The 57,671-nt window shown below is 37.7% G+C and carries 50 protein-coding genes (2 of these 50 cut by a window edge); 19 read left to right on the top strand and 31 right to left on the bottom strand.

What is annotated here, in order from left to right:
* The 4 genes in view from AC27GZ_RS06725 to glmS are tightly spaced (at most 18 nt apart) and all read right to left on the bottom strand, a layout consistent with a single transcriptional unit that may run on beyond the window.
* Nucleotides 1–1,081 carry the 5' portion of an AMP-binding protein gene (locus AC27GZ_RS06725; protein WP_487094133.1) on the bottom strand. The gene continues 488 nt to the left of window position 1, outside the view, so only the first 1,081 of its 1,569 coding nucleotides appear in the window; its start codon is at nt 1,079–1,081; the stop codon falls past the left edge of the window.
* 18 nt (nt 1,082–1,099) lie between these two features.
* Nucleotides 1,100–2,311, bottom strand: coding sequence for a glutamate mutase L (locus AC27GZ_RS06720; RefSeq protein WP_487094132.1), 1,212 nt, complete (start codon nt 2,309–2,311; stop codon nt 1,100–1,102).
* The gene (locus AC27GZ_RS06715) at nt 2,308–3,672 is read right to left on the bottom strand and encodes a hypothetical protein (protein ID WP_487094131.1); all 1,365 of its coding nucleotides are present in this window, start codon (nt 3,670–3,672) and stop codon (nt 2,308–2,310) included. Before AC27GZ_RS06715 ends, AC27GZ_RS06720 begins: the two co-directional genes overlap by 4 nt.
* Nucleotides 3,672–4,112: a methylaspartate mutase subunit S gene (gene glmS, locus AC27GZ_RS06710; protein WP_487094130.1), complete on the bottom strand. Its 441-nt coding sequence runs from the start codon at nt 4,110–4,112 to the stop codon at nt 3,672–3,674. The genes AC27GZ_RS06715 and glmS overlap by 1 nt, the downstream gene beginning before the upstream one ends.
* A 160-nt stretch (nt 4,113–4,272) precedes the next feature.
* Here glmS and rraA point away from each other — a divergent pair, with 160 nt between their 5' ends.
* Nucleotides 4,273–4,752, top strand: a complete 480-nt coding sequence (rraA, locus tag AC27GZ_RS06705; protein ID WP_487094129.1) for a ribonuclease E activity regulator RraA — start codon at nt 4,273–4,275, stop codon at nt 4,750–4,752.
* Between the two features lie 129 nt (nt 4,753–4,881).
* Here rraA and AC27GZ_RS06700 read toward each other — a convergent pair whose 3' ends face one another.
* The 13 genes from AC27GZ_RS06700 to AC27GZ_RS06640 all read right to left on the bottom strand — a co-directional run bounded on the left by AC27GZ_RS06700 (nt 4,882) and on the right by AC27GZ_RS06640 (nt 17,922).
* A complete protein-coding gene (locus tag AC27GZ_RS06700) occupies nt 4,882–6,069 on the bottom strand; it encodes an amino acid aminotransferase (protein WP_487094128.1) in 1,188 nt (395 codons plus the stop codon).
* 178 nt (nt 6,070–6,247) lie between these two features.
* Nucleotides 6,248–8,170 (bottom strand): CRTAC1 family protein, encoded by a 1,923-nt coding sequence (locus AC27GZ_RS06695; RefSeq protein WP_487094127.1) that lies wholly within the window; start codon nt 8,168–8,170, stop codon nt 6,248–6,250.
* Nucleotides 8,171–8,475: 305 nt separating this feature from the next.
* Nucleotides 8,476–8,802, bottom strand: a complete 327-nt coding sequence (locus AC27GZ_RS06690) for a YbaB/EbfC family nucleoid-associated protein (protein WP_487094126.1) — start codon at nt 8,800–8,802, stop codon at nt 8,476–8,478.
* 80 nt (nt 8,803–8,882) lie between these two features.
* Nucleotides 8,883–11,180 carry a DNA polymerase III subunit gamma/tau gene (gene dnaX / locus AC27GZ_RS06685; RefSeq protein ID WP_487094125.1) on the bottom strand — a complete coding sequence of 766 codons (2,298 nt, stop codon included), beginning with the start codon at nt 11,178–11,180 and terminating at the stop codon, nt 8,883–8,885.
* A gap of 63 nt (nt 11,181–11,243) precedes the next feature.
* Complete coding sequence (gene apt / locus AC27GZ_RS06680) at nt 11,244–11,795, bottom strand: adenine phosphoribosyltransferase (protein WP_487094535.1); 552 nt, start codon at nt 11,793–11,795, stop codon at nt 11,244–11,246.
* A gap of 79 nt (nt 11,796–11,874) precedes the next feature.
* On the bottom strand, nt 11,875–12,273 hold the full coding sequence (locus AC27GZ_RS06675) for a response regulator (protein ID WP_487094124.1): 399 nt from the start codon (nt 12,271–12,273) through the stop codon (nt 11,875–11,877).
* 127 nt (nt 12,274–12,400) lie between these two features.
* Entirely contained in the window at nt 12,401–14,047 is a 1,647-nt protein-coding gene (pgi, locus tag AC27GZ_RS06670) for a glucose-6-phosphate isomerase (RefSeq protein ID WP_487094123.1), read from the bottom strand.
* A gap of 8 nt (nt 14,048–14,055) precedes the next feature.
* Nucleotides 14,056–14,988, bottom strand: a complete 933-nt coding sequence (locus AC27GZ_RS06665) for a M14 family metallopeptidase (RefSeq protein WP_487094122.1) — start codon at nt 14,986–14,988, stop codon at nt 14,056–14,058.
* A 40-nt stretch (nt 14,989–15,028) separates the two neighbouring features.
* Complete coding sequence (efpL, locus tag AC27GZ_RS06660; RefSeq protein ID WP_487094121.1) at nt 15,029–15,604, bottom strand: elongation factor P-like protein EfpL; 576 nt, start codon at nt 15,602–15,604, stop codon at nt 15,029–15,031.
* A 263-nt stretch (nt 15,605–15,867) separates the two neighbouring features.
* Complete coding sequence (locus AC27GZ_RS06655; RefSeq protein WP_487094120.1) at nt 15,868–16,005, bottom strand: hypothetical protein; 138 nt, start codon at nt 16,003–16,005, stop codon at nt 15,868–15,870.
* Between the two features lie 185 nt (nt 16,006–16,190).
* A complete protein-coding gene (locus tag AC27GZ_RS06650; RefSeq protein ID WP_487094119.1) occupies nt 16,191–16,742 on the bottom strand; it encodes a DUF2058 domain-containing protein in 552 nt (183 codons plus the stop codon).
* Between the two features lie 99 nt (nt 16,743–16,841).
* Entirely contained in the window at nt 16,842–17,501 is a 660-nt protein-coding gene (locus AC27GZ_RS06645; RefSeq protein WP_487094118.1) for a nucleotidyltransferase family protein, read from the bottom strand.
* A 73-nt stretch (nt 17,502–17,574) separates the two neighbouring features.
* On the bottom strand, nt 17,575–17,922 hold the full coding sequence (locus tag AC27GZ_RS06640; RefSeq protein WP_487094117.1) for a hypothetical protein: 348 nt from the start codon (nt 17,920–17,922) through the stop codon (nt 17,575–17,577).
* A gap of 354 nt (nt 17,923–18,276) precedes the next feature.
* On the opposite strand from AC27GZ_RS06640, the gene AC27GZ_RS06635 reads away from it, so the two are divergent.
* The 3 genes from AC27GZ_RS06635 (at nt 18,277) to pheA (ending at nt 22,446) form a co-directional block, all read left to right on the top strand.
* The gene (locus AC27GZ_RS06635; protein ID WP_487094116.1) at nt 18,277–20,679 is read left to right on the top strand and encodes a penicillin acylase family protein; all 2,403 of its coding nucleotides are present in this window, start codon (nt 18,277–18,279) and stop codon (nt 20,677–20,679) included.
* Nucleotides 20,680–20,731: 52 nt separating this feature from the next.
* Nucleotides 20,732–21,118 carry an MAPEG family protein gene (locus AC27GZ_RS06630; RefSeq protein WP_487094115.1) on the top strand — a complete coding sequence of 129 codons (387 nt, stop codon included), beginning with the start codon at nt 20,732–20,734 and terminating at the stop codon, nt 21,116–21,118.
* A 152-nt stretch (nt 21,119–21,270) separates the two neighbouring features.
* Nucleotides 21,271–22,446, top strand: a complete 1,176-nt coding sequence (gene pheA, locus AC27GZ_RS06625; RefSeq protein WP_487094113.1) for a prephenate dehydratase — start codon at nt 21,271–21,273, stop codon at nt 22,444–22,446.
* 402 nt (nt 22,447–22,848) lie between these two features.
* On the opposite strand, the gene AC27GZ_RS06620 is transcribed toward pheA, so the two are convergent.
* Nucleotides 22,849–23,613 carry a hypothetical protein gene (locus AC27GZ_RS06620; RefSeq protein WP_487094112.1) on the bottom strand — a complete coding sequence of 255 codons (765 nt, stop codon included), beginning with the start codon at nt 23,611–23,613 and terminating at the stop codon, nt 22,849–22,851.
* A 101-nt stretch (nt 23,614–23,714) separates the two neighbouring features.
* Between AC27GZ_RS06620 and AC27GZ_RS06615 the strand changes: the two genes are divergently transcribed.
* The 3 genes from AC27GZ_RS06615 (at nt 23,715) to AC27GZ_RS06605 (ending at nt 26,570) form a co-directional block, all read left to right on the top strand.
* Nucleotides 23,715–25,010 (top strand): MipA/OmpV family protein, encoded by a 1,296-nt coding sequence (locus AC27GZ_RS06615; protein WP_487094111.1) that lies wholly within the window; start codon nt 23,715–23,717, stop codon nt 25,008–25,010.
* Between the two features lie 50 nt (nt 25,011–25,060).
* Nucleotides 25,061–25,846: a hypothetical protein gene (locus AC27GZ_RS06610; RefSeq protein ID WP_487094110.1), complete on the top strand. Its 786-nt coding sequence runs from the start codon at nt 25,061–25,063 to the stop codon at nt 25,844–25,846.
* A 103-nt stretch (nt 25,847–25,949) separates the two neighbouring features.
* Entirely contained in the window at nt 25,950–26,570 is a 621-nt protein-coding gene (locus tag AC27GZ_RS06605) for a hypothetical protein (protein ID WP_487094109.1), read from the top strand.
* 25 nt (nt 26,571–26,595) lie between these two features.
* On the opposite strand, the gene tyrA is transcribed toward AC27GZ_RS06605, so the two are convergent.
* Nucleotides 26,596–27,729 (bottom strand): bifunctional chorismate mutase/prephenate dehydrogenase, encoded by a 1,134-nt coding sequence (gene tyrA, locus AC27GZ_RS06600; RefSeq protein WP_487094108.1) that lies wholly within the window; start codon nt 27,727–27,729, stop codon nt 26,596–26,598.
* A gap of 29 nt (nt 27,730–27,758) precedes the next feature.
* Entirely contained in the window at nt 27,759–28,859 is a 1,101-nt protein-coding gene (locus AC27GZ_RS06595) for a 3-deoxy-7-phosphoheptulonate synthase (RefSeq protein ID WP_487094107.1), read from the bottom strand.
* Between the two features lie 359 nt (nt 28,860–29,218).
* On the opposite strand from AC27GZ_RS06595, the gene AC27GZ_RS06590 reads away from it, so the two are divergent.
* From AC27GZ_RS06590 to sigZ, 7 genes are all read left to right on the top strand, one after another.
* Entirely contained in the window at nt 29,219–30,289 is a 1,071-nt protein-coding gene (locus AC27GZ_RS06590; protein WP_487094106.1) for a PstS family phosphate ABC transporter substrate-binding protein, read from the top strand.
* 107 nt (nt 30,290–30,396) lie between these two features.
* Complete coding sequence (pstC, locus tag AC27GZ_RS06585; protein WP_487094105.1) at nt 30,397–31,815, top strand: phosphate ABC transporter permease subunit PstC; 1,419 nt, start codon at nt 30,397–30,399, stop codon at nt 31,813–31,815.
* The gene (pstA, locus tag AC27GZ_RS06580) at nt 31,808–33,142 is read left to right on the top strand and encodes a phosphate ABC transporter permease PstA (protein WP_487094104.1); all 1,335 of its coding nucleotides are present in this window, start codon (nt 31,808–31,810) and stop codon (nt 33,140–33,142) included. Before pstC ends, pstA begins: the two co-directional genes overlap by 8 nt.
* 14 nt (nt 33,143–33,156) lie before the next feature.
* Nucleotides 33,157–33,990 (top strand): phosphate ABC transporter ATP-binding protein PstB, encoded by an 834-nt coding sequence (gene pstB, locus AC27GZ_RS06575; protein ID WP_487094103.1) that lies wholly within the window; start codon nt 33,157–33,159, stop codon nt 33,988–33,990.
* 11 nt (nt 33,991–34,001) lie between these two features.
* The gene (phoU, locus tag AC27GZ_RS06570; protein WP_487094102.1) at nt 34,002–34,766 is read left to right on the top strand and encodes a phosphate signaling complex protein PhoU; all 765 of its coding nucleotides are present in this window, start codon (nt 34,002–34,004) and stop codon (nt 34,764–34,766) included.
* Nucleotides 34,767–35,051: 285 nt separating this feature from the next.
* Nucleotides 35,052–35,756, top strand: coding sequence for a glutathione S-transferase family protein (locus AC27GZ_RS06565; RefSeq protein ID WP_487094101.1), 705 nt, complete (start codon nt 35,052–35,054; stop codon nt 35,754–35,756).
* Nucleotides 35,757–35,850: 94 nt separating this feature from the next.
* A complete protein-coding gene (gene sigZ, locus AC27GZ_RS06560; RefSeq protein ID WP_487094100.1) occupies nt 35,851–36,396 on the top strand; it encodes an RNA polymerase sigma factor SigZ in 546 nt (181 codons plus the stop codon).
* Between the two features lie 108 nt (nt 36,397–36,504).
* On the opposite strand, the gene AC27GZ_RS06555 is transcribed toward sigZ, so the two are convergent.
* On the bottom strand, nt 36,505–37,956 hold the full coding sequence (locus AC27GZ_RS06555; RefSeq protein WP_487094099.1) for a methyl-accepting chemotaxis protein: 1,452 nt from the start codon (nt 37,954–37,956) through the stop codon (nt 36,505–36,507).
* A gap of 387 nt (nt 37,957–38,343) precedes the next feature.
* Between AC27GZ_RS06555 and AC27GZ_RS06550 the strand changes: the two genes are divergently transcribed.
* Both AC27GZ_RS06550 and AC27GZ_RS06545 read left to right on the top strand, forming a co-directional pair.
* Nucleotides 38,344–39,573 (top strand): DcaP family trimeric outer membrane transporter, encoded by a 1,230-nt coding sequence (locus AC27GZ_RS06550; RefSeq protein ID WP_487094098.1) that lies wholly within the window; start codon nt 38,344–38,346, stop codon nt 39,571–39,573.
* Nucleotides 39,574–39,640: 67 nt separating this feature from the next.
* Nucleotides 39,641–40,402 (top strand): substrate-binding periplasmic protein, encoded by a 762-nt coding sequence (locus AC27GZ_RS06545; RefSeq protein WP_487094097.1) that lies wholly within the window; start codon nt 39,641–39,643, stop codon nt 40,400–40,402.
* 164 nt (nt 40,403–40,566) lie between these two features.
* Here AC27GZ_RS06545 and AC27GZ_RS06540 read toward each other — a convergent pair whose 3' ends face one another.
* The 7 genes from AC27GZ_RS06540 to AC27GZ_RS06510 form a co-directional block, all read right to left on the bottom strand.
* Nucleotides 40,567–41,166, bottom strand: a complete 600-nt coding sequence (locus AC27GZ_RS06540; protein WP_487094096.1) for a DinB family protein — start codon at nt 41,164–41,166, stop codon at nt 40,567–40,569.
* A gap of 57 nt (nt 41,167–41,223) precedes the next feature.
* Complete coding sequence (locus tag AC27GZ_RS06535; RefSeq protein WP_487094095.1) at nt 41,224–42,552, bottom strand: tetratricopeptide repeat protein; 1,329 nt, start codon at nt 42,550–42,552, stop codon at nt 41,224–41,226.
* A gap of 42 nt (nt 42,553–42,594) precedes the next feature.
* Complete coding sequence (locus AC27GZ_RS06530; protein WP_487094534.1) at nt 42,595–43,164, bottom strand: energy transducer TonB; 570 nt, start codon at nt 43,162–43,164, stop codon at nt 42,595–42,597.
* Between the two features lie 83 nt (nt 43,165–43,247).
* Complete coding sequence (locus AC27GZ_RS06525; RefSeq protein WP_487094094.1) at nt 43,248–43,658, bottom strand: ExbD/TolR family protein; 411 nt, start codon at nt 43,656–43,658, stop codon at nt 43,248–43,250.
* Between the two features lie 78 nt (nt 43,659–43,736).
* On the bottom strand, nt 43,737–44,264 hold the full coding sequence (locus AC27GZ_RS06520) for a MotA/TolQ/ExbB proton channel family protein (RefSeq protein ID WP_487094093.1): 528 nt from the start codon (nt 44,262–44,264) through the stop codon (nt 43,737–43,739).
* A gap of 3 nt (nt 44,265–44,267) precedes the next feature.
* The gene (locus tag AC27GZ_RS06515) at nt 44,268–45,683 is read right to left on the bottom strand and encodes a MotA/TolQ/ExbB proton channel family protein (protein ID WP_487094533.1); all 1,416 of its coding nucleotides are present in this window, start codon (nt 45,681–45,683) and stop codon (nt 44,268–44,270) included.
* 16 nt (nt 45,684–45,699) lie between these two features.
* Nucleotides 45,700–46,500 carry a DUF3450 domain-containing protein gene (locus tag AC27GZ_RS06510; protein WP_487094092.1) on the bottom strand — a complete coding sequence of 267 codons (801 nt, stop codon included), beginning with the start codon at nt 46,498–46,500 and terminating at the stop codon, nt 45,700–45,702.
* Nucleotides 46,501–46,849: 349 nt separating this feature from the next.
* Here AC27GZ_RS06510 and AC27GZ_RS06505 point away from each other — a divergent pair, with 349 nt between their 5' ends.
* Entirely contained in the window at nt 46,850–47,965 is a 1,116-nt protein-coding gene (locus AC27GZ_RS06505) for a polysaccharide lyase family 7 protein (RefSeq protein WP_487094091.1), read from the top strand.
* A 105-nt stretch (nt 47,966–48,070) separates the two neighbouring features.
* Here the strand turns inward: AC27GZ_RS06505 and AC27GZ_RS06500 are convergent, their stop codons facing one another.
* Both AC27GZ_RS06500 and AC27GZ_RS06495 read right to left on the bottom strand, forming a co-directional pair.
* Entirely contained in the window at nt 48,071–50,725 is a 2,655-nt protein-coding gene (locus tag AC27GZ_RS06500) for a TonB-dependent receptor domain-containing protein (protein WP_487094090.1), read from the bottom strand.
* Between the two features lie 128 nt (nt 50,726–50,853).
* Nucleotides 50,854–53,697: a hypothetical protein gene (locus tag AC27GZ_RS06495; RefSeq protein WP_487094089.1), complete on the bottom strand. Its 2,844-nt coding sequence runs from the start codon at nt 53,695–53,697 to the stop codon at nt 50,854–50,856.
* 307 nt (nt 53,698–54,004) lie between these two features.
* Between AC27GZ_RS06495 and ppk1 the strand changes: the two genes are divergently transcribed.
* Nucleotides 54,005–56,098 carry a polyphosphate kinase 1 gene (gene ppk1, locus AC27GZ_RS06490; RefSeq protein WP_487094088.1) on the top strand — a complete coding sequence of 698 codons (2,094 nt, stop codon included), beginning with the start codon at nt 54,005–54,007 and terminating at the stop codon, nt 56,096–56,098.
* Complete coding sequence (locus tag AC27GZ_RS06485; protein WP_487094087.1) at nt 56,098–57,021, top strand: Ppx/GppA phosphatase family protein; 924 nt, start codon at nt 56,098–56,100, stop codon at nt 57,019–57,021. The genes ppk1 and AC27GZ_RS06485 overlap by 1 nt, the downstream gene beginning before the upstream one ends.
* 100 nt (nt 57,022–57,121) lie before the next feature.
* On the opposite strand, the gene acs is transcribed toward AC27GZ_RS06485, so the two are convergent.
* Nucleotides 57,122–57,671, bottom strand: the final stretch of a protein-coding gene (acs, locus tag AC27GZ_RS06480; RefSeq protein ID WP_487094086.1) for an acetate--CoA ligase. Its footprint extends 1,397 nt past the window's final position; the window shows 550 of its 1,947 coding nt (coding positions 1,398–1,947); the start codon falls outside the window, past its right edge; the stop codon is at nt 57,122–57,124.

The raw sequence follows: 57,671 nt of genomic DNA, 5'->3' as shown, positions 1-57,671 counted from the left end.
TGTAACCACCACGATGAATCAACTCACCTACTTCACGTACGCCACATTCTTTTCCATCTTCGTTAATCACATAAAGCTCAACATCTGGAATAGCTTTACCAATAGAATCAGGTCGAATTTGCGCTTGTGATGGTTCAAGATATGTTGAGCGGAATGCTTCAGTTAAGCCATGCATAGAGTAAAAATTAGCTTCAGTGAAAGTGTTTTTACAATCTTTAATCATTTTAGCCGTAACATTTCCACCTGATGAAGTAATAGTTTTAACACTAGCAAATAGCTCTGAGCTTGGAATACGCTCAACACCATCAAACAATTGTGAAATATTCACAGGCATCAACGGCAACACGGTTACCTTGTCATTGATAATATGATTAAAGTAGTCTTCCGGCAAAATAAAACGATGCAAGGCTAACGTTGCTTTTTTATAAAGCGTGCAAAAGATCTGATTTAAGCCGTAATCTAAATTAAAAATAAGCACACCAGAAATAATATCTTCATGCTCTAGTGCTAAATATTGAGATACCACACGAGCTGAATCAATCAAATTACGATGTGAAATAACAATGCCTTTTGGCGTACCTGAGACACCAAAAGAATAAGTAATCACAGCATTACTGTGACCACTAATATCGCAAGAATAAGGTTTATTGTAATATTTAAAAATTTCTTCAAACGAAGCGATATCTTTACCAGCCGTTTCATAAGAAATAACATGACCGCTAAAATTGATTTCTTCGATGCTTTCAAGCTTTACTTTATCTGTGATAATACACTTAATGTCACAGTCGTTAATAATGTATTCAACCTGCTCAGATTTTAACAAGGTGGTTAAAGGAACTAATACATAATCCGTTGATAAAATAGCTAAAATTGCAATGACTTGCTCAATACCTTTATTCGAATATAAGCCAACACGTGAGTCTTTAGGCAAGTCTAACTCGTTGAGATAAAAGGCAACTTGGTTAACTTTCGCAAAAAGCTCACCATAAGTAATACTTTGTTCATTATACACTACTGCTGTTTTGTCACTATGAGCTGAAACTGCTCCTTCAAGTAGTGTTCTAATACAATTTATTGACATAAAATTTTTCCTCTCCCTTTAAAGGCTAGCAGCTTCAAGCGTCCAAATATCATAATTAGTATCAAGTACTGTGGTCGGCTTGTGCGCTGAATTGAGAATTTTTTGATAGAAAAATGAGACGATGTCTTCAATCTCTTCTGTGGATAAAACTTTAGTAATACCACCCGTTAGTACAATAGAGTTTAAAGACAATAGTTTTAAATTTATATAAGCTTTTCTATAGTGCGAAATTTTACATAACACTAAGAAAATGGCTAACTGCATTAAAATTTTAGTCGCTTTTTCGCTTTGCTCTTCAAAAATATTTTCGGTCACTTTTAAATGCATCAGCAATTCATAAACAAATTCATTATTTTTTGCTGTAAAAATTAATGATTGCTTAGATTTATAAACACCAAGCTTTTTAAAGACTAACCTATCATATTCATTTTCAGTAACTAAGTTATCATCCACGAGATCTTTAGAGTAATGAATATCTGTCGTGGCGCCACCTATATCGAGTAAAATAAAAGGGTTCACTACTGAGAATTTCGCATCAATCAATGGTAAGGTTTTATTAACGATATAAGGCGTTGAAAAGATCTGATTAGAAGTAATGTTATATAAATTTTTAACATCTTCCTTACCTTCAATATCCTTTTGATAAAGGTTGGTTAAATACTCTCTTAAATCGTCTTCAACAATATGTAAGCGGTTATCAATAATATTAGGTAGTACAACGACATCATCAATATTTTCTTTCACTATCGGTGCATCTAACTCATTACCAACAAAGACGATATTTGAATAGCGTAATTGTGCTAAATAGTTATATAAACTTTCAGAAAAAATTCCGCCATTTGAATTTATACCGCCAACAATGATCACCACATCAATCAAGTCGCTCGGAATAGAATACTCTTCAATATTTTGATATAGCACAGTATCAATAATATTGATTCCAGAATTAAAGGCGATATTGGTGGCGTACTTTAATGAGAAAGTATTGGTGATACCAATGATCAGCGTAGTTAATCCACCATTAGCAGACGAACAAATATGCACGTCTTCTTTTTCAAAGTCACTAATAGTATTGCCACATTTGTGCATTAAATCATCAAGAATATCTTTATTAAAGTCTCTGAAGTGCTGCTCTAATTTATCCTTTGTACTTAATTTAAAGTAGGTACTACCCACATCAATCAGCAACTTATTTTCTTTTTTACTATTTTCTACTACCGAGGTGCTCATTGCATAATACCTATATCATGAATAATGTCGTTTACAATACTGGTTGTGTCTTTGGTTAAATCACATTGCGCTTTATCATAAGCATAACAACGATCAGGTATCGGTACATTTCCGCGTTTAATGATACGAATATTTTTCTTCGCATCTCTAATAGTGATCATATTATTATGATTTATAATATGCGGCGAGAATGGTACATCAATAATGCCATTTTTGATGGAGTTAAAGACTTTACGCCACAAGGTGTCAGCAGGATCATTAAATACTGCTTCCATAATGGCTTTGACTTGCAGGGTTAACATTTCCTCTTCTTCTTCATCAACCACATTAGGTAAACCATTTAAAATACCTAAAGTATATTGAGTATTAGCAACGGTTTTAGCGTTAGCTTCTTTGGTTGGAATGCCAGATGCTTCTTCACGGGTTTTGGTGATGATTTTGTCTGCGCCAACCATAGAGGCAATGACAGTAGACATATTAATAAGCTGTTCCGCGTAATCTTTGTTCATCGGAAAAGCCCCCATCCACTGGTGATAAACCAAGTGAATAGCGGCATCGCCACAATTAATTTGTTCCGCATAATACTTAGCAAGCTTTTTAATAACCGCACCTGTGACTATGTCTTGATTCATTGAGCCTTGCTGAGCAAAAGACACCGAGAAAGATTTCACTCCTTCTTCTAATGATAAAAGCATCTCAAGTAATTGAATAACTATGGTGATTGCTGGTGGTACTAGGGTTGCGGTAAGCGGCCCAAATGACTCGCGATTAATTGGCTCGTTTAACTTTGAGTAATTTGCACAAACGCGCTCAACATATTTCCAGTATAAAAAGGCTTTATCCAGCGGAAAGTTTTTTGAGTAAGGTAAAAGGTAAGTTATTGGTCCACCTTCAATTTCAAAAATACCTGACGCTATGGCTGTTTCTATCAATAACCTCGCATCTGGTGTGCCGTGTCGCAGGCTCACCGGCTTATTAAAATGCGTGATCATTTTGCGTGTGGTTCTGTAACCATGATTAACCAAAGGATAACCGTTAAGCATATCAACTTCATTTTCTTCACTTAAACGCAGCATTTTCTTTGAGGTAGCGTAATCGTTTAAACGAGTATTAGAATCAATAGTTAGCGGTAGAACATCAACATTCGCGTCTACAAAAAACTCATAAAGGGCGAATTGTTTTTTGTACGTTGGAAAACCACCACGTGGCTGAACTAGCATTTTTTGGCGTTGTTTAAAGTGGTGAGAGATAAACAAATCTTTACTGGCATTTTTAACAAATTCAGCCACTTCGGCAAAATCAAATGCCTCTACATACTCATTGCTAAGAATGATTTCTCTTTCTTCCTGCAGCAAACTCATTATTCAGTACCCGCTTTCATCTCGTCATTTACGATATTTCTTTCTTTTAATAGGTCTTCCAACATATCTAAACCTGTATTTAAATCCACTTGATGACAAACAATATCAAATCCATAATTTTTGTATCTCGGCACAATATCTTCAGCATTACCGGTACCTACCACCAAGTTACCGCCAATCATCATGATCACATCGTCTAAATTTTTATATTTGGCTTTTAAGAGTTTAACTTCTCGGCTCCAGCCTTCAGCTTCGCCATTTAGTGATGAAATCAATAACACTTCAGCGCCAGTTTCAACTACTGCATCAAAAAACTCTTCTAAATAGGTATTAACTCCAAGATTGAATACCTCATATCCTCGCGCCTCAAGGGAAAGCTCGATTAACCGATTAGCAACAACATGAATATCATTGCCAACTACGCCCGTTACTACCTTCATACTTTTTATGCCTAACTATGTTTCTTATCTAGTGTTATCTAGGTGGGAATTTATTTATTCACTAATATTGAATATATAATATCAAAATTTATATCAAAACACTCCTTTAATGCTAGAATACTGGCTTATACCGTATATAAAAAAAGAACAGGACATTTTTATGACATTTTTTACTGCCGATATCTGTGACGAACATAGCGAAAAGGTATCCGTTTTAGGTGCAGGCTATACCAATTTTGGTGGTGCAAGTAAGTGCCAAGGTGAGATTGTTACCATCAAGTTAGATAAAAATAACAGTGACTTAATCACACTACTTCGTGATGAAGATGGCACAGGTAAAGTTGTCGTCGTTGACGTAAACAAAGAATATTATGCAGTAGTGGGTGAAAATTTAATGAAGTTTGCTCACCAAAACAACTATAGTGGTATTGTGATTAATGGCTACATTAGAGATACCTTCCAAATTACTGATATTCCAGTAGCGTTATATGCCCTAGGCACCTGCTCAAGAAAATACATTCCGGTAACCAGTGGTGAAAGAAATATCAGCTTATCTTTTGATGGAGTTGAGTTTAACCAAGGTGACTACTTATACGCCGATACTGATGGTGTTATTGTCACTAGCGAGAAAATTGTTTAATGACTAAAGCTTAAACAAAATAATTAAACCATTTTAAGACAAAATGAAATGGCAAGATGATTGACTGAAAATAAAAAGCCCGTGATTAGTAATAATCACGGGCTTTTCTCATGCTATAAGCAGAATAAGTTATAGTACTTTTGCGATTGATTGCGTTAAGTAATTAACATTATCTGGAGAAATACCCGCTAAGCTGATACGGCTAGAGCCAACAATATAAATGCTAAACTCGTCTTGTAAGCGTTGCACTTGATCTTGATCGATACCTAAGAATGAGAACATACCATTTTGGCGAGTGATAAAACTAAAGTCACGAGTCACACCATTTTCAATCAGTTTATCCACAAGCAAATGACGCATACCATTTATACGGTCACGCATTTGTGCTAACTCACCATGCCATTGAGTCGTTAATTCATCAGACGATAATATAGTTTCAACAATCGCCGCACCATGTGCTGGCGGCATAGAGTACATTACACGGACAACATTCAATAATACTGAGCTGATAATATCCGTAGAAACTGCACTGCTGCCAATAATAGAACAAGCACCAATACGCTCACGATATAAACCAAAGTTTTTAGAACATGAGCTACAAATAATCATTTGCTCAACAGTATCAGCCATTAAACGTAAACCGTAAGCATCAGCATCTAAATCTTCACCAAAACCTTGGTAAGCCATATCAATCACAGGAATGAAACCAACATGTTTACTTACTTCAGCCACTTGTTGCCATTGCTCTTTAGATAAATCCATACCGCTAGGGTTATGACAACAAGCATGCAATAACACTGCATCTTCTTTTGGAATTTCTTTAAGGGCCGCAAGCATACCTTCAAAATCTAAACAGTTATTTTCGTAATCGTAATACGGATAAGTTTTAACTGTTAGGCCAGCGGCTTTAAATACGCCTTGGTGATTTGCCCAAGTAGGATTGCTCACCCAAATTGTTGCGCCAGGCGTACAAGTTTTAATAAACTCACCAGCTACACGTAAAGCACCAGTACCCCCTGGGGTAGATACAGTACGGATACGTTTTTCACTAATAACTTTATGATCACCTAAAATAAGTGACGTCATTTTTTCATTAAAAAGAGCTGAGCCTGCTGAGCCCAAATAAGCTTTACTTGCTTCATTATCGGCACGAAAATGCTCGGCTGTTTTTACGCAATCTAAAACAGGGGTATTTCCTGCTTCGTCTTTATAAATACCCGCACCTAAATCGATTTTATTCGGGTTATTATCCGCTTTAAACTTTATCGACAACCCCAAAATAGGGTCTGCTGGCAATTGCTTTAACTTTGTAAACATGCTTTTTACTACCTTTAAAATTTTGAAATATCCGTAGAAACGTTAAAACGGAATAACTATTCACAATAATTGTCGCGATTATACCCCAAGCGAAATGAAGAATCGCGTTTTGAGTGGATAAATATATAAATAAAGGCTATTGCTTAGATGAAATAGTTAGTAGTTAAGCTAGCCATTATTAAAATTCACCAATTAAATGTAATTTATCAGCTTCAAGATTACTTAAGTTAACTTCGCTACCATCCCGCCAGCGCAGGTTAACGGCTTGAATAATATCATCACTACCTAAACCAAAATGGGCAATATTTAAGACACTTTGCGAATGAGACGCACTAGATGAGCCAATAATCTTAAATTGTTTCCCCTTAGCTGTGGTAATTGATATTCTCGCGCCCAAAGGATCAACGCCATTAATAGAGTAACCTATGCGTGCAAGAAAATAGTGATTATCGGTTTGGCTAGTATTTTGATACAAATGCCATCGGCCATTGTCATCATCACCATTGAGTAGATCTATTTTTCCATCTAAGTTGTAATCAAACGCCGTTCCCATATCACCATGAGAATCTAAACCTATTTCACTTGTGGCTTCAACAAGCGTTTGTGAAGTGAAATGACCATCCCCTTGGTTAATAAGAGCCACATCAGCAATACGCTCTTTTAAACCACCGAAACGATGAATAAAAAAATCGGTATAGGTATCATTATTAAAGTCACCTACTGTAACTCCCCAATTGTTAGATAGGCTTTGTTTAGGTAGTTGGTTTGAAATATCCGTGAATTTATCACCATCATTTCTCAATAATACATCAGCGACATTAGGATTTTGTGGCTGCCAATCAGGTGTATAGGCCGTTAACCCTTTAATTGAAGCACGTACATCCCAAGCAAGGTTATCGGTTAGTAACCACTCTAAACGCCAATTTCCGTCCCCCAAATAACCTAAATACCAACCGGTTTGTTCAAGCTTTTCAGGAAATCCCTGCGCTTGCTCTGGTGTTATTGTGACTGCTTTACTTGGCGTTTCAATAAGGCTTTTATTACTGCCCAAGTAAACCGGCATCTTTTCGAGTCGCTTAGCTCTTGGAAAGTGATAAAAATCCAATAAATCAATATTCGCTTTAGCATGAAGCGTTATACCATCATGGCTTTTATTACCCTCATCACGCAGATCGAGCCGCCCTGTATGCTCATTAAAAGAGAGGCTATTATTGGCTAAGGTATAATGTAGCTTACCGCGAGCAAGATATAAGTCATTATCGCCATCATTATCAATATCAGCATGCGCTGCTGAAATCACTCCCTGATAACCAAGGCTATCTTTGGGCAACATAGCGTGAGTAACATTGTCAAAGGTAAAATCATTATTACCTTGTAACAGGGTTACTTTAGCGTAGGTATTAAATGCAACAATATCGGTAATATTGTCGTTATTAAAATCCGTCAACAATAAACGCTCTGCGTCTAGATCTTCAAACTCAGGATTCGCTCGATAAACAAAGCTGCCATCGCCTTTATTTTCAAAAAGAATATTACGCGGTGCACTTTCATTAACAACTTTTTCAGCATTAATTTGCAGAAAATCTAAATCGCCATCACCATCTAAATCAATCCAACGAACAGAGCGTCCACGGGCGCCCATTTCAGAAAGCCCGGCCTGTACGGTAACATCAACAAATTCGCCACCATCATTTCTAAGTAACCGTTGAGGTTGAGGTTTAGTGCCATTACCTCCCCCTAAAGAAATCAATATATCGTTATCGCCATCGAGATCATAATCTCCTGCTGCAATACCATGTAAATCAACACGACGAAAAATATCGGCTTGACGTGTAAATGTGAAATCCCCATTCGCCATAAAGAGTCGAATGGGCGTTGTATCATGGTTTGTTAACAAAAAATCATAATGACCATCGTTATTAATATCAGCAACTGCAGGGCCGCCATATTTCCAAGCAGGCTCAGAAATCAAGCCAACTTCGTCACTCACTTCCTTAAAGGATACCGCCTGAGCGAGTTTAGTTTGGCTGGTTTGTGACTGGCAGCCAGACAGTAAAAGCCAGACGGCTAGCGTAAAAATAAGGTTAATGCGATTTTTCATATAACATCCAATGATTACTGATTAATTTAAGTCAGGTGTTAATGAAAAATCTAGCAATCAAAACCTCACCAAGATAAATTGTATTTTGTTAACAATTATAGTTTTTAATATAACGTTTAATTATTATTTCTACAATAGGGCTTAATAATTAAAGAAAGTAAATGAAATAAAATTAATTAGAGGTAATTTGAGGTGAAATTAATGTTCGCTGTTGGATTTGTTAACTAATATGATTCATTTTGAAAGCTTATTAAACAAAAAACCGACATTGAAGTCGGCTCTTTAAAATACTTAGCAGGTAGCATCTAGAATGGCATTTTCATACCTGGTGGTAATTGCATACCGCCAGTCAACGCACCCATTTTTTCTTTGTTTTGTTCTTCAACACGACGTACTGCATCGTTAACTGCTGCAGCGAGTAAGTCTTCAATCATGTCTTTATCATCTTCCATTAAACTATCATCAAGCTCTACTCTACGAACACTGTGACTACCTGTCATGGTTACTTTAACCATACCAGCGCCTGATTCACCAACAACTTCCATATTGGCTAATTCTTCTTGCGCTTTTTGCATTTTTGCTTGCATTTGTTGGGCTTGTTTCATCAAGTTGCCCATACCACCTTTCATCATTACGTCTCCAAAAATATATAATCTATAAATGAGTTGCCAGCATTATAGCAAAATAGCTGGCTAACAAAACAGTAAGTCTTTTAAATTGCACTCACACTTTCATCATCTAGGTTTGCCTGAAAATCATTCTGTAGCGCTTGCACTATTTCATCATTAGCTAACACTTCTTTCGCGTAATCAAAACGCTTGTCATTAATATGTGACTGTATTTGATAGGGATCAGCAATTGTTTCTTCCACTAAATTAATGGTGACAGTAACTGGCTTTGCTAAATATTGACTAACGGTTTGCTGTAATTGGTTTTGAGCCGTGTCTGTGTACAAGTGTCTTGTGGCTTGATCTAACGATAAAATTAAATGCTCATCGGTAGAGTTTTCATCAATAGTAGCATGAATCGCCAGTTGTCTTAATCGGGCGGTTAACTCCATAGAATCAATCATATGCGCCCATTGATCTACTTGATTAGCTTTTTTAATCTTTGCCGGATCAATATTTTCAGCTTGATAAGGCTGCTCAGGTGAAGGTAACTCTACCTTCTGGTTAACTTCGGCTTGTTTGTTATTTAGCGCTTCGTTTTTCGAACTAGAGGCTTGACGCTCGATAGCGTCACTAGGCTTTTTTGTTTGCTGCTCCAATTGCTTTTTTCTACTACGTAACATGTTGCGGCCCGCCAGTGCCGCATTGATTGGGCTATCAATTAGCACTTCATTTTTCGGCGGAGCTACTATCGACTCAGCGTCAAGTGTTTCAACTGTTTGCTGCTCAGTTGTTAGCGGCGCTAACTTAGGTATAGCAGCTGATGAAGTCTCAGGGCTGACATCATCTGATACTGACCTCATCGGTTGATGCAATTGATTCGCTTGTTGCTCAATTTGTTGCATTTCTTGCGCGAGTTGCTGTTCTGGATTTGAAACTTCGTTAGTGTCTTCAACCTCAGCTAATGTTTCAACTTCAGCTAACGCTTCAGGCTCGTTTAATACGTCAGGCTTTGTGCTGATTGCCCCATGAGTTTCTAATTCAGTAATTTCAGGAACAACATTTTCGGACGGATTCACATCGAAATCTGTTTTACTTATTTTATTTTCAACCCTTTGCTCTGCTGTTACTTCTACTTCTTTAACAGGTGCTGACTCAGCTAAAAATGGTTCTGCTAAAACTGCCTCTACTGGTGGTTGAGGTGCTGTCTGTGTGATAACAGTTTCGGTTTCAGTTAATTGCACATCATCAAAAGTAAGAGGTTCTCTAGCGGATGCTGTAGAACTGCTAGCTTGCTGATTAACCGTATCAGTGGTTTGCATAGGTTTAAACGCAAATAAGCGTAATAGCGTCATATCAAAGGCGGCTTGCTCATCGGCGGCGTATGGCAAGTCTTTTCGGCCATTAACACAAATTTGATAATACAATTGCACATCTTCTGGTGACATGGCTTGGCTAAACTTTTTCAATAACTGTGCATGCTCAGGCGATAAATCAAAATGCTGCTCAACCATTTGCATAATAGCTATTTGATGAAATAGTTGAATCAACTCGGCAAATAATCGGCTATAACTCGGTGCACTACTGGCTATTTGAGCGGTTAACGCCATTAAGCCTTCACCATCTTGCTTTAATAAGGCGATAACAATTTTATATACCCAATTCTGATCGATACCACCTAACATTTGCACAATATTCGCGAGTGTTATATTTCCCTGACCTTGAGCAACCGCTTGATCGGTAAGACTTAATGAATCTCGCATACTTCCGCGGGCCGCTTTAGCGAGTAAAGTCAATGTGCCGGCTTCGTGAGCAACTTGCTCTTGAGCAAGAATTTCAGCTAATTTAGTTTCGATTTGCTTAACAGTAAGTGCTTTTAAGTGGAACTGTAAGCAACGGGATAACACAGTAACCGGTAGTTTTTGTGGATCGGTTGTTGCCAAGATAAATTTGACGTGCTCTGGTGGCTCTTCAAGTGTTTTAAGTAAGGCATTAAAACTATGACGAGAGAGCATGTGTACTTCATCGATAAGATACACTTTATATCGACCACGAGTCGGTGCGTACTGAACGTTATCAAGAATTTCTCTCGTGTCATCTACTTTCGTTTTTGACGCGGCATCAATTTCAAGTAGGTCAACAAAACGTCCCTGATCTATTTCTAAACAGGTATCACATTGACCACAAGGTGTAGCGGATATTCCTTGCTCACAATTTAAACTTTTAGCAAATATACGAGCTATAGTAGTTTTACCTACACCACGAGTACCCGTAAAAAGATAAGCATGATGCAAACGTTGCTGTGTAAGGGCGTTAGCAAGCACTGTAACAACGTGCTCTTGCCCCATCAGTTCCTCAAACTTTTTTGGACGCCACTTTCTCGCTAATACTTGATAGCTCATACTTTTTATCTTCTTATTGTCTCTATATTACCGCTAACTAATTACTAAGACTTGTTTAGCTATTTATTCACCGTCAAACTGAATAAGTGAATAGGGTGATAAATCGATAGCTTGTAAACGTTGTTCGCCACCTAAATCAGGTAGCGAAATGACAAAACCTGCATCTTGCACTTGTGCGCCAATACGACGGATTAATTTAGTGGTTGCTTCGATAGTGCCACCTGTCGCAAGTAAGTCATCAATGATCAATACTTTGTCATCTGCAGATAACGCATCACGATGAATTTCTAAGATATCTTCACCGTATTCAAGTTGGTAAGATTGCGCATAAGTTGCGCGGGGTAATTTCCCAGGTTTTCGCACAGGTACAAAGCCTATCCCTAGCGCTAACGCCAAAGGAGCACCAAATAAAAAGCCTCTAGCTTCAGTGCCAACTATTTTAGTAAAACCTTGATCTTTATACTTCTGCGTTAACAAATTAATCGTTAATGCAAAAGCCTCTGCATCTTCTAACAAACTTGTAATATCGCGGAAAAGAATCCCTTGGATTGGGTAATCAGGAACTGATTTAATAGCAGCTTGTAATTGTGCCAGTTGTTGTTCTGTCATTTTAATTTCTTTAATCAAAGTTAACAATATTGATGTATTAAAGAATAAAGCAATTCAATGACAATTTATAGTGGCTTAAGATTATTTATGAAGCAACTGATGGCGCATTCGTCGATAACAGTGTATCTGATAATAATGCAGCTACAGTTTCTGTAAATTCATTCTCAAGCAAAGGTTTGGTGAGTACTTGTGAAAATAACGAAAGCTCAGGCAAACCTTGTATTGTTTCTTTTGATTCTGTTGTGATAAATAAAATTGGGGTATCAGCGTATTGCTCAGATTGTTTAATATTTTTACTTAATACCACTCCGTTCATAAGAGGCATTAAGTGATCAATGACAAACAGCTGATAATCACCTTGCTGTGCTTTTTCAAAGCCATCTAAGCCATTTACCGCCGTATCAACACTATAGCCATGCGCTATTAACAACTGGCTGAGAGAAGCACGAACAGTACTATTATCATCAACAATCAATATATTCATAAAAACAAATTAACACTTTTAATACAACAAGTTAGGAATAACCCCATGTTAGACCAAACTTTTTAGAGGCGCATATTTTACCTTATTGAACTAATACTGAACAGTTTTTTGAAAGATTATTTGTTATTTAGTTAGCTGAACACTTAGCTAGATAGCGCTTGATAAGCTTTACGCTTGATGCTGACATTTGATGTTGCTGCGCTGAGTTGTCCATTAATGCTAGCACTTGATTACCAAGTTGCTTACCTAATTCAACTCCCCACTGATCAAAAGAGTTAAGCTGCCAAAGCAAACCTTGAACAAAAATTTTATGTTCATAAAGCGCTAAAACGGAGCCTAAAGTTTTTGGCGATAATGATGGCATTAACAAGGTATTACTCGGGGTATTGCCTTTCATGGTTTTATGATTAGCAAGCAAACTAATCTCTTCATGATTCATGCCTTGGCTGGCTAAATCAGCTTCTACTTGCTGCAATGATTTTCCTTGCATTAGAGCTTCACTTTGGGCAAAACAGTTAGCAATAAGTATTTTATGATGCTCATCCATATCGCTAGCACCTTGAAGTGCCACAATAAAGTCTGTGGGAATAATTTCATCACTTTGATGCATCAATTGCATAAAAGCATGTTGTCCGTTCGTTCCTTCTTGACCAAACACAATTGGCGCCGTAGCCCAAGGTAATTTGTCACCTGTTATCGATACTGATTTACCATTACTCTCCATATCGGTTTGTTGAATATAACCCGGTAACGCTCTTAAAGCATGATCGTAAGGCAACACAGCAATATTTTGATAACCTAAACCATTTCGGTTCCACATTCCTATCAACGCCATTATGACAGGCATGTTCTTGGCAAAATCAGCTTCTTTAAAATGACAATCCATGTCATAAGCACCTTGTTTAAATAAGGCAAAATTTTCATTACCTATGGCGAGCGCTAGTGGTAACCCTACCGCTGACCATACAGAAAACCGTCCTCCAACCCAATCCCACATAGGCAAAACATGCTTAGGAATTAAACCAAATGCTTGTGCTTTTTCAACATTACTACTAACAGCAAACCATTGCTTTTCAATAGCACTATCGCAGTTAAGAGCTGATAACATCCAAGCTTTTATTGCGCTAGCATTAAGTAAAGTTTCTTGGGTGGTGAAGGTTTTTGAAATAACAATAACGAGTGTTGTTGCAGGGTTAAGTTGCGCTAACTTTTCTGTAACAGCACCGCCATCTACATTAGCCAATACATGGACACGCAAACCAGTACAATGATAAGGCTGTAAAGCGCTTAGCGCTATTTTGATACCATAATATGAGCCACCGATGCCGACAGCAATTACATCAGTGAACTTATCTCCGCTAGCACTGAGAAGTTTTCCCTGACAAACGTCGTCCACAACACTTTTCATACGCTGCTCTGTAACACTGACTTGTTTAGCTTCTTGTTCGCTGAGTACTTGTTTTTGGCAAGCCTCAGGTGCTCGTAACAGTGTGTGTAATACAGCACGCTGCTCAGTACAATTTATTTTTTTACCAGCAAACATACTGCTAATTTTGTTTGTTAACTGCTTTTCTTTCGCCCAACCAATCAACTTCGCTAATTCAGCCTGAGTGATATTTTGCTTAGAGTAATCTAAATATAATTCAGCAGCGCTTAAACTAAATGTTTCAGCACGATTTTCGTCTTCGAATAAAGATAAAATAGTGCGATTTTGGGCATTTTTGATACTTGCCTGTATTGCATTGTTGTCAGTAAAAAAATCCATCTTAAACATACTTTTGGCTAATTTTCCTTGAGAATAAAATCAAGTGCACCTGTCACTGCTGCTACTTGAGCGAGAATACAATTTTCATCATCTACTTTTGGGCTATCTGGATATACTTCTGTTGTTGTTACATAAGGCGCATTGGTAAGACCCATACATAAGCCTAGTTTTCTTCCTTCATAATTAATAACACCAAATTGCTCAAGAGTAACGCCAATTAGTTTACCTTCTTCATCTGCTGGCGCGATATGTGTCACTTTTTCAACCGCTTTAATAACGGCTGATTGGAACTTAGGTTGCGGATTAGGAGTATTCCCCACTAAATAAAATCCATCCGGAATGTTCCAGTTTTTCTGCTCGACTGCATCCCTTGCGGCAAGGGCTGGCCTAAATACAGTGTTATCTGTGTCAGTGGTTTCATGTAAATCAATGTGCACAACAATCTCTGATGTTAACGAATCAATAAATGCCATTAATTGAGCAGATTCTTCTGCTGGGCTATTGGCATAAAAAGATCGATTTGGATCGATTGCATTTTGATTCCAACGATTAATTGTTTCATAAGCCCAAGGGCTTGCACAGGGAATGACCAGTAAATTAAAGTGTTCTCTGTAATTGAAGGCGACATCATTTATTTCATTAATAACAAAACGCAATGCGCCATGAACTCCACTGGTTTCATAACCATGAATACCACCGGTAACTAAGGCAATTTTTTTATTGTCTTGCCAGTTTTTACTTTTCAACGCAAAAAGCGGATATCTTTGCTCATCAATAGACAGAGCCCCATATTGAATAACCTCAAAATGAGGAGATAAACTATCAATTTTACTGACAACTTCATCTTGGTATGAACGCAAAATTGATTGCTGCTCAAACCACTGCTGCTTTTCAGTGCTTCCCCATTTTTTACCTTGGCTACCAATTGGGTATTTCTGTATTTTTGACATAGTAGGCTTATTTTTCCCTTACTCTTAATTATCGTCTAATTTATTTAACGTCAGCACGTCCCATAAATTTATGTTCACTGGTATTCACTTTCACTTTATCACCTGTTGAAATATGTTCAGGAACTTGAATGATTAATCCAGTTGAAAGCGTAGCGGGCTTAGTACGAGCACTTGCAGACGCTCCTTTTATTGAAGGATCAGTTTCAGTGATGACCAGTTCAACGCTTGCAGGCAAATCAATAGCTACAGGCGTATCATCAACAATAATAACGGATAAACCTTGGGTATCTTCATTGATAAAGAGTAATTCTTCACTGAGACTTTCTTTATTCAGGTTATACGGCGTGTAGTCTTCATTATCCATAAAAACATATTCATCACCATCTATATATGAAAACATTGAAGGTCTACGGCTTAAATCAGCTAAGTTAAGCATGTCTTCAGCTTTAAAAGTTTCATCTACTTTCCCACCAGTTACCACATCATATAAGCGCATACGATATAAACTGCCTCCAGCTCTACCTTGGGGAACAGAGCGTGTTATATCTCGCACAATAAGCACTTTGCCATTGTGCTCTATTGCTGCATTCTTTTTTATGTCGCTTGCTTTTGGCATGGGAATTCCTTAATTAGTATGGAAATTGAAAAATTGATATTGAATTTACATAAAAAGTTGTATGACTATAAACAGAGAAAATACCATGAATACAAGGTAATGCAAGTATCACATCAACAATCTGATCAGCAACATGTAATAGAACATAAAAACATTCATAAACACAACATTTTACTTTCTATAAACGGTAAATAAAAAAGAAGGCTAATGTAAATAATTACATTAGCCTTCTTAAGCTTTAATTTGTTATCAAAAAAACGTTTTTATTCGTAAGAACGTTCCAACCATGCGATGTGCAGCTTCAACTCTGCAATTTCACTATGTGCATCAGCTAATTCTTGCTGGGTAGTATTTTGCTCACTCACACTGTTTTCAACATTCATTTCAGTATTTTTTGACATATAGCTTCTATCCTCATGGGCCATGTTACCCTCACAAAGTTGGTTACCTCATATGTATTATTACACACTAGATTACAAAAGTAATATGAGAATGAAGTTATTATTACTATTCACATCAATAATAATGGCAAGTTATATTTACTAGTAATACGATAAACGACTTAAATTTCAGCAATTTTTCTGATTTACCACATTAAATCATCCGGAATTTGATATTCTGCATACGGATCATCTTCATCAATTTGTTCATCAACTACTTTATCATTTTTAACTAACACAACACTTGCATCTAAACTAGCTACTTTCTCGGCAGTTTCATAAGTAACTAGATAAGTTACGTCATCTAAACCACACAAAGATAATCGACCATTAATTAATGCTTTATGTGTATTAGAATCAAGTGATAACTTTTTAACTTTATTGTTGAAGGTGTAGTTGTATTCGTTATCACCTTCAACATTTATTATTTGATGGTGGCTTAAAATTTGTTTAATGCGTAAATGTTGTTCTTTTTCTGCGAGTTGTTTTTTCTTTTGTTCATTAAGCGCATTATCTTTTGACTGTTTTTCTGCTTTAGCTTTAGCCAATTCTTGTTTTACTTGCTCTTGCATTGTCGCTTCATGCTGAACACCGCTGCGCTTTTGCTTATTTTTCTTTCGTTTATCAGCATTGGCTTGACGTGTTTTTTGTTTGGTAGTTAAACCTGCTTTAAGGAGTTGATCTTGAAGTGATGCCATGATTATTTATCTATATTGGGTTAATAACTTATTCTAACAATAAAAAACAAACAGACAAATAGAATGCCTGCCCTCAGGTTCAATTTTTCAATCAAAATATCAATCGATTGGGGATGAATTCTTCTGTGAAAACTGCTTTAACTGCTCTAGTTGTTCGGGTGTGTCTACATCAATAAATGCTTCTATTAACTCAATTGATATCAATTGATGCCTATTATTCTTAATCACTTTTTTCGCCCCATCATCACCTGTTAATGATCTTAGTTGACTGAAAAATTGTTTAGGAAAAATAACAGGCGGGCTTAACAAGGCACCTTTGCTAGCCACCACAATTTTCTCTGGAGTAAGCTGCCATTGCTTTATAAGGGCTATTAAGTGCTCTGATGTTAACTGCCATTGATCTACCAAGAAAATCAACACGGCACTGATATTTTCAGGTAATGAGCCCACTCCCTGAGCAATTGAGCTAGATAAACCCTGTTGCCAATCATTATTCACAACCACAGTCACCTTATCCAATGTACTCGCTGTAGTTAAGCTGGCAAGCATCATGTCTTTTTCATAACCTAAAACACAATACGATTGACTGTTAAAATCACTGCTCATGCTATTCATCAAAGCAATTTGTCTTTGTAATAAATTTTGCGAAGACTTATCAATTTCCGTAATTTCAATTAACTGTTTAGCTTGCCCTAATCGAGATGAACAGCCCGCAGCCATTAACATTATGGCGATTTTTCCAGTAGTAAACTTACTCATGGCTAGCACCTAAGATGCTAAAATTAATCGGATTATATGATGGCAGGAAGTAGCCGTTAAAGATCATATTAACTTATTTAACTAGACGAATAGTTGCATTTTTAGTTGTATTTTCAAGTGGTGTAGAAATACTGACTTTAGGTTCAAGATCTACGTCTTTAGTAACCGATTGCCCATTTTGATATCTGTGATAAGAAAGTTTCTTAAGATCCAACAACTGACTAAATTGGGTAAAAGCATCAAAGTCATCTTTCGTAAAAGTTTGTTCTTCTTTAGTTAGCAGGCCATCAACATACATGGCATCACCGTTAATATTACAATTTGCAATAGCGGAATACGGCTGACCATACTCGGCAACTTTTAACGCCCTAACCATTTTTACTTCGAAAATCCATTCTCCAATCTTAACATGTTTTGACATTGACTCTGTCACTTGGAACCTCAATAACGCTAGCGATGACCTACCATAAAGGGCGGCTATGATAACATCTTGTTAACGTTAAAACCTAAACAAATATAGGTTTATTTTCTTTATTAAAGCAAAACAAATGCTTAAGATTTAAACAGTTTCCAGAGTGGCTGTTTTTCAGCCACCAAGGTTAATAAAGTCACAGTTAAATTATTTCATTTAAAGTTAAAGTCTGCGTTTGTATAGCTTCTTATACAAAGAAAACGACAATAAAATTACAATTGTTACAATAAACGCTATAAAGGCTTTTTCACTTTTCGTTAATCGGTTACTCTACTCACATCGTTATCTAACTTTCTAAACCCTATGATAAAAAAAGTAATTGTCGCCCTTTTATTAGTCAGTTCTTTAATACTAGCCTCAGGTGCTACTTGGCTATATAGCAAAGTTGATAGCGCGCTTCCTCTTCTTGATGGTAAAGAAACTGTTTTTGGCTTACAAGATACCGCCATCCTTGAGCGCGATAGTCAGGGTATAGTGACCATTAAAGCCAATAGCCGTTTAGATGTTGCTGTAACAACAGGCTTTGTTCACGCACAAGAGCGATTTTTTCAAATGGACTTATTACGCCGTAATTCAGCAGGTGAATTGTCTAGCCTCTTTGGCAGGATAGCACTTGATTATGATAAGTCCATCAGGCGTCACCGCTTTAGAGATAGAGCACGAGCCATCGTAAATACATTACCCAATGCACAGCGTGAATTACTTAAAGCTTATACACGCGGTGTTAATCAAGGCTTAATGTATTTAGGCTCTGAGCCTTTTGAGTATTTATTATTGCAGCAAGACCCTGTGCAATGGAGCGAAGAAGATTCTGTTTTAGCCATTTTTAGTATGTATATTGATTTACAATATCATGACGGTCAGCGTGAGCGCTCTTTAGGTTTAATGAAAGCAATTTTAAGCGCTGATGTCTTTGCCTTTTTAGACCCTAAAGGCAGTATTTGGGATGCAGCTATTGATGATACTCATTATGAGCCCGCTGCTATGCCAACAGGTGCGTGGCCCGCTGCCTCGGCATTATCAACATATTCAACACAAGCAAATAGCTTGTTTACTCATAACAACTACCAATCCGATGACTTTCCTGGCTCTAACAACTGGGCAATTTCAGGGGATATAAGTAGCACGGGCAGTGCTATGGTAGCCAATGATATGCATTTAAATATACGTGTGCCTAATACTTGGTTTCGCGCCCGCTTTGAATATCCGCATAATAACCAGCAAGTAGCACTTACGGGTGCTACATTACCCGGCACGCCAAATATGGTGATAGGCAGTAATGGTAAAATTGCTTGGGGTTTTACAAACAGTTATGGCGATTATAGCGATGTAGTGGTGTTAGAAACATCAAACAACGATGAAGCCTATTTAACACCTGAAGGAGAGCTCGCTTTTACCTTACACAAACAACTTATTGCTGTGAAAGGTGAACAACCCGTTGAAGTAACAATTCAAGAAACGATATGGGGTCCTGTAATTGGTAAGAATCATTTAGGGCAATTACTGGCTTATCGCTGGGTTGCACACGACAAAGAAGCAATAAACTTTACGGCAACAGAGCTAGAGTTAGCTGAAAATGTCGAGCAGGCTTTCAATATAGCAGCTCGAAGTGGTATTCCATCACAAAATATGATGGTAGGTGATAAAGCAGGCAATATTGGCTGGACGATTATGGGGCCAATTCCTAACAAAGTTGGAGATATTGGAGAAACGCCCCACCCTTGGCACACTAACAATATTGGCTGGCAAGGTTATTTATCACCCGATGAATATCCCAAAGTTTACAACCCTGAACATAACAGACTATGGACAGCAAATTCTCGTGTTGTCGGGGATGAAATGCTGAGCAAGTTAGGGAATGGTGGTTATGCCTTAGGTGCTAGAGCTAAACAAATTCGCGACGACTTATTTGCCTTAACCGAATTTGACGAGCAAGCAGTGTTAGCAATTGGCCTTGATGATCAAGCAATATTTTTAGAACGCTGGAAAACCTTCTTGCTTGAGCAAGTATTAACAGAGCAAGCACTTGAGGGATACACTGATTTTAATGAAGTGAAGTCAATACTCGTTGCCACAAAAGAGTTACGCGCCAGTGTTGATTCTGTCAGTTATCGCTTAGTACGAAATTTTCGCATTAATGTCCGTGATCTTGTCTTTAGTGAGCTTAATGCAACCTTAGCTAAACTGGATGAAAGCTATAAATTTCGCAGTCTTCGTCACCAAATTGAAACACCCTTATGGCAGTTAATTAATCAACAAAGTGATAACTTTATGATGCGCCCACTCTCTTCTTGGACGGCAGTATTTAATAAAGCCTTAGAAAAAACTATAGAAGATATGCAAACTTTTGATGGCGCTGCACAGCCATTGGCCAGTGCCACTTGGGGTCAGCAAAATACTACCGCAATAAACCACCCTTTAACTAAAGGCGTACCTTTTATTGGTAAATGGTTAAATATGCCAGCAAACCCTTTATCTGGTGATAGTTATATGCCGAAAGTACAAGGTAAGTCTTTTGGTGCCTCTGAGCGTATGGTTGTTTCGCCTGGTCATGAAGAAACAGGAATTTTCCACATGCCAACTAGCCAAGCTGGCCACCCTTGGAGTCCTTACTATGGCAGTGGTCATAGTGACTGGGAGCAAGGAAAACCTTCGCCATTTTTACCCGGCGAAACTAAATATACGTTAACGCTATTGAGTTATTAAAACCGATATCGATACAAAATAACGACTAATAATAACGACAAAAGGAAATATTATGACCGTATTAATTTGGTGCTTATTTATTGCTGCCTTATTACCCTTTTTAGCTAAGGGACCTGTTGCTTACGCAATGCAAAAACTAGGGGGATATAATAATAATCACCCTCGCGAGCAACAAAGTAAATTAACTGGCTTTGGTGCTAGAGCACTTGCTGCTCACCAAAACGCCTTCGAATCTTTAATTATTTTTGCTCCTGCAGTTATCTTAGCTATTGTCACACAACATACAGGTGAAAATATAGCATTACTTGCTGTCGTACATGTTTGTGCTCGAATAGCTTATAACATATTGTATTTATTAAATATTGATAAACTCAGAAGTTTAGTTTGGGCGGTTGGCACTATTTGCAGCTTCAGTATTATTTGGCAATGTATCCCTTAATGATATGAAAAGGCCTAAAATGGTCTAAATAAAGTGTTGACAGAATTTAGCTAAGCTCGATAGAGTTAGCGTTTTGGTGAAACCATTTTTATAAAAAACCTTCCTTTCGGAAGGTTTTTTCTTGAGTAGAAAAAATATAGTAGGAAAGTATAGTGAGCGAAAAATTAGATTTAAATGAAATACGTAAAGAAATTACTAGTTTAGATAAGGAATTACTCACCTTATTTGCTAAACGTCGCGCACTTACTCTTCAAGTTGCTAAAAGCAAGGTCCAGCAAGTTCGCCCCATCCGAGATCAACAGCGTGAACAAGAATTATTAATTCGTTTAATAAAGCAAGGTAAAGCCTTAGGTCTAGATGCTCACTATGTGACCCATGTTTTTCAAACCATTATTGAAGATTCGGTATTAAATCAGCAAGCTTACCTACAAAGTTTAGCCAACCCTAACATTCAAACACCAGCAGTCAGTGTCGCTTTCTTAGGTGATAAAGGATCTTATAGCTATTTAGCGAGTCACCGCTACTTCTCAAGACGTGCCGAAAGAATTATTGAATCAGGCTGTCAAAATTTCAGCGACATTTTACAACAAGTTGAATCAGGGCAAGTGGATTACGGCATGTTGCCTATTGAGAACACCAGCTCTGGCAGTATTAACCAGGTTTATGATTTATTGCAGCACACTAACTTGTCTATTGTCGGTGAAATTACGCAACCAATAGAGCACTGTTTATTAACAGCAGTAAACACCAATTTAGATAAGATAAAAACCATTTATGCGCACGGGCAACCTTTTGCTCAATGCAGTAACTTCTTAGACAAACAAAGCGATATTCGTATCGAATATTGTGATAGCACTGCAGATGCTATGGTTAAAGTTTCAGAATTACAAGATGAAACCATTGCAGTTATTGGTAGTGAAGAAGGTGGTCAACTATATAAACTACAAGCCTTAGAAAAATCCATTGCTAACCAAAATGAAAATCACTCACGCTTTATTCTTGTGGCTAGAAAAGCAGTTGATGTAGCTGAGCAAATTCCGGCAAAAACAACTTTCATTTTATCAACTGGTCATAAAGCTGGTGCATTAGTTGAGTGCTTATTGGTACTTAAAGAAAAAGGCATCAATATGTGTAAACTTGAATCACGTCCCATTCAAGGCCGTCCATGGGAAGAGATGTTTTACATCGATGTTGAAGCTAATTTAACGAGTTTTGCACTGCAAGAAGCGATAACAGAAATAACCGAACACACGAACTTTATTAAAGTGCTTGGTTGTTACCCTATTGAGCACATCACACCAACCAGCGTGCCAAGTAGTGAAATATAAATCATACCAATAAAGTAAAGTACTTGAACATTTAGCGAGCATTGCTGAAATACTTAATACAATTGGTATGACGTAAAAAGCCACAATTTAACATGCTAAATTGTGGCTTTTTAGATCTAATACCAATTTGATTAAATTTCTTCCCTACTCAGAGCTATGCTCGATGTTCAATAACAAGGCAAATTTGTTTAGGTTTAGTCATTCTAAATCAAATGAATTTAACGAAGTTAGTGGGCATCGAGCAAGCTCCCAAAGGGCGAGTTTAAAAGGCTTACATGCTGCGTTATTGATTTTGACAAGGGAATAACCATTCTCTTCAATCAATGCTTTGCCTCTAAGCCTTTTAATTCTCGCTGAGTGGGAAAGAATTTAATCAACTTGGTATAAGCAGAAAGTTTTTCCTTAATTCACAGAGAAAGGCGCTGCTAACTGAAACTCCAACAATGTTCCCGCAGGAATATTAAGGGAATTACCACTACTTAATACCGATAGGCCAACACCTACTTTAGCACCATCTTTAGCCCCTTTAGAGCCATTAATCAAACCACCAATTGCTGCGGCTCTTGCCGTAGTGCCTACTGTTCTTTTACCTGTACCTTCGGTGACAGCATTAACCTGAGACGTTGAAATAGGCTTTAACTGGTTATTCAGCATAATGTCAGTAAAGGTAATTTCCATGCTGGATTTCCCTACTAACCGACCAGAGCTCTTTGCTGAGCTGATAACACCATAAACAGCAGTTCCTCTAGGCGCAATAACAACATCGTTTACTACCACATCACTTTCAAGGCGAGCAGTAAATTTATGTCCCGCTTTATGTTGTCTACTATTAATTGAAGTATTAGTGCTTACAACCATTCTCGTCCCCACAGGAGCAACTGTAGGGGTTTTCTGTGTTGGTGCCTCTTCCTTAACCACCTCTTTAGTTTCAACAACCTCAGCCGGTGCTTTCTCAGCAACAAAGTCCCCTAAACTGATACCTGCAATATTGCTACTTTTGATCGTTAATTGTTGGCCACCTATTTCAAAAACCACACCATTGGCATCACGAGAAATTAATTTGCCCGTTAGCTCCTGACCATCTTTTAATTTCAACACATCAGCGTGAACATTATTGATAAAAACTAATGACACGAGCATGGTGGTAGCGATAAAGATTTTTTTCATTAATTTCAATTTCCTTTTAGCTTCTGTTACTTATAAGATAGCGAATAGTAGATTATAATGTCTATTTATAACGTCATTTAATAATAATTACTAGGAAAGTCATGCGCTGTTTTTTCGTTATATTCACACTATTTTTATACTCGATTAACGCCACCGCTCAAGAAAAACGCTATAAAGAACAAACATGGGGATTAGGCGCTTTAGCAAGGCATGCAACCATTCCTTTTGACACTGAAGCAGATAAAGTCACCAGTTTTGTTCCTATGATGTTTTACCAAGGAGAAACCTTCTTTTTGCGGGGTATTGAAGGGGGAGCTCATCTTTACAAACAAGATGATTGGCAACTTAATGCCATAGCAAGAATGCGTTTTTTTGATATTCCTGCTGAATATCAAAATCAAGTCCAAGGAGACACGATTGATTTAGGTGTACAATGGCGAAAAGAATCTGTACAAGACGCATATTTTGATTTTGAACTTTTTAGTGATTTAGAAGGCAACCCATACGGAAATATCAGTCATTCTTGGTACTTTCAACACAATAGTTGGGAGTTTATGCCCAGATTCACGGCGCAGTACAAAAGTGCTAGCTTCAATAGCCGTTACTATGCGCTAGAAGATATTAGCCAACAGCGAATTGGTGCTGGCGTTGAGTTAAATGCAACACTAGAAACACGTTTTCATGTGGCCAGTAATTTTTATTTATTAGGTTCTTTCGGTGCCACAGCCCTCGATGATAATGCCTATCATAGCGCAGCAGTAAATAAACGTTGGGAATCTGAAGTTTACTTAGGGTTCGCTTTCTTTAATGACATAAGTAAACCTAAAAAAGAAAGTTTAACTAACCATGGTTATTTACGTGTTGCTCACGGTTGGGCTACGCCATCAAATATTGGTGACATCCTTGCTGGCGATACCGTTAAAGATGAATACGGCAATAAACTCACTTCCCTTTACTATGGTTACCCCTTAACGGATGAGCTTTTCTCGCTACCGCTTGATATTTATTTAACCACAGGCTTTGTATGGCATTGGAGCTCAGAAGTACAAGACTCAGAGCAAGAATATGTGCTCGCTATAAAAGCATATTACACCATTAACTGGCCAGTTCGTTGGCGCTTAGGGGTTGCAGAAGGTTTATCTTATGTATCCGATGTTACCTACATAGAGCGCTCAGAGATGGAGAGAAAAGGTTATCGCCCAAGTGAATTAATGAATGCGTTAGATTTTAGTATTGATATTAATTTAGGCGATATATTTAATAGTAATGCGCTTAATGATATGTGGTTAGGTTACAGTATTCATCATAGATCGGCTATTTTTGAGTCAGCGTCACAATTTGGTCGCATTAAAGGTGGTAGTAATTACAACACGGTTTACTTACAATTTGATTTTTAACAATTCTACCGTTTTATTTATCACTCCCGCTAAATACAAGAGAAGAAATTTTGAATAAATTAGCTGTACTTGCTTTTGCCTTATTAGTTTTTTTTAGTACCATGCTTTGGTACTTAGCCAACAGCTCATTGAACGACTATTTAAAAAGCCAAATACAGTTACAAGGCAATTATTATACTAAACAAACAACGCTATTAACTGGGGCTGACTTTGCTCCTAACGAAGGGTTAGGTAGCTTTACCAATTTAACTGTAGCAAACCCTGAAGGTTTTAAAGCAAAATACGCCCTTATTATTGATCAAGCCGAATTTGCCTTATCTGCTAATAAAATAACAAAAAGCGCTTCACCTTTTCAACGTGATATTAGCGCAAGCCAAGAAACCATATCGATTACTACAGTAAAGCAAATCATTATTAATGAGCTAATCATTAATAATGAGCAAGGCATTATTTTGGCACTTGCAACTGAGGTGAAAAATCAATTAGCCCATGACTATCCTGAATTTTATCCAGAAATTAGCGCAAAGATTTACGCACAAAAAAACCCGCAATTAAATGCAGAAGCCTACGCCAAGGATAACCCTCAAGCAGGGCCTATTGTTGAACACAAGCAAACTAAAAAGCAACGTGGAAAAGCTCAGCCTAAAATAATAATTCAGGCAATTCACATTAACACTTTAACATTGAATAACCTAACTCAGAACACCTCTGACACTCTGCAACTTAACGATATAAAACTTGCTGCGATAGGAAACGAGCAAGGTATTGTAAGTAATCAGCTCGGTGGTGAAATAATATTATCTTTATTGAATTTAGCACAGCAAAATATTGAGTAAATCCTCGCTTACTTTGCTATAAATTCCGCTTGAAATTCCGCTAAAGCAAGGTAAGCTTAAATAGATAAAAATACTAAAAACACATTACCAAGGAATGTTCAATATGCCCCCATTGAAGCTTCTTCATCACTCAGTAAAAACTTGTTTTACCTTCATCACATTCGTTTCCATAGTCTCAATATCTAAGCTTCATGCTACTGAGTTTGAGATTATGCCTATCGTTGGTTACAACCTTAGCCCAAAGTTAGATAACGCAGACAATACAATATCCTTACCCACAACAGATGAGCCAAGTTTTGGGTTAGCTTTTTCTTGGCAAGACTCACCAACAGGCCAAGGTCAGGTATTAATCAATTATATTTCTCGAGACTTTACCGATAACAGCAGCCAAAACATCCATAGCTTTGACACCATTTATGCTCACTTTAATGGCGTTGCATTATTTAAAGAACGAAACTATGTAACTTCAGTAGGTATTGGAGTTGGAGGAACTTATTTTGACAGTGACTTTAACGATGCAATTTACCCTTCTTTAACGGCATCAGTAGGAACGCGCTATGAATTTTCGGACAGCTTAGCCTTAATTACTGAACTTCGTGTTTATGCAACGTTAACAGAAGATGATGATGATTTGTTCTGTCAAAGCGGCACATGCTTAGCACACTTTAACAGTGCAATATGGCTTGATAGTCAAGTATCTGTTGGTTTGGCCTACAGCTTTTAATGACGTTCAAAGGTAAGGAAAAAGGCTAATGCTTTTTCAATTCATTAGCCTTTAAGAGCATTGACTTACTTTCAGCTAAGAAATCATTAGCATAGTCACCAAACCAGTGAGAAACTTGTTCAAACATAGAAACAAACGCTGGTTTATCACCTAATTCAACATCTTCTAATAACTCTAAAAATCGATAAGCAAAGCGCTTCATCATGGTAATATTATCAGGGTTAGAAAATATGATGTCAGTGTATAAAATCGGATCTTGCGCGAATAAGCGTCCTACCATTATTAGCTCTAAACGATAAATAGGTGAGCTCATATTGACTAAGTTTTCAATATCAGCACCTTCTGTCATTAAATGATAGCCGTAAGCAATAGTGGAGAAGTGACGCATCACCTGTACCATAGACATGGCTTGATCATGCTCATGTGCTGATACCTGAAAGATTTTTGCGCCCCATACTTCAAATTGCTTAAGTAACCACTGATACTGTTCTTGTTCTCTACCTTCACAAACAATAATAGTTTGTTTAATTAAGCCTGTAACGTCAGGACCAAACATAGGATGTAAACCCACAACTGGCCCATGATGAGCTTTCATCATTTCGTACAAAGGCTGTTCTTTTATACTGGTAAAGTCCGCTAAAACACAGTCTTTCGGTAAGTTATTTAACTGCTGAATGACCATTGAGGTTAAGCGAATAGGCACAGCAACAATAACAAGACTTGCATCAGCTAAAATGGTTTCACTGTTAGGCCAATCTTCTTGTTCAAGCACTTCTACCTGATAGTTAGAGCGTTGAAATAAATCAACAAAAACTCCACCTAATTGCCCTTTACCACCAACCACAACAACCTTATTACAGTCGGGGTTAACACATTGATAACCACTTGCATCTTGGCTAACGTAAGAGTCACGCATTAAACGACGTAAAACATCTTCTATTAAGTCACCACTAAAGCCAGCTTTCTCGGCTTGTGCACGACGCTTTTTGATCAAGCAAGCTTCCCGCTCAGGTGCAAAAATAGGTCGACCTGCTGCGCTTTTTAACTCACCAACTTTACTGGTAACAGATAATCGCTTAGCTAACAGAGCCACTAATTGGCTATCAATTTCATCAATTTCGTCACGTAAAACTTTAAGGCTTTCGTCAAAATCACTCATGGTTTCTCTTACTTTAACTCGTCTGATTTTTAGCTGTTAATTCGTTGCTTTAATACATCAACCAACATACTACTAGCTTCATCTAATAATACCCTTGTTGTGTCTAGATCTATACACGCATCAGTGACAGAAACACCGTATTCCATATCTTCAATTGCAAGTTCACTACTTTGATTACCTGCTTTAATATGGCTTTCTAGCATTAAGCCAATGATAGACTTATTACCTTCAACAATTTGATTAAATACATTAGTCGCTACCAATGGTTGACGTCGGTAATCTTTATTAGAGTTACCATGACTACAGTCAACAACAATACCCGGCTCTAAATTGTGTTTAGCTAATACTTGCTCACATTCACTAATATTAACACTGTCATAATTAGGTTGCTTACCGCCACGTAAAATAACATGGCCATCAGGATTGCCCGAAGTTTTAATTAACGCAACCTGCCCTTTTCGGTTAATGCCCATAAAGCTATGTGAAGACGCAGCTGACTGTAAGGCGTTAATGGCAACATCTAAACTACCATTTGTACCATTTTTAAAGCCTATTGGCATAGATAAACCACTCGCCATTTCTCGGTGAGTTTGTGATTCAGTAGTACGTGCTCCAATAGCAGACCAGCTAAATAGTTCAGCTAAATACTGTGGGCTAATTGGATCTAATGCTTCTGTTGCTAGTGGTAAACCAAGCTCAGTTAGGTAAATTAACAACTCGCGGGCTTTTCTCAGTCCCGTTTCAACATCAAAAGATCCATCCATATGCGGATCATTAATTAAACCTTTCCAACCTACTGTCGTACGCGGTTTTTCGAAATATACACGCATAACAATATACAAAGAATCTTGGTGTTTATCATGCAGCTTTTTCAATGCTCTTGCATACTCTTTAGCCGCTTCAACATCATGTACGGAACAAGGGCCACTGATCACAAGTAAACGTGGATCACGCTTATGGATAATATCAGCAATTATTTTACGTGCTGATTTCACAAATGCTCTTCCTGGCTCTTTTAACGGCAGCTCTTCCTTAAGTTGCTCAGGGGTCATTAATACATGCTCTTCATTCACATGAATGTCATTTAATGTACTTGTGTGGTTTGCATGCTCAGCAGTTGACGTTGTCATGGCTTGTTCCTAATAGTTTCTTCTTTATAACAAAAATTTAAAATTCGCAGATTAAAAACAAGATTTGTAGAAAATATTCACTAGATTAACGTGTGATTTTAAAGGGCCACAGCTCAACCAAAAACAAAAACTATAAATCGTAAAGAATTCATTACGCGATTTGTAAGAATATTTTTACACATAATTTTACTTGAGTACAGTATAATTTTAAGAAAAAATCAAAACTCAAAACACGGTGTCACAAAACTGTCATATTTCGTTCATTTAACTGTCACATTAAATTTCTACACTGCTCACAACTTTAAAGAACATCTCAATTAATTTTATAGATCTCGACAACATTTAACGGGTGAGAAAATATGAATATCAGAACGAAAAGTAAATTATCAAATACTTTAATAGGCCTATCTTTAGGTACAGCTGCACTAATGAGTAGTGCGCTACATGCGCAAGGTAGCCGCGACACAATTACTGCAGTGGGTTCTTCAACTGTATACCCTTTTTCAACAGTAGTTGCAGAACGTTTTGGTAAAAACACCAAATTCAGAACACCAAAAATTGAATCAACTGGCACTGGCGGCGGTATGAAATTATTTTGTGCCAGCAATGCGATTAACACGCCTGACTTATCAAACGCATCTCGTCGTATGAAAAAAACTGAATTTGATATGTGTGTTAAAAATGGTGTAACTAGCATTACTGAAGTATTAGTAGGTTATGACGGAATCGTAGTTGCAAATTCAAATGCTGCTGAGCCAATGAAAGTAACTCGTAAAGAATTATTTTTAGCTTTAGCAAAAGAAGTACCGGCAAAAGATGGTAGTGAAACCTTAGTAGCTAACCCTTACAAAATGTGGAGCGACATTAACCCTGCTCTACCAGCAAATAAAATTGAGGTATTAGGTCCACCACCAACATCAGGTACACGCGATGCTTTTGCTGAATTAGTACTTGAAGGCGGTTGTAAAAAATACGCTTGGATAAAAGCACTTAAAAAGAGCAACAAATCTAAGTACAAAGAAGTTTGTCACAGTGTACGTGAAGATCACACATACATCGAAGCCGGTGAAAACGATAACTTAATCGTTCAAAAGCTGACTGCTAACCCGAAAGCATACGGTATTTTTGGTTTTAGTTTCCTAGATCAGAACAGCGACACACTTCAAGGCTCTATCATTGACGGTCAAGAGCCAACTTTTGAAGCTATTGCTGATGGTTCATACCCTGTATCACGTCCATTATATTTCTACGTGAAAAATGCACACGTAGGTAAAGTACCTGGCATCCTAGAGTTTTTAACGGAATATACCTCTGAAGCGTCTATGGGTGAAGATGGTTACCTTACTGATAAAGGTTTAATTCCATTAGGTGAAGAGAAGCTACAGAAGATACGCGAAAGTGTACTATCGTTAACACCGTTAGCTTTATAGAAGACGTACTGATTTAAATATAATCGCGCATAGTTGGTAACTTTCTAAGTTATTGGCTGTGCGCGTTTTACGCGTTAAAACGCTATTGAAATATTTGGTTTTATAATATGAATTCATCTTTACTCTTTTTTGTTCTTATTTTCTTAACCTTGTTTAGTTACTGGTTTGGAATAAAGCGTTCATTACGCGTTGCTGGCGGCGCAGAGCATAAAAAAGATCTAACCTGTTTACCTGAACAATTTGGTTTGTTAACGGCTATGGTTTGTGGTTTGCCAGCGCTAATTGCACTGCTTATTTTCAACAGTGCAGAACAAACTGTTATTGAGCAATTGCTCACTACTACCTTACCTGCTAACGTACAAGCGCTTTCATCAATCGATTTAGGCTTGTATTTAAATAATATTCGTTCTTTAGCCTCTTCAGAAACTCCAAACACACTATTACAATCAATAGCTGAAACGAGTGTTCTTGCTGAAAAAAGTCAATATCAAGCGGCGATGCAACTGCAAAGTCTTAGCGAGCAATCCTCTTGGCTTAAAACAGCCTTAGTCCTTATTATTGCGGTTGTCAGTGTTATTGTCGTTGTGAGAAAGTTCAGCCTAACCTATGCTGCCAGACAAAAATCTGAAGCCATAATTCGTGGCGTATTAGTGGCTTCGTCAGCCGTGGCGATATTAACCACCTTAGGTATCGTTGTTTCTGTATTATTTGAATCAATTCACTTCTTTGGTGCCGTATCACCTAGCGAATTTATGTTTGGCACACAATGGAGCCCACAAACCGCGATGCGTGAAGATCAAGTAGGCGGTTCAGGTGCTTTTGGTGCTGTGCCCTTATTTGCAGGTACTATGTTAATCACCTTTATAGCCATGTTATTGGCTGTGCCTGTTGGGTTAATGATTGCTATTTATTTATCACAATATGCCAGTGCAAAATTACGTAGCTTTGCCAAGCCAATGCTTGAAGTACTTGCTGGAATTCCTACCGTGGTTTATGGTTTTTTTGCAGCCTTAACCGTTGCACCGGTTATCAGAAATGTAGGCGAATATTTCGGATTAAGTGTTGCTTCAGAAAGTGCTTTAGCGGCTGGTTTGGTTATGGGCACCATGATTATTCCTTTCGTGTCTTCTTTATCTGAAGATGCTATTAGCGCCGTGCCAAAATCATTGAAAGAGGCTTCTTTAGGCATGGGAGCAACCCGCAGTGAAACCGTTGTTAAAGTATTATTACCAGCAGCGCTTCCTGGTATTGTTGGTGCTATTTTATTAGCTATCTCTCGCGCTATTGGTGAAACCATGATTGTGGTCATGGCTGCGGGTATGGCGGCAAACCTAACAGCAAATCCACTTGATTCTGTCACCACAGTAACGGTGCAAATAGTAACCTTACTAACAGGTGATCAAGAGTTTGATAGCCCTAAAACGTTAGCGGCATTCGCCTTAGGATTAATGTTATTTATCACCACGCTTGGCTTAAATATTTTAGCGTTAAAAGTAGTGCAAAAATATAGAGAGCAGTATGACTAATTCAGCCAGTAAAAAAGAGACAAGTAATATGTCAACAGCGAAAAACGCTACCACAGAAAAAGTAGCACTAAGCTTAAAGAAACGTCATCAAAAAGAAAAACGCTTTAAAAACATTGGGCTTTTTGCTGTTTTCTTTGGCTTTATGCTAGTGGTGATATTAATCGGTGATATCACCACAAAAGCGCTACCAGCCTTTCATCAGCACTGGGTAAAACTTGATATTATTTATCAAAGTGATTGGTTAAATGTTGATGAGCAACTCACTGAAGAAGCGCTTGCTAAGCAACTTAGCAGTGCAAACTATCGTAAAGTGTTAAGAAACTCTATTTACGATATGTTCGCCACTGAGAAAAAATTAAGCCGAAAAGACAAGCGTCAACTGGTGAAGTTATTTTCAACGAATGCTGAGTTTACTATTAAAGACAAATTAATAGCTTCACCTGACATGCTAAATCAAAATGTTGCTATATGGGTAAGGCTTGATGATGACGTAGATAGCTACTTAAAAGAAGGTTTTCCTGTTGGTGAAGCTGGTTTACGTATCAATGATCAGCAGGCGATGTGGATAGCACAACTATTAAGTGATGAACGTATAGAAAGCCAATTCAACTCAAGCTTTTTTACTTCTAGTGACTCACGTGAGCCAGAACTAGCAGGTATAAAAGGGGCGTTAATGGGAACACTATTAACCATGTTTGTTACGTTAGTATTATCGTTTCCACTCGGTGTTGCAGGTGCTTTATATTTAGAAGAATTTGCTCCTAAAAACCGCTTTACCGATATTATTGAAATTAACATTAACAACTTAGCCGCTGTACCTTCCATTGTCTTTGGTTTACTTGGTTTGGCTGTTATTATTAATTTATTCGGATTACCCCGCTCTGCTCCGCTGGTAGGTGGTATTGTACTAAGTTTAATGACATTGCCTACGATTATTATTGCTAGTAGAGCCTCAATAAAAGCGGTACCGCCATCAATCAGAGAAGCAGCCTTAGGACTAGGCGCATCAAAAATGCAAGTAACCTTTTCACATGTACTGCCTCAGGCGATGCCTGGCATCATAACAGGCGCTATAATTGGTATAGCACAAGCACTTGGTGAAACCGCACCACTATTAATGATTGGTATGGTTGCTTTTATTGTTGATGTCCCAACCAGTATTGTGGATTCGGCAACAGTATTACCCGTACAAATATATTTATGGGCCGACAGCCCAGAACGAGCTTTTTTAGCGAAAACATCTGCCGCTATATTAGTTTTACTATCGCTACTACTCGTTATCAATGTCACGGCAACAGTATTACGCGCTAAGTTTGAAAAGAAATAATTTGAGATAACATAATGAATAATCCAGAAATTAAACAAGACGCACTGGCTGAAATTGAGCTAACAGAAACCGTTGGTAACATTTATGCTGACGATGCCAAAATGTCGATTAGATCAGCCAATGTATTTTATGGTGAAAAACAAGCCATCCATGATGTCAGTTTAGATTTAGCTAAAAACCAAGTCACCGCTTTAATCGGTCCTTCAGGTTGTGGCAAGTCAACATTCTTACGCTGTTTAAACCGTATGAATGACACCATTGATATTTGCCGTGTAACTGGACAATTAATGTTAGATGGCGAAGATATTTATGCTAAAGAATTAGATCCAGTATTACTTAGAGCACGTGTGGGCATGGTATTTCAAAAACCAAACCCTTTCCCTAAGTCTATTTATGATAACGTCGCTTATGGCCCTCGTATTCACGGTTTAACCAACTCTAAAGCTGAGCTTGATGAAATTGTAGAAACCAGTTTGCAAAAAGCAGGCTTATTCAATGAAGTTAAAGATAGATTAAAAGATCCGGGAACGGGTTTGTCAGGTGGACAACAACAACGTTTATGTATCGCCAGAACTATCGCTGTCAGCCCTGAGGTGATTCTAATGGATGAACCGGCTTCAGCGCTTGATCCAATAGCAACCGCTATCATTGAAGAGTTAATTGATGAGTTAAAAGAAAAGTACACCATTGCCATTGTAACTCACTCTATGCAGCAAGCTGCACGTGTTTCACAGCACACAGCTTATTTCCACATGGGTAAACTCGTTGAGATGGGCAAAACTGAAGATATCTTTACACGTCCAAGCCACAAGTTAACTGAAAACTACATTACGGGCCGTTTTGGTTAAGGGAGAAAAACATGACTACATCAAAAGATTCAGAAGCCCCATCAGGTTTCACTACCAAATTACATTTAGATAAGCATATTTCCCGTCGCTTTAACGAAGAGCTTGAGCAAGTGAGAACGCTAGTTATGAAGATGGGCGTACTAGTTGAAGAACAAGTTAACGACGGCTTAAATTCAGTATTAGATGCTAATGCTGAACTGGCAGCTAAAGTGATTGAGCGCGATCAAAAAGTTAATTCTATGGAACTGGAAATTGACGAATACTGCACACAAATTTTAGCCCGCAGACAACCAGCTGCCAGTGACTTACGTTTATTAGTGAGTGTTATCAAAAGTATTACTGACTTAGAGCGTATGGGTGATGAAGCGGTTAAGTTTGGTAAAAATGCCATTAAACTTGCCAAAGGTAATTTTGCTGAAGAAGAAGGCTCTCGCCCTTTAGTTGAGCTAAAACACTTAGGTAAACATGTTAGTGAAACACTTCACAGGGCATTACAAGCGTATGCACAAATGGACGTTGAAACGGCGCTAGATATCATCAGAAATGATCATGTTGTTGATGAAGAGTTTGATAACATCTCGCGCTTGTTAGTGACTAAAATGATGGAAAACCCACGAGAAATTAAAAACGCATTGCGCGTTACATGGTGTGCACGTGCACTAGAGCGTATTGGTGATCACACCACCAACTTATGTGAATACATAGTCTATTTAGTAGAAGGTCAAGACGTGCGTCACACAAGCATGGAACAACTTAACGCTAAAATGGATAATTAAGCGTTAAGCCATAATTAATTCTTAAATATAAAAAGCAGCTTTTTAAATAGCTGCTTTTTTTTACCCTAAAACAACCAACACAGAAAACAAATTTATATTTTTAACAACTTCAGAGTAATCCTCACTTTTAACGCATGTAGTTTTAACACAAATAAATTTATAGCCATACCCTCTGCTCATAGCCCAAAAAATAATTGATAAAAAGTCGTCTTTTTTTAGATGAGTTCGTCTTATAGGTATCAATATGATTAATACCTTTTATTAAGATCTAAATGGAGAAGAACTATGATTAAACTCATTAGCTTTAAAAACTGCCCTTTTGTTCAACGTGTTATGGCTGCACTGGTTGTAAAAAAAATCCCCTTTGAGATTGAATACATTGAGTTAAGTAATAAACCTCAATGGTTTTTAGACATTTCGCCTAATGGTCAAGTACCTGTTTTGATCACAGAAAATGAAACTGTGTTATTTGAATCAGACGCTATAGTCGAATATTTAGATGATAAATATGCCCCCATAGAAAACGTAACAGCAGAGCAAAAAGCACTCGATAGAGCTTGGTCATATCAAGCAAGTAAACACTACATGCCACAGTGTTCAACCATGAGTAGCAAAGATAAAGATACCTTTGAAACACGTTTAGCTAACTTAGCAAAAGCCTTTGCTAAAACTGAAAAACAATTAACGGGTTCAAGATTTTTTAAGGGTGAGTATATTTCAAATGTAGACATTGCTTGGTTACCATTACTACACAGAGCTGCAATGATAAAAGAGCAATCTGGCGTTGATATGTTAGCAGGCTTTCCAAAAGTACAGAACTGGCAAACGGCTTTAGTCACATCAGGCCTTGCTGAACAAACTGTACCTGAAGACTTTGTTGCAACCTTTAGTGGTTTTTACTTAAAAAACACTTATCTAGCCAGTGTGATGAATGGAGCACAAGCTGACACGACTTGTTGCACAACGACAGCTAGCCCATGCTGTAATTAAGACTACCTCAGCTATGACAAGCAATTTTTACATTGTCATAGCCTTGTTCTCAGATGATAATAAAATCACACCTATCATTTTATGAAATAACTTAATGAATCTTGAAACAATATGGAAAGCATATCAGTCTAGCCTTAAAGCGTTTCTACACAGCAAAGTTTCAAACGCAAGTGATGTTGAGGATCTACTACAAGAAATACTGCTTAAAACCCATAAAAGCCTGCCTAGCTTAGCAGACAACAACAAAGTGAAGCCTTGGCTTTTTCAAATCGCCAATAACGCTATCATTGACTTTTATCGTCAAAACAAAAAACAATACAACTTAGCCGAAGAAGATTTATGGTATGGCAAACTAGATGATGCACATGTCATTAACGAGCTAGCACAATGTCTAACCCCTTTTATAAAACAACTACCTGAACAAGATTCTGAGCTTTTAATCGCGATTGAAACTGAAGGAGTACAACAAAAACGTTACGCAGAAGAGCAAAATATCAATTACTCAACATTAAAATCCCGACTGAAAAAAAGCCGTCAGAAACTTCTAAATCTATTTAACAATTGTTGCCAGTTCAACCTGGACACGAAAGGAAATGTTATTGAATATAATACTAGGTCAGGTAAATGTAATAGCTGTTAATAAAGCATTGAGCAGTTCAACAGCACAATCAGTTTCCACTAAAACACATAGTGCTTTGTTAACTCACTTAACAAAGCACTATGTGTTTTAGAAACAACTACTCGTTCTCTATACTTTAAAAGAGCCTAATAAGACTTGTACTTCATCACATATATTTGATATTTCACTTGCAATGACATTAGTATTACTAGCTCCATCTTCAGTCACTTCCGCTAAAGAAGCTATTTTAGTCATACTTTCAGTAATCATATTAACGACGGTTGTTTGCTCTTCAACAGCACTAGAAATTTGATAATTTTTGGAATTAATATCAGTCATGTTTTCTGTTACTAAGTTTAATGAGCCTGAAGCCTCGTCAGATTCGAGGACAGTTTTTTGACTTTGCTGCTTACCAAACTCAATTACGCTTACCGCGGTATCAGCACCAGTTTGCAATAAAGACAGCATACTGTATATTTCGCTAGTGCTGTCTTGAGTACGTTTTGCTAATGTTCTCACTTCATCAGCAACAACAGCAAAACCTCGCCCTTGGTCACCTGCCCTTGCCGCTTCAATAGCCGCATTTAATGCAAGTAAATTAGTTTGTTCAGCAATAGAGCCAATAACATCGAGGATGGAAGAAATACCATTTACATCACTTTTAACTTTTTGTATGGCAACTGAGCCTTTTTCAATTTCATCTGCTAACTGTTTAACTGAATCTGATGTTTTTACCAATACATCTTGAGCTTTAACAACATTTTCATCACCTTCGCTAGCCACTGACAAAGCTATTTTAGCACTCCGATTTATCTCTTCTGAGTTAGTACTCATCTCGAGCGTTGCTGTAGCAACTTGGTCAGTTTCAACTTTTTGCTGATCAACACTTTCTTTGGTGCTGGATGCATTAGCGGTTAACTCTGATGACATCTCATTCAAAGTTCCCATGCTTGTCACAATCTGCTTAATTAAACTTTGGATATTCGCCACAAATAAATTAAAGTTTTCTGAAAGCTCTCCTATTTCTCCACCATTAACGGTCAAACGTTGCGTTAAGTCACCTTCCCCTTTGGCCATTGCATTTAATGCATTTGTTACATTACTAATAGGTTGAATAACAATGACTCTACATAAGAAAGTTAATAGCAACATCACCACAATATCTAAAATCAAGGTTTGAATAATTAAAAGTGTGATTAAATCAGATAGGGTTTCTTCTAACGGTCCTTTATCTACATTAACAACAACGTAACCAACATCTTGTTTTTCATCAAATTCATCAGTAAAAACTAGCTTATCTTTAAATAAGTAGTCTTTCTCTGATTTCTTAACAGGAAAGCTACTATCAGCAATTTTTCCATCTTCAAGATTTTTTTTACCGAGGTTAAATTTTGTTAATGCCTTGTCATCATAAATAACAATTTCTTTGATATATTTCGCTGCAAGTTCTGATTTTAGTACTTTTTCTATTTGAGTTGTTCTAATATTCCATAAATCACCAGGTAAATTGAGCTTTAATCTGTTTACTACTTGATGCGCTTGTGATTCAAGTTGTTTTTCTAAGGTAGATTTAGTACTCAAATACTCAAACGTACCAAATATTATAAAAATTAAAGTGATAAAAACAATTGCAAACAAATTAAACCTTACGGCAATCGAACTTTTTAAAATCATAATCATTCTCGTCAACTTTAGTTAATTTAGAAGCCAATTTATTTTAATTATTTCAAGATAAAAGTGATCTTTAACAAGCCCATCTCCCTTAAAACATTATTTATTCTAGAACGAGATCGATAAAACATCCAAATTATTGTTGGTTTTACCTACTTTTATCAATAACTTTAGATCTATATTGGCAAATCCAAAATTATTGACCTACCTTTAAAACTGTTACGAATATGAAAAAACATAACAAATAATAATGTAATGAAATCAATATAGTCTAAAACATAAATATCGGGATAAAACATGAATAACATAAAAAGTAAGAAGTTGTTTTTTGTTAAACCAATAATATTAGGTGCTATTTGTTTAACTTCAACACATGCAATTTCAGATGAAACAAAAGTAACAATTGGAGGCTTTGTAAAGCTAGATGCTTATTATGACAACAAAGTAAACAGCTCAGTTGCACCACGAGGCTATGATTTACTCGACTTTCGTGGTATCCCACTAGACGGCACTCCAAATGCAGAAAGAGCTGGCGGTTTTAAAGCGCATGCACGTGCTTCTCGTTTCTACATACAAACAGCCACCCCTTTTCAAGGTGACACCATTAAAACACACATTGAAGGTGACTTTTTTGGCCGTGTCGATACTGGGGCATTAACGGATGATGACACCCTGTCTAACTCTTACGAGCTACGATTACGCCAAGCGTTTATTACCTGGGGTAATTGGAAAGTTGGCCAAGCATGGAGTAACTTTGTTGACCTTAAAGCTTACCCTGACAGCATGGATTTCACCGGCCTAGTTGGTCGTACATTCTTAAGACAAGCCCAAATTACATACACTTATAAATTAGGTGGCGGCGATAAATTAGCTTTCTCTTTAGAAAACCCTGAGACAGATTATAACACTGACCATCCAGCGCCAGGTGCCACTTCACGTGAAAGCGAGTCAATGCCTGATATCATCGCTACTTACTTTAACACTACTGATTGGGGTCATTTTAGAGCCAGTGCTGTTGTGAGAAGACTGGGTACAGAAACTTTTACTAATGATACGATTGCACCAGATACCGCTAGCAATGCGATGGCCTATGGTATTGGTTTATCAAGTAAGATTAATTTCAATAAACAGTTTAATTTAAAACTTAACTTTGTCGGTGGTCCTGGTATTGGTCGTTACCTATACAGCAACCATTATAGAAGTGCTGTATTAACACCAGAAGGAGAACTGGAAGTAGAAGATGCTTGGGGCGCAAATGCTATGTTGCAGTATAAGCCAACTTCTAGCTTACGTTTTAATATAGGTTACGGTGTTAACGATATGGGCTCAGGTGAAGACTTCAACACACATGGCAGTGTAAATACCGCTATGACAACACTTCATGGTAATGCCATTTATACCATTGCTCCTAAACTAAATGTTGGTGTTGGTTTTACGCATGCAACACGTGAAGTAGCTGATGGTAGAGAAGGTGATATTACACGCTTGATGTTTTATATAAAAAGAGATTTTAAAGCAACATTTTAATTGTAAGTGTTATTAAACGGCTTATTACGTTTTAACAATATTGTTTCTTTAATTAGATGAGGAAATTATGAAAAAATCACTCAATATACTTATTTCAGCTTTAGCTTTTTTTAGTGTTAGCTTTACGTCTTTAGCTGAAAACTTTCATTTTTATTCGATTAACGTTTCACCAGCAGGATTCAAAGATGGAGGCGAAGTTAAAGGTTACTACGCTGATATATTAAAAAGAGTTGGTCAAGAATTAGGTGTTGATAATCCAAAAATATCTCTAGGGCCATACCCTCGTTTACTTAAGGCACTTAATGAAAATAATTCAGGCTTTGTAATAACCTGTCTTTTTCCAAGTGGTAGGTTTAATGAAAAGATCTCTCAACCCACTAAAGTTGGGCACTTTACAACCGGTATTATCAGCTTAAAAGGGGCTCCATTAAGCTGGGATTCCATAAGTGGCAAGCGCATCGCAACAGTAAAAGGTGCGAGTAAAGTTTATGGTGAAAAGTTTCATAAAAATGTAGAAAACAAAACTATAAAACTGGTTTCTGTATCAGACTACGAACAAGCTATAAAGATGTTAAAAGCCAAAAGAATTGATGGCTTTGCGGGTAATCTCGCTCCTTTACTTAATCGCGTCAAGGCAGTCAATCTGGATATCGCAGAGCCGTTAGTTATTACCGAGAAAATTTCAAGAATAACTATTTCTACAGCACCTGGTACTCCTAATGCAGAAGCTACAATTGCTAAAATAGGTAAAATCGTAGATGGTATGTTGGCTAGCGGTGAAATCAAAAAAATTATTGAATCTTATTTACCTGAAGCGAAACAACCTTAATAGTTATATCGATTACTCTAGAGTTTAAGCCACTTTTAATAGTGGCTTTTTAATTTCTAATTTTTAATTATCGAAATCTTATTTTCGATAACATAATCATATTTTTCAATTTGAGAAATGTATAAAAATAACTGAGTACTATAACTTAGCTATTGAATCAAAAACTATTGACCACTTCCTTCACTGACAATCACAGGTAAATCCATACAACCATAATCTACACCGAGCTGACTTAAAATACAGGTTAATTGTCCTCTATGATGTGTTTGATGGTTAAACATATGTTGGGTTACATCAGAGACTTTCTTGTTGATAAGCTGCCCTTCTGTAGAAGAATAACTGATGAATTGCTCACACTCTTTAACGGTTAAGTTTTGACAATAATCACTAATCAATGTGTCTACTGATTCTCTTAAGTTGCTGATATTTGCTAAATCGTGCGCGTAAATATCATTCGGTGTTTTAGGTGTAGGCAGTTGTTCAAGTTTACAGCTAGTCAGAGACGATATTTGATTTCTTGCTAAGCGAGATAAAAGGATCAAATCACCAAATAAAATATGATTCCAATAAGCAATAATATTAGGGAAAAATGAACTCGTTTCCTGTTGTAATTGTTCAGGGGTTAACGACTGACAACACAACAACAACTGTTTATTAATACGGTCATTATACAATGCCATCATGGAAAAGTTATCTGTTAACCCCAAACTTACGCTCTTTATATTATTATTTTTGAAAGTGTGATGATAACAACTTTTAGCCATAAAAAAACGCCCGTAGGCGTTTTAATATCAATTGATGAGTCAATGCCATAAAGCTTACTAATTCAACATAGCTAATCGTATTTGTTGCTGCTTTTGATACACTTCTTGTTCTCGTTCAACATACTTTATCCATTGTTGCGCAGTTTTCTTAATTTTTGGCAACTGTTGCGCGCTTGCAAAAGCTAATAGCGATTTATCAAAGTTAAGCAGGTTAAAGTTAGCCATGCCTTGAGCTAAATACATATTACCTAAATAACTAGTATCCTTATCCCCTTCACTTTTCACAATAGCTTGTTTCGCATGGTAATTCGCTTTATCCCATTGCTCATCATTTAAGTAAATTTGCGCCAATAAGGCTTCATATTGCCCTTCATCAGAAAGCGCAGTAAGCTTTTTCAACACCACAATCGCGTTTTTAGGCTCTTTAGCATTCATATACGCACGTGCCAACATATCTAAGTGTTTTTCTTGCGCAACAATTTTGCCTTCCTCAATAGCATTATTGAGTAGTTTAGCTGCTTTATAAGGGGCGCCATGAAATTGATATAGCTGCACTAACGTTACAATGTCAGAATCTTTAGTAATATAACCAGCATGAAATGCCGCTTCCATCACAGCAATTTGCTTATCTTCTTCGCCAATTTCGCCATACATTCCTGCCAATTGCAGCCAGTATTGTGGTTTTTCATAAAGGCGTACTAATTGTTCCATCACCTTAGTTACTTGTTTAGGTTGTGCTAACTCGTAATGGGTGGCGCGTTTCAAAATAAGCCAATTTTCTTTAGGCAGTTTATTTTCTTGTGCACTTAAGGTAATGGCATTCTCAATATGCATTAAACTATCTATAAATTGTTTATCTTGATAAAAAACTTGTGCGAAAAGCATTTCTTGATTGGCTGTTAATGCTTTTGGATTTGCTTTTTTCCATGCCTGCAAATGAGTTAAAGCACCAGCATAGTCTTGTTGTTGCATTGAGAGTTGTGCAAGTGAATAACGGGTTGAAAGTACTAAACTATCGGGAATAGCGCTTTCATCACTGATCACATGTTCAAAACTACTGATCGCTTTCGCCATATCTTCATTGGCATAGTGCATGAAACCATAAAAGTTAAATAACATCGCTTTTTCATAAGCATTTAAACTGTCTATACGGTCTTTAACATCGTCTAATGCTTCAAAACCTTCGGCTTTATTACCTTCATCAGCTAATTTTTGTGCTCTGGCAAGCTGGGTGTAAACTCTGTTACGCATAGCAGGCACTTTTTTACTGGCTCGGTAGCTTTCATGAGCTTGTTTATTTTCATCTTTGGCAACAACTGTTTTTGGTGACATTAAAGCGATAGCACCTAGCGTTGTTGCAAGTATCAAAGAAGCGGATAATTTCATGATTGTCTCCTTAATGTAATCTTTCTCTTGATGAAGTTTTTCTTAACCATCAATTTCAAAGCTAATTTTGTTTTGTACACCGCCTACAGCCATAGCAACACCATCGACTACGCGCGGCTTGTATTTGAACTTAACCACAGCATCTAATGCTGCGCGATCAAAGACACCTTCTGGTTCTGCATGCACGACAACGGGGTTAGTAACAGCGCCCGTTTTTGTGACAGTAAACTCAACCACAACAAAACCTTCGATGCCTCGTGACTGTGCGCGTCTTGGGTAAACCGCCGCGACTTTTACTATCGGTAAATAGTCACCGTCATTACTGTCTAAACTTAATCCACCTGACAAGCCGGTATCTGCTTGAATGTCTGCGGCAAACGTATTTTTCACTGCATTGGCATTAGGGTTACTTTGCTGCATCGGTGGTGTTGTCATTGGTGGTGGTGGCTCTTTAGGTTTGGCTGGTTTTTGTACTTCGCGCTCTTTTTTCACCACCGCTTCTTCTTTTTTCAAGCGAATAAAATCAAGTACATTGCCTTTTACTGGCTCAGTCATGGCATTGTTACCGCCAGCAATCAGCTTCTGCATACCCCAAAACAATACAAAGGTCATGCTTAGCGCTAATGTTCCCGCTATCGCATAACGAGCTCCACTACGAACAATTATTGTAGACACGCTATCTCCTCCGTTTGCCGTTATGCTTCTTGAGCTGCTATAGAAACATCAAAAACACCCGCTGCACGTGCTGAGTCCATCACTTTGATTAAGGTATCTGTTGTGGCTTTTTTGTCTGCCTGAATAACCACAGTACCTTGCGGGTTTTCCGCCTTTAGACGCTCAATGTTAGCTTGAACGCTGCGAATATCGACTTTACGTTTGTTGATCCAAATATCGCCTTTATCACTAATAGCCACGAGGATATTAGCGCGCTCTTTTTTAACGGCTGTTGCTGCTTCTGGGCGGTTAACATCAATACCAGCTTCTTTGACAAACGACGCGGTTACAATGAAGAAGATCAAAAGAATAAACACCACATCGAGCATGGGAGTCATATCAATTTCTTCTTTTTCTTCTTGCGCTTGTAGCATTTTATTTAAGTGACGCATGGGTTTTCCTATTTAGTGTTAAATAGCATGAAGGCATTGCATAAAGCGCACTCATGCTTTTTTATTCGTTATTGCGCTTTAGTGTTTAACCACTAAAGCATCTGCAAGCAATTCGGTTTCTTTTTTAGCATTACGTTTGATCCAAGCTACGGTAAATACACCTGAAAGCGATCCAACCATGCCAGCCATTGTCGGTATTGTCGCTCTTGATACCCCTGAAGCCATAGAGCGGGCATTACCACTGCCAGAAATTGCCATCACATCAAATACTTCAATCATGCCAGTTACTGTTCCTAACAAACCTAATAACGGGCATAGAACTACTAAAGATTGAATCAATGTGATATTACGGTTTAGCTTAGTGGCCCCTCTTGAAATTAATGCGCCACGAATTTGCTCACTATTCCAAGAGGTATGCTCTGCTCTATTCATCCAAGTATCGATTATGTGTTTTCTGACACTCTTGTAGCTCACTGAAATAAACACAAAGCGTTCAAAAATCATTAACCACATGATGAAAATAACGATACCGATAACAGTTAATACTTGCCCGCCTGTATCCATAAATTCAACAATGGCATTAAGCATTTCAGTTAAGGCAATCACGACTTATGCTCCTTGCCCTGCTAACTCAGCATTTTCAGAGCGCTGTGCAATGATGCCTGTACTTTCTTGTTGCAAGATATTGATGATATTTTTACTGCGACTATTTAAGTAGGCGAATAGGAATACCATTGGAATCGCAACCACTAAACCAAGTACTGTGGTTACAAGCGCTTGTGAAATACCACCGGCCATCAATTTAGGATCACCCGTACCAAATAAAGTTATAGCTTGGAAGGTATTGATCATACCGGTAACTGTACCGAGTAGACCGATTAACGGCGCAACCACTGAAATGATTTTAATCAGGGTTAACATGCTCGAAAGCTTAGGTAACTCGCGTAAAATTGATTCTGAAAGTTTTAATTCCAAGGTTTCGTTATCTACGCCTGGGTTATCATCTTTAACCTGCATAACACGCCCTAACGGATTATCACTAGAGGCTTTATCTGATTTCAATTGGCGATTAACTTTTGCCCCGACAGACACTAGGTTGATGAAACGAATTAACGCGATCAATAAACCAATAGCACCAATACCTAAGATGATGTAGCCTACTACGCCACCTTGATCCACACGTTCACGTGTATCAGGGGCTTGCACTAATAAACTTAAAATTGAACCACCTGTAGGATCTAATGCAAATGCCGTTGTTTCTTTACTGTTTTCTAAAGCATTTACCGTAGATAAGTAACGGTTGGCCGGTTGTCTGATTAACTCAGCAACAGAGCCTGTTTCATCAATATATTCTAAATATTTGCCATTTGAGACTAAGTTAAAACCACCCACACGGGTTACGTCTGCATTAGTACGCTCACCATTAGCTAAAACTACTTCACGGTTGAAGGTGTGAACTTTGCCACTTTCAGTCATCTCACGTTGCAGTTCAAACCACAAACGTTCAATTTCTTCGATTGATGCAAGTTTAGTACTTGACCCCATGCTTTGTGCAAACTCATCTAAAAAATCACCACGACTTGGGATTTGAGCCGAAATAACTGAGGTTTGAAATTTACTACGAGTATCACCTGAAACCTGCTGTAACACCCCAAATAGTTCTTTTAACTCACCTAAACGCTTATCCAGTGCATCAGTTTTATTGGCAAGCTCAATTTCATTATCAGCAAAGCCTTTCTCAAGAGAAGCACTAAGTTTTAATGCTTGATTGCGTTGATTTTTAACGTCATCTAACATAGCTTGCTGCTGGTTAACTTTACTTTTAAATTCAGTTTCTCTAGCTTTGTTCTGCTGTGTTTGTGCTACTTTACCTTGCTCAAGTTGTTGCAATAAATCATCTAGGTTTGCTGCTTGTTGCGCCATAGCTGTACTAGTAAATAGAGTCGCTGATATAGATAAAGTGGTGAATACTTTCTTACAAGTTTGCCCAAAAATATTTAAAGGCTTAACATTATTATTAGTCATCATGATTTATGCTCTGCTATAACTTGGCTGCTGAATTAGATAAAGGCACCATAATTAAATCCGGTGCAAGTTGTTTGCGGGCTATACGTAAGGCTTTATTAACACCTAAACGATAATCTTGAGATAGGGTTTGCCATTGGCCTGCATCTTGTTGCCATTGACCTAAACGACTACCATCACGTGTTTGATACACAAAACTGACACGACCAACACGTAAAAAGTCAACATCCATTTGCTGGCCATCAATATCAAGCTGACCACTGTATGCTTCGATGGTACGCCCATAATCTACTTCAATTTGGTAAGCTTCTAATACGCGACGGAATTTCTCTGGTACAGAAATATCAGCACGTACCATCATGTCTTTTAAGTCATTAATACGTTTGCTGCGCTCTTCTGGTAAAAAAGGTACATCAAGATTTACAAACTCTTCTAAGGTTGAAATCATACGCGCCATTAATGGAGAAATTTGGCGTTCTATAACACTGACTTCTTCCATGGATGTAGCTAATTGTGCAAGCTCAGCTACTTGGTTATTTAATTGCGATTGCATTTGTTGGTTATAAACATTTAAACCATCAAGCTCTTTTGTTACGCCATTAAATTGTTGTAATTTACTTTGTACTTGTTCGGTATAATTATTAACCTTCAGCTGAGATTGACTGGCTGATTGATTAATTTTTTGACCCGCATCAACAACTTTTTCTAGTTGTTGTTGGTTTTGATCGAGTGAGCTGGCACTAGCCGCTGTAGCTAAAAAAGCAGTCGCACTTAAACTCATAAAAATGCTTGCTTTAGCGAGGTTGGATAATTGCATTGATATACCTTTATCATGTCATAAAATAATTGTGACAAAGTGTACCGAGCAAATATGACACTTAAGTGATAGAAAAATGACACTTAAGTTGCAGAAATATTTCACTTTTATGAAAAATATGATTTTCCTTGTGTTCATTCTTTTAAAATAGGGAGTTAAAGCTTTTTTACATACCAATACATAATATGACCAAATCGTTGCAATTGGTAAACTTGATATTTTTAATTGGTATGATAGATTGGTATCCAAATCATAATCACTCTGTTTACTAAAGCGCTTTATGAAAGTTAATTTACTTAACATGCTCGCTATAGGCAGTGAATAAAAACTTAAGGATCTAATGAAGAAAATGAACATTAAAAAAACACTATTAACGTTGGCTATTTTCCCTGCCACCGCTTCCTTATTACTGTCATGTGCTAGCACTGACTCAGATGGGAATATGACAGATAAAGCAAACAAGAATGCCGCGGTTCCTGCCGATAAATTTGATTTGTCTCACTGGAAAATGAACGTACCTACTGATGTAGATAACAACGGTAAAATTGATGAAATCAGTGTAAAAAAAATGCAAACCTACTCGCACCCTGATTTTTTCTATCTAGACGAAAATGACCATATGGTTTTCGCATCCCCAAACAAAGCGATCACCACAGCTAACTCAAGTAATACCCGTAGTGAATTACGACAAATGCTTCGCGGTACTAACACCCGTATTAAAACTAGCTATGCAGGTAATAACTTTGCTATTGATGCACACCCATTGTCAGAGCGCTTTGGTGCAACCGGCGGCAAAATGGAAGCAACTTTAAAGGTTGACCATGTGGCGCTTCGAGCGAAGCACGCTAATAAGCCAGCAGCATACTCTGTTGTCGTTGGACAAATTCATGCTGGTAAAGACAAAGCCATGGTTGCAAAAAATTTAGGCTTTGGTTGGGGTAATGAGCCAATTAAAATTTATTACAAAAAATGGCCTAACCATGAAAAAGGCTCTGTTTTTTGGAACTATGAACGAAACCTAGCTAAAGATGATCCAGATAGAACTGACATTAGTTATCCGGTTTGGGGAAATAGCTGGGAAAGCAATGAAGAGCCGGGTGATAAAGGTATCGCCTTAGGTGAAGAATTTAGCTATGTAATAAATGTTCACAAAAGCATCATGTATTTGACATTTACTGCACCGGGTAAGCCAGAAGTAAAATTCTCAGTAAGTTTAGCTGATAATGTTGACCCTTTTGGTAACGTAGACAGTAAAGATCACCCGCTAGGATATACTGGAGATTGGATGTACTTTAAAGCAGGTGCTTATAACCAGTGTAGTACTAAAGATGCCCCGGGTATTTGGTACGCAGCTTGTTTAGGTACAGGTGATTGGGAAACAGATAAAGCTAACGGCGACTATACACAAGTTACTTTCAGCAACTTAGTGCTTAGCCCAGGTGAAGCACCCGAAACTAAAAAGTAAGTTTTATAATTTACTAGGCATAAAATTGCAAAAAAGGCGCTTGATCAAATCAAGCGCCTTTTTCTTTAGTTAACTACTGGCAGTAGTTAACTATTACACAAAGCATTAAAACTCTAACTGTAATGCCACTTCAAAACGCGTACCCTTTGTTTGGCTTTTTAATAAAGTGTTTTCAAATTCTAACTCTTTATCTTCGCCAAGCATATTTTGTACTTTAAAGGTTAACGTAGATGAATAGGTAGGATAGTAGGTATAAACCAAATCTAAAGAATGAAATGGCTGCTCATAAGCATCATCTTTACCTTCAATTCCTGGTACGATAATACGCTCACCAAATACATTATAAGCAATGGTTGCACTGTGATTACCATTCGGTGCATCCCAGCCTAAATTCATATTAACAACATATTCTGAGTGACCTGTCATACGACGAGTAGGATTGGTAATACTCGTAGACACACCTGTTTGTTCAACAACACGTTGGGTATCTATATTAATTTCGGAATCACTTAAGGTTACATTACCCGACAAGAAGAAATCTTGACCAATGCCGCCTAAGAAAGCGAAATCTTTCAAAAACTCCATTTCAATACCGTAAACATAACCGTCTTCAGCATTAGCAATACGAATTAATGGTGGACCATCTTGTGAAGGCGACTGAACTGCTTCAATCGGTTGTTCCATATCCTTATAGAATAAACCAACAGAAAGGCTCTCACCTGTATCCATATACCATTCCCAACGTAAGTCATAGTTGAGAATATCAGTACTTTCAACACCAGGTGTACCACCTATTGGAAAGCCAGTTAATGGATCTATATAGGTAGCCGGTGCAACTTCACGTAAATCAGGGCGGATAGTTGTTTGACCAACAGAGGCTCTAAACTGCATTTCTTCATTTAGAACATAGGTCAATGCTAACGCGCCAAAGAAGTCATCTTCTTGGAAAGCTAAATCCGCTAAATCTTCTTCTGTTGGCGATGCGGGTAAATCAAACATGCCTGTTGCAGGATCAAGCGGAGCAACCACTTGTCTGAAGTCTTCCCAACGAACACCACCAGTTAAACGCCAAGTATTATCAAAGAAGAAATCCGCTTCCACATAATAAGCATCAACTTTTTGTCCAGTTAAATAATCGTCACCTGCAACCGAGGTATCACGCATAATCACGTCATTACCCGATAACGGATGATTTAACATCACATCGTCAGTCAAAATATCATTTAATTGATGACCTGTTAAATCTAAACCATCAAAAGTAAGCGTATTTATATCAAGTCGGCGGGCAAATGATTCACGTGATTTAGTGATAAAGTTACCACCAAATTTCAACTCAATTTCCGTACTATCTAAAGTAAATGGCATAGATAAGTTATAACCATAATTTTCTACTTCATCATCTAGGTTTTGGAAATTATAACGCGTTGCTGTAGTTGCATTTCTTAACGAGCTTTCATTGATATAGTCAAAAATGCCATCTTCTGGCTGTCCATTTGAACCGTCGGCAATAATATAACGTGTTTCAATATTGCCTGGCGCATAACGATTAGAGCGTGCATCTGAGTAAAACCAATCTACGCCTAAGCCACCCCAGTTATTAAAGTTATGTGTACCGCGAATTTGATTAGAAATCATTTCACGCTCTTCATAAATCACTTCGGTATCACGTACACGCAAACCATCAGTAATAGTGACGTTATTGGTGTTACCACGCTTGTCACTGATTTGATCACGTGTGTCATGTAAGATCAGTGAGGTAAAATCGATACGATGATCACGACGATACTCTAAGCCAACACTTAACATGCCAGAAAAACGTACCGAATGTTCATTGGTTTCAACTTCATCAAAACCACGTACTAACGACCAAGTACCGTCTGAGCTTTCAGTGAAATCTTGACCTTCATAACCTGTCGACACTTCCCACTTATTATCATAAGAAACCGCCGATAAAAAACCTAAACGAAAGTCATCAAAATCAAACTTATTTCCCAAGGTCACATCAAAGCCAGTATTAGGATCGACACTTTCTTTAACAGGATCATAATCACGATTTAACTGGGCAGCCACTAAACGATTGTCTTCTTGGCTCATGTCATTAATTGGCGTGTAGCTATTCCACAACTGTTGTAAATCTGCTGGCGCTTCACGCGTGCCATCATCAACACCATACCAATCAGTATCACCGCCATTATAAGTTAAACCATCATCAAAATTGTTAGTGTTTCCGCCAATTTTACCTTTAATGTTAAAAACAAAATCTGAAGGAATTGTTTTTAAACGCACATCAACATTACCACCGGCAAAGTGTGCAGGCATTGAAGGAGAATAAGACTTTTGAACAGATAACGACTCAATAATACTTGATGGGAATAAATCTAGTGGAATAACCGATCTAGTAGGATCCGGGCTTGGTACTGCAGCACCATTTAACTGAGTGCTTGAAAAACGCTCACCTAAACCACGTACATAAATAAATTTACCATCAACTAGTGTAATACCCGTCACACGACGTAATGCCGCCGCTGCGTCAGAGTCACCCGTACGTGAAATTTGCTCAGCACCTAAAATATCTGCAACAAAGGCTTGGTTTTTTCGCTCTTCCATTACAGCACTGGCTGTACCTTTTAAGCGACTCGCCTTTACTACAACTTCTTCCATAGCTTGGCTATCATCTTCTTGCGCAACAACCTGACCAGTCGTTGAAACGATTGCTAGTGCCAAGCTAGATAATGCGAAAGATTTAAACTTAGTATTCATTATTAACCTCATGAATTAGGTAATTGCTCAATGAAAATGCTGTAGCACCTTTACCTTTACTTTAACTTTGATAACTAAAGGAAATGAAAGGTAACTACAGATAACTACAGCATTTTTGCTTTGCTAAACTAGTCGTCTAAACCTACAGTCCAGCCAGCAGTCCAGTCATTATCTGAGCTCACCGCACCAATGTGGTCAGCATTATCAAAGAATGCATCACCTGAGAAGTCTTTCGCTGTTGTGGTATCAATTGTGAAAATACCATTTAATACTGCGTTCATATCAGCAGCTTCGCTGTTATCTGTATTTTGATTTAATACCCAATCTTGAGCATCTAACAATACTGAGCCATCTGCCGCTTTTGAGTCTTTAAAGTTCTCTGTACAAGCAAATACTGAGTTAGAAATAACCGTGTCACCTGCAACAGCTTGGTCGACAGTAACTGAAGACGTATCACCACCTTCAATTTCAAAACACTCACCCGCAGCGTTAGTCACAACAAAGTTATGAAGTTGTGCTTTTGTACCTTCACGTAAGTAGATACCTTCACTGTCTTTGTCAGCTGTATCAAAGGCGTTACCAATGATAGTCATGTTAGCGATGGTAGGGTTTGATTGTGGTGTTTTAGACGGCGTTGAACCATCGTTATCTGCTTCAATAGCGCGGTTAGCAGCATCATTATCTGCATCATGCTTAACTAATACATATTGCATGTTACCGCGGTAGCCATTATCCCAATCAACACTGTCATCTTGGTTACCTGTTAACACAACATATTTTAAGTTAACTGTACCGCCGAAGAACTCAACACCATCATCAGCATTTTGGTGAACTTGAATATATTCAACTGTAGTACCTGAGCCAACACCACCAAAGGTAATACCATTTAATTCATTATCTGGTGCAATTTCATAACCCGCATGCTTAACAACTACATAACGTAAAGTACCTGAGCTGTCTGAGTCATCAGTACCACCAAATACACCACCTTCTTCTACACCTTCAACTTGTAAAGCACAGTCAGAGCCATCGCTAGGACATTTGTTTGATTGCGCATTACCAAGAATTACAATACCACCCCATTGGCCAGCATCCGTATCTTCACCCGAAATATCTTCACTAGATGTAAAGGTAATTGGTGCGCTTGAGGTACCATTTGCTTGAATTTCTGAATCACGGCTAACTACTAAGTAATCACCACCTGAACGACCAAAAATTGTTGTACCTGCTTCGATGGTTAACGTAGCGCTATCGGCTTTATCACCACCAACAAACACTGGACCACTTAAGGCATATAAGTTGTTTGAGGTTAATGTTAAATCAGAGGTAATAGTACCAGTGATTTCACAGGTAGTTGTTGAACCATCTGCCGGAGTAATTGATGTTGTACCAGTAGGACAACCTTCTACAACTGGTTCAGCAGTTACTTCACCACCACCAAAACCAAATGCCCAGCCTTCACGCCAGTCAGTAGCGCCATCTAATGCACCAATATAATCAACGCTATCGAACCAAGCATCTTGCGTAGTTGCAACATCTTGACCTGCATCAGCAGCAATTAATGGTGAGTTAGTATCTGGTACACCGTTTTCATCAATTTGAATTGATGTTGAAACACTGTTTGAAGTTTCAGCTAAGAACCAAGTTTCTAAATCAAGTAACACTGAGCCGTCAGCAGCTTTTGAATCTTTGAAGTTTTCACCATTGCTACACGCCATAATAGAGTTTTGTATAACAATTTTGTCACTGTTAGCATTATCAACCGTTACCGATGAAGTATCACCACCTTCAAACTCTAAACACTCACCCATTTCACTCGGGCCAGTAACAACAGTATTGAAAATTTTAGCCGCAGTACCTTCACGTAAGTAGATACCTTCGCTGTCTTTATCAGCAGTATCAAAGTTATTACCAACAATTGTCATGTTTGCAATAGTTGGATTTGACTGTGGTTCTTTATCTGGCGTTGAACCGTCATTATCCGCTTCAATAGCACGGTTGGCTTCACCAGCATTACTCGCATGCTCAATATAAACGTGTTGTAGCATACCTTTAAAACCGTTATCCCAATCAACACTGTCATCTTTGTTGCCTGTTAACACTAAGTGTTTAACATTGACTGCACCACCAAAGAACTCAACACCATCATCAGCATTTGAGTGAACTTGGATATAGTCAACTGTTGTGCCCGAGCCAACACCACCAAAAGTAATACCGTTTAACTCATTATCTGGAGAGATTTCATAACCCGCGTACTTAACAACAACATACTTTAATGTACCTGAATCATCTTCCCAGTCAGTACCGCCAAACACAGCACCTTCTTCAACACCTTCAACTTGTAGGGCACAATCACTACCATCTGTTGGACATTTGTTAGACGGCGCATTACCTAAAATAACAACACCACCCCACTGGCCAGCACCTGTTTCTTCACCTTTAACATCTTGTAATGAAGTCATAATGATTGGCTTAGCTTTTGTGCCTTCAGCCATAATTTGTGCATCACGATGTACCACAAGGTAATCGTTACCTGACTGACCAAATAAAATAGCACCTGGTTCAATAGTTAATACTACATCGTCAGCGCTTCGTGCTTGCTTATTTGCTGAAGCTAAACCACCAACTTCTAAACCGCCACTGATTGCGTACATCACTGGCGTACCACTGTCAGTATTCGCCACTAACGTAGTATTTTCAGAAATTTGTGTATCAAGTACTTGTACCTGTACGTCAAAACCCATTGCCGCTGAAACTTCAACACTTAATGCTGAGTTAGACTTACCTGCTAATGTTGTATCCGGCTCATCTGGCGTAGTTGCACCTTCATTGATGATAGTTGTATCACCAACTGAATTATCAACGTTAGACTCAAGGTTAATGTCACCACCACAGGCTGAAAGGCCAAGAGATAATGCCGCTGCAATAGCAGCATTAGTAGCACTGTACTTAAATAACTTATTCAATTTCATGTTTTCTTTCTCCGAGGAGTTGGTTGTTTTAATATAAGAAGTAATTAAATTGCCCGACATGCTACAAGAGAAAAATGACAGAAATGTTTTAGAAATATTACCTTTTATTTACGTTTATATTTCAATTTGATGACAAGTGTAATAAATAGTGACTATAATGAAAATTGAACAAACTACCTCAATTCGAAGACGTGTCCTATTGATAAAATAATTAGTAAATTCATTGTCTTTCGTCATGAATTTGCAATATTACTCCTTTAATATTTCACTTTTTTGAATATTATTAATTTGTTATGGAGTACGTTAAATGCGCTTTCTTGAAAAGGAACTAAGTTGGTTATCTTTTAATCACCGAGTATTACAAGAAGCTCAAGATTTTCAGGTACCCTTATTAGAAAGGTTAAGATTTTTAGGAATCTATTCAAGTAACATGGATGAGTTTTATCGCGTTCGTGTAGCCAATGTAAAAAGACACCTTCAATTGGCTAAATCAGAGAGAGAAAAAAGAAACGCTAATGAATTATTTGATCAAATCCAACAAAAAGTAGTCGATCTACAATTAATTTTTGATGAAACTTATCTCGCCCTACTGAACAAACTTTCAGAACATAATATTCACTTAATTAATGAAAAGCAGCTCAGTGAAAATGAAAAAGTCTGGCTTGATATTTATTACAATGAAAAATTACGCCGCCATATATTTCCGCTGATATTAACCGACAACCTTAATCTTAAAGATAATATAAAAGACGATGCCACATACTTAATGGTGGCAATGACTAAAGACGATCAAAGTCAATATGCCTTTATTGAAGTACCTAGCAGTAATTTACCTCGCTTTGTAAGATTACCCAAAAGTGCCAATCAAGATATCGAAGGCTTTAGCATTATCTTACTCGACAACATCATCAGGCATTGTCTCAAGCATATCTTCGAAACCTTCTTTGATTTTGACTACATCAATGCCTATTCCATGAAGCTAACCCGAGACGCTGAGTTTGATGTCAGCAATGAGTTTAGCCAAAGTCTTTCTGAGCGTATGAACTCAGGCCTACGACAACGTATTAATGCAGAGCCAGTTCGCTTGGTGTATGACCGTAAAATGCCTGCTGATATGTTAGCGGTGTTGACTGATAAGTTAAAGATAACCTCCAAACACAGCATCATTTCAGGAGGGCGTTACCACAGTTTTAAAGATTTTATAAAATTCCCTGAAATAGGTAACAAGTCACTCTCTTACGAAAAAGTACCAGCACTTGAGCACAAAGACTTTACCAGCTACCCAAATGCCTTTGTTGCCATCGCAAAAAAAGATATTTTACTATATTACCCCTACCATAAGTTTGCCCACTTTACAGAGTGGCTAAGACAAGCCGCTTTCGATCCTAAAGTGATCAGTATTGAGATATCACTTTATCGTGTCGCCAAACGCTCTCGTATTATCGCGGCTTTATTAGAAGCAATTAAAAATGGTAAACAAGTTACCGTCAATATTGAGTTAAGAGCCCGATTTGACGAGCAGGCTAATTTAGCGTGGGCAGAAGTTCTCACTAACGCAGGGGCAAAAGTATCCTTTGGTATCCCTAGCTTAAAGGTACATGCGAAAATTTGCTTAATTACACGCCAAGAAGAAGAGCGCCTTGTTCGTTATGCACATATAGGTACAGGTAACTTCCATGAAAAAAACGCTAAAATCTATACCGATTTTAGCTTATTTACCTGCCAATCAGAAATCACCGAAGAAGTGGCACAAGTATTTGAATTTATAAAATACCCTTATCAAAAATTTACTTTCAAACATCTTATTGTTTCCCCTATTAACTCGCGCCATAGTTTCACAAACTTAATTGACCAAGAAATTGCTGCCGCTCAAGCAGGGAAAAAAAGTGGCATAACGCTAAAAGTGAATAACTTAGTAGACCGAGGTTTAATCAAAAAACTCTACCAAGCAAATAACGCTGGTGTAACAATAAAGTTAATAGTTCGCGGTATTTGCTCTTTGGTTCCTTGTATCGAAAATCAAAGTGAAAATATTAAAGTTGTATCGATTATCGACCGCTTTTTAGAGCATCCTAGAGTCGCTATATTTGAGCAAGAAGGTAGTCAATTAGTATTGCTTTCCTCTGCAGATTGGATGAATCGAAATATTGACGAACGAGTTGAAGTAACCTGCCCAGTTTATTGTGAAGATATAAAACAACAAGTCATCGATATTATTGATATTCAACTGCAAGACAATACCAAAGCAAGAATTTTAGATGATCAACAAAGCAACCTTTACCCTGTTATTGGTGAAGATAAAAAAGTGCGTTCTCAAATGGCTATTTACCACTATTTAAAGCCTCAAAAAAAAAGTGATAAGCTTGAGGATACAATAACATTAGTTAAAGAGCCTGCTTAATGGTTAGTTCATCAGAAAATAACAACGCTAAACACTTTGTCGCTATTGATTTAGGCTCAAACAGCTTTCATTTAATTATTGTCCGAGAGCAAAATAATCATGCCGAAATCATATACAAAGAAAAGCAATCGACAAGGTTAGCGGCTGGCTTTGATAACAACAATAATATCAATGAAAAGACCCTGAAAAAAGCAATGAATTGCCTGAAAAGTTTTTCTAATGCCTTTTCATTACTCAGCAATTGCCAAGTGTCAATTGTCGCTACTTACGCTTTGCGACAAGCTAACAATAGCCAACAGTTTATCGAGCAAGCACTAAAGGTGATCCCGCACCCAATTCATATTATTTCAGGCGTGCGTGAAGCTGAATTGATCTTTCTAGGCGTTGCCTACACTAAACCCATTGCCAAACCTACCCTTATTATTGATATCGGCGGTGGTAGCACCGAATTTATTATTGGTCAGCAATTAACACCACAAGTTGCCAGAAGCCTAAACATGGGCTGTATTAGCTTTACCCAACAGTTTTTTGCTTCAGGTGAAATAACTGCCAAAGCTATGACTGCTGCAGATGATCGCGCAAAGCAAATATTATTTAGTTTAGCTGATCAATATAATATTCTCGGCTGGAAAAAAACACTAGGTACCTCAGGCTCAATTAAAGCTATAAGCCAAATCATGGTTGAACTATATGGCGATGGCCAAGTAACACTGAGTAGACTTATGCAATTAAAAGCAGACCTTATTGGCTGGGGCAATCACAACAATATTGAGCTACAAAGCCTATCTGATAAAAGACGCCCATTACTTGCTGCAGCCGTTTGTATATTGCTGGCTTGCTTTGAGTTGTTACAGATAAAGAAACTTAAATACAATGCAGGTGGTGTGCGAGAAGGTTTACTGTATCAGCTTAGATTTGAGTAATAGCAAATTAGTACTATAAAAAAAGCCGTCAACCCTATAAAGAATTAACGGCTTTATGTTTTTTAGTTAGCTTAAGTTAGAAAGCTAACCACAGTGAGTTCTAACCACCGTGAACAATGCGTTTACTGATTAAGTCATCAACAACACTTGGATCTGCTAGTGTTGACGTATCACCTAAACTATCTACATCATTTTCAGCAATTTTACGTAAAATACGACGCATAATTTTACCTGAACGTGTTTTAGGTAAGCCTGGTGCCCATTGTAAATAATCTGGTCTTGCGAAACGACCAAGTTCTTTAGCAACGAACTCTTTTAGCTCTTTATTAAGCTCATCTGACTCTTCAGCGTTTGCCATCAAGGTAACATAACAATAAACGCCTTGACCTTTAATTTCGTGTGGGTAACCTACAACGGCCGCTTCAGCAACTGCAGGATGAAGTACTAAAGCACTTTCAATTTCAGCTGTACCTAGTCTATGTCCTGATACGTTTAATACATCATCAACACGACCTGTGATCCAATAAAAACCATCTTCATCACGTTTTGCACCGTCACCAGTGAAGTAATTTCCTGGATATTGGCTTAAATATGTTTGATAGAAGCGGTTATGGTCGCCATATACGGTACGTAATTGCCCCGGCCAACTT

Source organism: Colwellia sp. SU-HH00943 (assembly GCF_057546125.1).
This window is presented reverse-complemented; position numbering and strand designations above follow the sequence as displayed.

Bases quoted from the DNA above. Each gene is read 5' to 3' on its own strand.
- AC27GZ_RS06720 (WP_487094132.1), bottom strand. From the start codon at position 2,311: ATGAGCACCTCGGTAGTAGAAAATAGTAAAAAAGAAAATAAGTTGCTG.
- AC27GZ_RS06715 (WP_487094131.1), bottom strand. From the start codon at position 3,672: ATGAGTTTGCTGCAGGAAGAAAGAGAAATCATTCTTAGCAATGAGTAT.
- glmS (WP_487094130.1), bottom strand. From the start codon at position 4,112: ATGAAGGTAGTAACGGGCGTAGTTGGCAATGATATTCATGTTGTTGCT.
- rraA (WP_487094129.1), top strand. From the start codon at position 4,273: ATGACATTTTTTACTGCCGATATCTGTGACGAACATAGCGAAAAGGTA.
- AC27GZ_RS06700 (WP_487094128.1), bottom strand. From the start codon at position 6,069: ATGTTTACAAAGTTAAAGCAATTGCCAGCAGACCCTATTTTGGGGTTG.
- AC27GZ_RS06695 (WP_487094127.1), bottom strand. From the start codon at position 8,170: ATGAAAAATCGCATTAACCTTATTTTTACGCTAGCCGTCTGGCTTTTA.
- AC27GZ_RS06690 (WP_487094126.1), bottom strand. From the start codon at position 8,802: ATGATGAAAGGTGGTATGGGCAACTTGATGAAACAAGCCCAACAAATG.
- dnaX (WP_487094125.1), bottom strand. From the start codon at position 11,180: ATGAGCTATCAAGTATTAGCGAGAAAGTGGCGTCCAAAAAAGTTTGAG.
- AC27GZ_RS06675 (WP_487094124.1), bottom strand. From the start codon at position 12,273: ATGAATATATTGATTGTTGATGATAATAGTACTGTTCGTGCTTCTCTC.
- pgi (WP_487094123.1), bottom strand. From the start codon at position 14,047: ATGTTTAAGATGGATTTTTTTACTGACAACAATGCAATACAGGCAAGT.
- AC27GZ_RS06665 (WP_487094122.1), bottom strand. From the start codon at position 14,988: ATGTCAAAAATACAGAAATACCCAATTGGTAGCCAAGGTAAAAAATGG.
- efpL (WP_487094121.1), bottom strand. From the start codon at position 15,604: ATGCCAAAAGCAAGCGACATAAAAAAGAATGCAGCAATAGAGCACAAT.
- AC27GZ_RS06655 (WP_487094120.1), bottom strand. From the start codon at position 16,005: ATGTCAAAAAATACTGAAATGAATGTTGAAAACAGTGTGAGTGAGCAA.
- AC27GZ_RS06650 (WP_487094119.1), bottom strand. From the start codon at position 16,742: ATGGCATCACTTCAAGATCAACTCCTTAAAGCAGGTTTAACTACCAAA.
- AC27GZ_RS06645 (WP_487094118.1), bottom strand. From the start codon at position 17,501: ATGAGTAAGTTTACTACTGGAAAAATCGCCATAATGTTAATGGCTGCG.
- AC27GZ_RS06640 (WP_487094117.1), bottom strand. From the start codon at position 17,922: ATGTCAAAACATGTTAAGATTGGAGAATGGATTTTCGAAGTAAAAATG.
- AC27GZ_RS06635 (WP_487094116.1), top strand. From the start codon at position 18,277: ATGATAAAAAAAGTAATTGTCGCCCTTTTATTAGTCAGTTCTTTAATA.
- AC27GZ_RS06630 (WP_487094115.1), top strand. From the start codon at position 20,732: ATGACCGTATTAATTTGGTGCTTATTTATTGCTGCCTTATTACCCTTT.
- AC27GZ_RS06620 (WP_487094112.1), bottom strand. From the start codon at position 23,613: ATGAAAAAAATCTTTATCGCTACCACCATGCTCGTGTCATTAGTTTTT.
- AC27GZ_RS06615 (WP_487094111.1), top strand. From the start codon at position 23,715: ATGCGCTGTTTTTTCGTTATATTCACACTATTTTTATACTCGATTAAC.
- AC27GZ_RS06605 (WP_487094109.1), top strand. From the start codon at position 25,950: ATGCCCCCATTGAAGCTTCTTCATCACTCAGTAAAAACTTGTTTTACC.
- tyrA (WP_487094108.1), bottom strand. From the start codon at position 27,729: ATGAGTGATTTTGACGAAAGCCTTAAAGTTTTACGTGACGAAATTGAT.
- AC27GZ_RS06595 (WP_487094107.1), bottom strand. From the start codon at position 28,859: ATGACAACGTCAACTGCTGAGCATGCAAACCACACAAGTACATTAAAT.
- AC27GZ_RS06590 (WP_487094106.1), top strand. From the start codon at position 29,219: ATGAATATCAGAACGAAAAGTAAATTATCAAATACTTTAATAGGCCTA.
- pstC (WP_487094105.1), top strand. From the start codon at position 30,397: ATGAATTCATCTTTACTCTTTTTTGTTCTTATTTTCTTAACCTTGTTT.
- pstA (WP_487094104.1), top strand. From the start codon at position 31,808: ATGACTAATTCAGCCAGTAAAAAAGAGACAAGTAATATGTCAACAGCG.
- pstB (WP_487094103.1), top strand. From the start codon at position 33,157: ATGAATAATCCAGAAATTAAACAAGACGCACTGGCTGAAATTGAGCTA.
- phoU (WP_487094102.1), top strand. From the start codon at position 34,002: ATGACTACATCAAAAGATTCAGAAGCCCCATCAGGTTTCACTACCAAA.
- AC27GZ_RS06565 (WP_487094101.1), top strand. From the start codon at position 35,052: ATGATTAAACTCATTAGCTTTAAAAACTGCCCTTTTGTTCAACGTGTT.
- sigZ (WP_487094100.1), top strand. From the start codon at position 35,851: ATGAATCTTGAAACAATATGGAAAGCATATCAGTCTAGCCTTAAAGCG.
- AC27GZ_RS06550 (WP_487094098.1), top strand. From the start codon at position 38,344: ATGAATAACATAAAAAGTAAGAAGTTGTTTTTTGTTAAACCAATAATA.
- AC27GZ_RS06545 (WP_487094097.1), top strand. From the start codon at position 39,641: ATGAAAAAATCACTCAATATACTTATTTCAGCTTTAGCTTTTTTTAGT.
- AC27GZ_RS06540 (WP_487094096.1), bottom strand. From the start codon at position 41,166: ATGGCTAAAAGTTGTTATCATCACACTTTCAAAAATAATAATATAAAG.
- AC27GZ_RS06535 (WP_487094095.1), bottom strand. From the start codon at position 42,552: ATGAAATTATCCGCTTCTTTGATACTTGCAACAACGCTAGGTGCTATC.
- AC27GZ_RS06530 (WP_487094534.1), bottom strand. From the start codon at position 43,164: ATGACCTTTGTATTGTTTTGGGGTATGCAGAAGCTGATTGCTGGCGGT.
- AC27GZ_RS06525 (WP_487094094.1), bottom strand. From the start codon at position 43,658: ATGCGTCACTTAAATAAAATGCTACAAGCGCAAGAAGAAAAAGAAGAA.
- AC27GZ_RS06515 (WP_487094533.1), bottom strand. From the start codon at position 45,683: ATGACTAATAATAATGTTAAGCCTTTAAATATTTTTGGGCAAACTTGT.
- AC27GZ_RS06510 (WP_487094092.1), bottom strand. From the start codon at position 46,500: ATGCAATTATCCAACCTCGCTAAAGCAAGCATTTTTATGAGTTTAAGT.
- AC27GZ_RS06505 (WP_487094091.1), top strand. From the start codon at position 46,850: ATGAACATTAAAAAAACACTATTAACGTTGGCTATTTTCCCTGCCACC.
- AC27GZ_RS06500 (WP_487094090.1), bottom strand. From the start codon at position 50,725: ATGAATACTAAGTTTAAATCTTTCGCATTATCTAGCTTGGCACTAGCA.
- AC27GZ_RS06495 (WP_487094089.1), bottom strand. From the start codon at position 53,697: ATGAAATTGAATAAGTTATTTAAGTACAGTGCTACTAATGCTGCTATT.
- ppk1 (WP_487094088.1), top strand. From the start codon at position 54,005: ATGCGCTTTCTTGAAAAGGAACTAAGTTGGTTATCTTTTAATCACCGA.
- AC27GZ_RS06485 (WP_487094087.1), top strand. From the start codon at position 56,098: ATGGTTAGTTCATCAGAAAATAACAACGCTAAACACTTTGTCGCTATT.